General features: G+C 74.9%; 57 protein-coding genes (2 of these 57 cut by a window edge). 13 read left to right on the top strand and 44 right to left on the bottom strand.

The features are described from left to right. From QSK03_RS13550 to QSK03_RS13535, 4 genes are all read right to left on the bottom strand, one after another. On the bottom strand, positions 1–1912 hold the 5' portion of the coding sequence (locus QSK03_RS13550; RefSeq protein WP_285652730.1) for an arabinosyltransferase domain-containing protein. It extends 1202 nt beyond the left edge of the window; 1912 of the gene's 3114 nt are visible here — the first part of the coding sequence; the start codon lies at positions 1910–1912; the stop codon falls past the left edge of the window. Between the two features lie 129 nt (positions 1913–2041). Next, a complete protein-coding gene (locus QSK03_RS13545; protein ID WP_285652728.1) occupies positions 2042–2479 on the bottom strand; it encodes a DUF350 domain-containing protein in 438 nt (145 codons plus the stop codon). A gap of 50 nt (positions 2480–2529) precedes the next feature. Then, the gene (locus QSK03_RS13540; RefSeq protein ID WP_285652725.1) at positions 2530–5634 is read right to left on the bottom strand and encodes an arabinosyltransferase domain-containing protein; all 3105 of its coding nucleotides are present in this window, start codon (positions 5632–5634) and stop codon (positions 2530–2532) included. A gap of 80 nt (positions 5635–5714) precedes the next feature. After that, on the bottom strand, positions 5715–6875 hold the full coding sequence (locus QSK03_RS13535) for a glutathionylspermidine synthase family protein (protein WP_285652722.1): 1161 nt from the start codon (positions 6873–6875) through the stop codon (positions 5715–5717). Between the two features lie 5 nt (positions 6876–6880). Here QSK03_RS13535 and QSK03_RS13530 point away from each other — a divergent pair, with 5 nt between their 5' ends. Then, complete coding sequence (locus QSK03_RS13530; RefSeq protein WP_285652720.1) at positions 6881–7060, top strand: hypothetical protein; 180 nt, start codon at positions 6881–6883, stop codon at positions 7058–7060. Here QSK03_RS13530 and QSK03_RS13525 read toward each other — a convergent pair. Continuing rightward, on the bottom strand, positions 7057–7992 hold the full coding sequence (locus QSK03_RS13525; RefSeq protein WP_285652717.1) for a hypothetical protein: 936 nt from the start codon (positions 7990–7992) through the stop codon (positions 7057–7059). The genes QSK03_RS13530 and QSK03_RS13525 overlap by 4 nt on opposite strands. Positions 7993–8118: 126 nt before the next feature. Between QSK03_RS13525 and QSK03_RS13520 the strand changes: the two genes are divergently transcribed. After that, positions 8119–9405 carry a septum formation family protein gene (locus QSK03_RS13520; RefSeq protein ID WP_285652716.1) on the top strand — a complete coding sequence of 429 codons (1287 nt, stop codon included), beginning with the start codon at positions 8119–8121 and terminating at the stop codon, positions 9403–9405. A gap of 10 nt (positions 9406–9415) precedes the next feature. After that, entirely contained in the window at positions 9416–9760 is a 345-nt protein-coding gene (locus QSK03_RS13515; RefSeq protein WP_285652714.1) for a metallopeptidase family protein, read from the top strand. A gap of 55 nt (positions 9761–9815) precedes the next feature. On the opposite strand, the gene QSK03_RS13510 is transcribed toward QSK03_RS13515, so the two are convergent. The 3 genes from QSK03_RS13510 to QSK03_RS13500 are packed head-to-tail and all read right to left on the bottom strand — an operon-like array spanning position 9816 to position 12448. Then, a complete protein-coding gene (locus QSK03_RS13510; RefSeq protein WP_285652711.1) occupies positions 9816–10475 on the bottom strand; it encodes a histidine phosphatase family protein in 660 nt (219 codons plus the stop codon). Continuing rightward, positions 10472–11488, bottom strand: coding sequence for a prephenate dehydratase (pheA, locus tag QSK03_RS13505; protein ID WP_285652708.1), 1017 nt, complete (start codon positions 11486–11488; stop codon positions 10472–10474). Before pheA ends, QSK03_RS13510 begins: the two co-directional genes overlap by 4 nt. Positions 11489–11545: 57 nt before the next feature. Next, the gene (locus QSK03_RS13500) at positions 11546–12448 is read right to left on the bottom strand and encodes a hypothetical protein (protein WP_285652705.1); all 903 of its coding nucleotides are present in this window, start codon (positions 12446–12448) and stop codon (positions 11546–11548) included. Positions 12449–12583: 135 nt separating this feature from the next. Here QSK03_RS13500 and QSK03_RS13495 point away from each other — a divergent pair, with 135 nt between their 5' ends. Beyond that, positions 12584–13432, top strand: coding sequence for a DUF2470 domain-containing protein (locus QSK03_RS13495; RefSeq protein ID WP_285652702.1), 849 nt, complete (start codon positions 12584–12586; stop codon positions 13430–13432). Here QSK03_RS13495 and QSK03_RS13490 read toward each other — a convergent pair. Genes QSK03_RS13490 through QSK03_RS13475 form a run of 4 tightly spaced genes read right to left on the bottom strand, consistent with a single transcriptional unit; the run spans position 13392 to position 15982 of the window. Continuing rightward, positions 13392–13742, bottom strand: coding sequence for a DUF3817 domain-containing protein (locus QSK03_RS13490; protein WP_285652700.1), 351 nt, complete (start codon positions 13740–13742; stop codon positions 13392–13394). The genes QSK03_RS13495 and QSK03_RS13490 overlap by 41 nt on opposite strands. Then, positions 13739–14167: a hypothetical protein gene (locus QSK03_RS13485; RefSeq protein ID WP_285652697.1), complete on the bottom strand. Its 429-nt coding sequence runs from the start codon at positions 14165–14167 to the stop codon at positions 13739–13741. The genes QSK03_RS13490 and QSK03_RS13485 overlap by 4 nt, the downstream gene beginning before the upstream one ends. A gap of 10 nt (positions 14168–14177) precedes the next feature. Beyond that, the gene (locus QSK03_RS13480) at positions 14178–15383 is read right to left on the bottom strand and encodes an FAD-dependent monooxygenase (protein WP_285652694.1); all 1206 of its coding nucleotides are present in this window, start codon (positions 15381–15383) and stop codon (positions 14178–14180) included. After that, on the bottom strand, positions 15380–15982 hold the full coding sequence (locus tag QSK03_RS13475; protein WP_285652691.1) for a TetR/AcrR family transcriptional regulator: 603 nt from the start codon (positions 15980–15982) through the stop codon (positions 15380–15382). Before QSK03_RS13475 ends, QSK03_RS13480 begins: the two co-directional genes overlap by 4 nt. A 72-nt stretch (positions 15983–16054) precedes the next feature. On the opposite strand from QSK03_RS13475, the gene QSK03_RS13470 reads away from it, so the two are divergent. The 3 genes from QSK03_RS13470 (at position 16055) to QSK03_RS13460 (ending at position 18421) form a co-directional block, all read left to right on the top strand. After that, positions 16055–16429 (top strand): ester cyclase, encoded by a 375-nt coding sequence (locus QSK03_RS13470; protein WP_285652689.1) that lies wholly within the window; start codon positions 16055–16057, stop codon positions 16427–16429. A gap of 108 nt (positions 16430–16537) precedes the next feature. Then, positions 16538–17569 (top strand): hypothetical protein, encoded by a 1032-nt coding sequence (locus QSK03_RS13465; protein WP_285652687.1) that lies wholly within the window; start codon positions 16538–16540, stop codon positions 17567–17569. Between the two features lie 36 nt (positions 17570–17605). Next, complete coding sequence (locus QSK03_RS13460) at positions 17606–18421, top strand: CPBP family intramembrane glutamic endopeptidase (RefSeq protein ID WP_285652684.1); 816 nt, start codon at positions 17606–17608, stop codon at positions 18419–18421. 63 nt (positions 18422–18484) lie between these two features. Here QSK03_RS13460 and QSK03_RS13455 read toward each other — a convergent pair whose 3' ends face one another. After that, on the bottom strand, positions 18485–19396 hold the full coding sequence (locus tag QSK03_RS13455) for an SDR family NAD(P)-dependent oxidoreductase (RefSeq protein WP_285652682.1): 912 nt from the start codon (positions 19394–19396) through the stop codon (positions 18485–18487). Between the two features lie 39 nt (positions 19397–19435). Here QSK03_RS13455 and QSK03_RS13450 point away from each other — a divergent pair, with 39 nt between their 5' ends. Next, positions 19436–20656 (top strand): arginine deiminase, encoded by a 1221-nt coding sequence (locus tag QSK03_RS13450; protein ID WP_285652679.1) that lies wholly within the window; start codon positions 19436–19438, stop codon positions 20654–20656. Positions 20657–20822: 166 nt separating this feature from the next. Next, the gene (locus QSK03_RS13445; RefSeq protein ID WP_285653176.1) at positions 20823–21761 is read left to right on the top strand and encodes a Rieske (2Fe-2S) protein; all 939 of its coding nucleotides are present in this window, start codon (positions 20823–20825) and stop codon (positions 21759–21761) included. A 162-nt stretch (positions 21762–21923) separates the two neighbouring features. Here QSK03_RS13445 and QSK03_RS13440 read toward each other — a convergent pair whose 3' ends face one another. Beyond that, entirely contained in the window at positions 21924–22634 is a 711-nt protein-coding gene (locus QSK03_RS13440; RefSeq protein ID WP_285653174.1) for a class I SAM-dependent methyltransferase, read from the bottom strand. 512 nt (positions 22635–23146) lie between these two features. Here QSK03_RS13440 and QSK03_RS13435 point away from each other — a divergent pair. After that, positions 23147–24529: a ferredoxin reductase family protein gene (locus QSK03_RS13435; protein WP_285652676.1), complete on the top strand. Its 1383-nt coding sequence runs from the start codon at positions 23147–23149 to the stop codon at positions 24527–24529. Between the two features lie 28 nt (positions 24530–24557). After that, the gene (locus QSK03_RS13430) at positions 24558–25115 is read left to right on the top strand and encodes a ferritin (protein ID WP_285652674.1); all 558 of its coding nucleotides are present in this window, start codon (positions 24558–24560) and stop codon (positions 25113–25115) included. Here QSK03_RS13430 and QSK03_RS13425 read toward each other — a convergent pair. From QSK03_RS13425 to QSK03_RS13320, 22 genes are all read right to left on the bottom strand, one after another. Further along, positions 25044–26096, bottom strand: coding sequence for a DUF4328 domain-containing protein (locus tag QSK03_RS13425; protein WP_285652672.1), 1053 nt, complete (start codon positions 26094–26096; stop codon positions 25044–25046). The two genes, QSK03_RS13430 and QSK03_RS13425, sit on opposite strands and share 72 nt — an antisense overlap. 28 nt (positions 26097–26124) lie before the next feature. After that, complete coding sequence (locus QSK03_RS13420) at positions 26125–26463, bottom strand: rhodanese-like domain-containing protein (protein WP_285652669.1); 339 nt, start codon at positions 26461–26463, stop codon at positions 26125–26127. A gap of 90 nt (positions 26464–26553) precedes the next feature. Next, positions 26554–28161, bottom strand: coding sequence for a monocarboxylic acid transporter (locus QSK03_RS13415; RefSeq protein ID WP_285652667.1), 1608 nt, complete (start codon positions 28159–28161; stop codon positions 26554–26556). Next, complete coding sequence (locus QSK03_RS13410) at positions 28158–28520, bottom strand: DUF485 domain-containing protein (protein WP_285652665.1); 363 nt, start codon at positions 28518–28520, stop codon at positions 28158–28160. Before QSK03_RS13410 ends, QSK03_RS13415 begins: the two co-directional genes overlap by 4 nt. Positions 28521–28774: 254 nt before the next feature. Further along, entirely contained in the window at positions 28775–30511 is a 1737-nt protein-coding gene (locus tag QSK03_RS13405; protein ID WP_285652662.1) for a sodium/solute symporter, read from the bottom strand. 7 nt (positions 30512–30518) lie between these two features. After that, positions 30519–31694, bottom strand: a complete 1176-nt coding sequence (locus QSK03_RS13400; protein ID WP_285652659.1) for a hypothetical protein — start codon at positions 31692–31694, stop codon at positions 30519–30521. After that, positions 31691–32548 carry a LytR/AlgR family response regulator transcription factor gene (locus QSK03_RS13395; RefSeq protein ID WP_285652656.1) on the bottom strand — a complete coding sequence of 286 codons (858 nt, stop codon included), beginning with the start codon at positions 32546–32548 and terminating at the stop codon, positions 31691–31693. Before QSK03_RS13395 ends, QSK03_RS13400 begins: the two co-directional genes overlap by 4 nt. A gap of 177 nt (positions 32549–32725) precedes the next feature. After that, on the bottom strand, positions 32726–33133 hold the full coding sequence (locus tag QSK03_RS13390) for a hypothetical protein (protein WP_285652653.1): 408 nt from the start codon (positions 33131–33133) through the stop codon (positions 32726–32728). Further along, entirely contained in the window at positions 33130–33891 is a 762-nt protein-coding gene (locus tag QSK03_RS13385) for an ESX secretion-associated protein EspG (RefSeq protein WP_285652650.1), read from the bottom strand. The genes QSK03_RS13390 and QSK03_RS13385 overlap by 4 nt, the downstream gene beginning before the upstream one ends. Further along, positions 33888–35555, bottom strand: a complete 1668-nt coding sequence (locus QSK03_RS13380; protein ID WP_285652647.1) for a hypothetical protein — start codon at positions 35553–35555, stop codon at positions 33888–33890. Before QSK03_RS13380 ends, QSK03_RS13385 begins: the two co-directional genes overlap by 4 nt. A gap of 135 nt (positions 35556–35690) precedes the next feature. Continuing rightward, on the bottom strand, positions 35691–36572 hold the full coding sequence (locus tag QSK03_RS13375) for a S49 family peptidase (RefSeq protein WP_502872171.1): 882 nt from the start codon (positions 36570–36572) through the stop codon (positions 35691–35693). Between the two features lie 20 nt (positions 36573–36592). Further along, positions 36593–37795 (bottom strand): histidine kinase, encoded by a 1203-nt coding sequence (locus QSK03_RS13370; RefSeq protein WP_285652639.1) that lies wholly within the window; start codon positions 37793–37795, stop codon positions 36593–36595. A gap of 4 nt (positions 37796–37799) precedes the next feature. After that, a complete protein-coding gene (locus QSK03_RS13365) occupies positions 37800–38693 on the bottom strand; it encodes an Fpg/Nei family DNA glycosylase (protein WP_285652636.1) in 894 nt (297 codons plus the stop codon). A gap of 2 nt (positions 38694–38695) precedes the next feature. After that, positions 38696–39151, bottom strand: a complete 456-nt coding sequence (locus tag QSK03_RS13360) for a hypothetical protein (RefSeq protein ID WP_285652634.1) — start codon at positions 39149–39151, stop codon at positions 38696–38698. Positions 39152–39172: 21 nt separating this feature from the next. Beyond that, positions 39173–40834 (bottom strand): class I adenylate-forming enzyme family protein, encoded by a 1662-nt coding sequence (locus QSK03_RS13355; RefSeq protein WP_285652630.1) that lies wholly within the window; start codon positions 40832–40834, stop codon positions 39173–39175. A 112-nt stretch (positions 40835–40946) separates the two neighbouring features. After that, complete coding sequence (locus tag QSK03_RS13350) at positions 40947–41780, bottom strand: alpha/beta fold hydrolase (protein ID WP_285652627.1); 834 nt, start codon at positions 41778–41780, stop codon at positions 40947–40949. Next, the gene (locus tag QSK03_RS13345; protein WP_285652624.1) at positions 41777–42175 is read right to left on the bottom strand and encodes a helix-turn-helix domain-containing protein; all 399 of its coding nucleotides are present in this window, start codon (positions 42173–42175) and stop codon (positions 41777–41779) included. The genes QSK03_RS13350 and QSK03_RS13345 overlap by 4 nt, the downstream gene beginning before the upstream one ends. Positions 42176–42194: 19 nt before the next feature. Further along, complete coding sequence (locus QSK03_RS13340; protein ID WP_285652622.1) at positions 42195–42533, bottom strand: hypothetical protein; 339 nt, start codon at positions 42531–42533, stop codon at positions 42195–42197. A 185-nt stretch (positions 42534–42718) separates the two neighbouring features. Further along, entirely contained in the window at positions 42719–42910 is a 192-nt protein-coding gene (locus QSK03_RS13335) for a hypothetical protein (protein WP_285652620.1), read from the bottom strand. Between the two features lie 174 nt (positions 42911–43084). Beyond that, positions 43085–44872 (bottom strand): PHA/PHB synthase family protein, encoded by a 1788-nt coding sequence (locus QSK03_RS13330; protein ID WP_285652617.1) that lies wholly within the window; start codon positions 44870–44872, stop codon positions 43085–43087. Between the two features lie 156 nt (positions 44873–45028). Further along, positions 45029–45889: a class I SAM-dependent DNA methyltransferase gene (locus QSK03_RS13325; RefSeq protein WP_285652614.1), complete on the bottom strand. Its 861-nt coding sequence runs from the start codon at positions 45887–45889 to the stop codon at positions 45029–45031. A 172-nt stretch (positions 45890–46061) separates the two neighbouring features. Beyond that, positions 46062–46673: a hypothetical protein gene (locus tag QSK03_RS13320; protein WP_285652611.1), complete on the bottom strand. Its 612-nt coding sequence runs from the start codon at positions 46671–46673 to the stop codon at positions 46062–46064. Positions 46674–46856: 183 nt separating this feature from the next. Between QSK03_RS13320 and QSK03_RS13315 the strand changes: the two genes are divergently transcribed. Next, positions 46857–48113, top strand: a complete 1257-nt coding sequence (locus QSK03_RS13315) for an alpha-hydroxy acid oxidase (protein WP_285652609.1) — start codon at positions 46857–46859, stop codon at positions 48111–48113. Here QSK03_RS13315 and QSK03_RS13310 read toward each other — a convergent pair. Both QSK03_RS13310 and QSK03_RS13305 read right to left on the bottom strand, forming a co-directional pair. Then, positions 48110–48589: a nitroreductase/quinone reductase family protein gene (locus tag QSK03_RS13310; protein ID WP_285652607.1), complete on the bottom strand. Its 480-nt coding sequence runs from the start codon at positions 48587–48589 to the stop codon at positions 48110–48112. The two genes, QSK03_RS13315 and QSK03_RS13310, sit on opposite strands and share 4 nt — an antisense overlap. A gap of 26 nt (positions 48590–48615) precedes the next feature. Further along, positions 48616–49506: a sterol desaturase family protein gene (locus tag QSK03_RS13305; RefSeq protein WP_285652605.1), complete on the bottom strand. Its 891-nt coding sequence runs from the start codon at positions 49504–49506 to the stop codon at positions 48616–48618. A 67-nt stretch (positions 49507–49573) separates the two neighbouring features. Between QSK03_RS13305 and QSK03_RS13300 the strand changes: the two genes are divergently transcribed. Further along, entirely contained in the window at positions 49574–50206 is a 633-nt protein-coding gene (locus tag QSK03_RS13300; protein WP_285652602.1) for a TetR/AcrR family transcriptional regulator, read from the top strand. On the opposite strand, the gene QSK03_RS13295 is transcribed toward QSK03_RS13300, so the two are convergent. From QSK03_RS13295 to QSK03_RS13270, 6 genes are all read right to left on the bottom strand, one after another. Beyond that, on the bottom strand, positions 50196–51089 hold the full coding sequence (locus QSK03_RS13295) for a hypothetical protein (protein WP_285652599.1): 894 nt from the start codon (positions 51087–51089) through the stop codon (positions 50196–50198). The genes QSK03_RS13300 and QSK03_RS13295 overlap by 11 nt on opposite strands. After that, positions 51086–52063, bottom strand: coding sequence for a hypothetical protein (locus tag QSK03_RS13290; protein ID WP_285652596.1), 978 nt, complete (start codon positions 52061–52063; stop codon positions 51086–51088). The genes QSK03_RS13295 and QSK03_RS13290 overlap by 4 nt, the downstream gene beginning before the upstream one ends. A gap of 91 nt (positions 52064–52154) precedes the next feature. Next, positions 52155–53189, bottom strand: coding sequence for an aldo/keto reductase (locus tag QSK03_RS13285; protein WP_285652594.1), 1035 nt, complete (start codon positions 53187–53189; stop codon positions 52155–52157). Between the two features lie 119 nt (positions 53190–53308). After that, positions 53309–54820: a GDSL-type esterase/lipase family protein gene (locus tag QSK03_RS13280; RefSeq protein WP_285652592.1), complete on the bottom strand. Its 1512-nt coding sequence runs from the start codon at positions 54818–54820 to the stop codon at positions 53309–53311. Positions 54821–54872: 52 nt separating this feature from the next. Beyond that, the gene (locus QSK03_RS13275; protein WP_285652590.1) at positions 54873–56261 is read right to left on the bottom strand and encodes a purine-cytosine permease family protein; all 1389 of its coding nucleotides are present in this window, start codon (positions 56259–56261) and stop codon (positions 54873–54875) included. Positions 56262–56507: 246 nt separating this feature from the next. Next, positions 56508–57671, bottom strand: partial view of a DUF1996 domain-containing protein gene (locus QSK03_RS13270; RefSeq protein WP_285652587.1) — the 3' portion only. 162 nt of this gene lie beyond the right edge of the window; only the last 1164 of its 1326 coding nucleotides appear in the window; its start codon lies beyond the right edge, outside the window; it ends in the stop codon at positions 56508–56510.

Genomic DNA, 57671 nt, shown 5'->3' with positions numbered 1-57671 from the left:
TCGGGTAGGGGTCGGCGTGGTTGCCGAAGAACTGGCCGCGGTCGGTGTAGGGCCGCCACAGGTTCCAGCCCGCGTAGGTCACCGACGTCGCGATGACCAGCACCGCGACGCCGCCGACGGTCGCGAGGGCACGGTCGTGGCGGGGCATCGGGCCGCGCAGCAGCGCGAGCGCGATGAGCACGGTGCCCGAGGCGGCGATGGCCGGGAAGTGCAGCACCCACTTGGTGGGGCTCACCGCGACGAGGACGAACGCGAGCGCCGTGGTGGCGGCGGCGTAGAGCAGCACGCGGCGCAGGGCGTCGTCCTCCGGCCCGGCGCGCCCGCTGCCGGCCGCGACCAGCAGCATCACCCCGAGGGTGATGAGGATCGGCGCCCGCTGCCCCCACGGCGTCCGACCCGGCCCGAGGAGGGTCTGGTAGTGGACCAGCTCGTCGTACCAGGGGACGGTGTCGTAGTAGTAGGCGTGCACCGCCGAGGCCTCGAGCACGTCGCCGAGGGAGGCGTCGGCGAAGCCCACGGGGATCGCGACGGAGGCGGCCGCCGCGAGCACCAGCAGCAGGGCGATCTGGTCGCGCCGTGGCGTGGCGACCATGTGCGGCCACGCCCGCGGGATCTCCACCAGCAGCGGGGCCACGGCCACGACGCCGGTCGGCGAGCAGGCGATCGCGAGCGCCGCCGCCATCACCGCGCCGACGTAGAGGATCGGCGTGCCCCGGTCGCGGGCCAGCTCGACGAGCAGGAACACCACCATCGAGAGCAGCACGATCAGCGGCTCGGGCCGCAGCGTGAGCCCGAACGGCAGCCACCACAGCAGGTGCGCGGTCAGCAGCGCCCACGGCACCCAGGCCCGGCGCACCGCGGTGCGTCGCGAGATCAGGACGAAGAACGCGCGCAGCAGCGCCCACGTCGCGAGGCCGTAGAGCAGGGGCAGGCAGCGCTGCCAGACCAGCCCGAAGCCACCGATCGCGCCCCAGGCCTGCATCGCGTACTGCGAGAGCACGAAGGGGTTCTCGGTGACGTTGAACATATAGACGGCGTTGCCGATGTAGCCGGCCTCGCCGGCGTCCCGCGCCATCAGCGGGTACCAGCTGTCGTCGAAGTTCATCGGCGCCAGCAGCACCCAGCTCCCGGAGAGCGCGACCACCGCGCCGTCCGCCCACGTCAGGTGACGCCGTACGCGGCCGCGCCAGGCCCGCGGGCCGAGCCAGCCCCGCGCCCGGCGCCACTGCCCCTGCCGGTACACCAGGACGAGGAGCACGGCGAGCGCGGCGAGGTGCAGGACGATCAGCGTCGTCTTCAGCGCGCCCGGGCCCGAGGCGTAGCGGTCGTCGGTGCGCACCGAGACCGCGAGGCCGGCGGCCGCGGGCGTGCGGTCGGTGCTGGTGGAGAGCTGGGCGATCAGCGGGGGCAGCACGTCGGTGCACGCCCCGCAGCTCAGCGCCAGCGGGGCGCCGTCCTGGGTGACCCGCAGGCCGGCCTCGTCGGCGACGATCCGCAGCCGGCAGTCGCCGGCGGGCACCGGGCCGCCCGCGACGGTCGCGCCGGAGACCGTGAGGGTCGCGAAGGTCCCGCTCGAGGCCAGCACGAGCCCGCCGCCGGTGGCCGAGCCTGGCAGGGTGCGCAGCACGTCGCCCCCGCCGCGCAGGGCGGCGCAGGGCACCGTCGCGTCGAACCCGAGCGGCCGGGGCGGGTTGAGCGCGAGCTGCGTCGAGACCGTGCCGCCGGCAGCGGCCGGGTCCGGCCAGGTCACGGTGGTGTCCTGGGCGGTCACCGGCGCCAGCGGGACGGCGATCCCGAGCACCAGCGTGATGAGCGCCCACACGAGCACGGCGCGCCCGGACGGGCCGGGGACGGCGTCGTCCCCGTCCCCCTGGGGGGAGGTCGACCGGTCGGCGCGCACCAGCGTCGTCACCGCGCGCCCCGCAGGCGGCCGGCGGTCACGGACGGTGGTGACGGTCGGGTGTGCACTGCCGAGCAGAGTAGGTCGTGGTGGACCCGTGACGGGGTCGGGGTGGCCGCGTGTCCGCGCGGGACCCCCCGCTCAGATGATGGCGACCGCGACGACGAGGCCGAGCGCCACGTGCATCGCCCCGATCACCGCCGAGTCGGCGGTGAAGCGGTCGTCGTGCAGGCACCCGTCGACGTCGAGCCGGGCGACCGCCTCGAGCCCCCGCACCGCGAGCACCTGGGCGAGGATCCCGACCAGGCCGTAGATCGAGGTGTTGAGGATGCCGGCGAGGAAGCCGCCGCCGGAGATGTAGATGGCGGTGACGACGATCAGCGCCATCGACACCAGCCCCGCCGCCGACACCACCACGGCGTTGGGCCGGCCCTCGCGCACCAGCCCGCGCAGGTCGCCGGGCGTCGTGAGGTCGATGGCGAACCAGCCGATGTACATCAGCACCGCCCCGATCACGGCGTACACCGCGATCAAACCGACGTTGACGCCCACGGTGGGCCAGAAATCGGGAGCGAGCACCTGTCAGGCCCTCCATCCGGACGAACGGGGCGCCAGACTAGCCACCGCGATCAACCGACCGCGCCCTGGTACTCCACCTCCGCGTAGTCCTCCCGGGCCAGCGTCGGGCCGCGCCACCAGCCGGAGCGGGAGTGCTCGGTCGTCGTCACCGCGTACCGGTCGGCGGGCAGGTCGCGGACCATCATCTGCACCCGGCCCCAGGGCTTCGCGGGCACGCCGCCCGGACGCACCGCCGTCGCGAGGCTGACGTAGGTGGCGTTGAGGTCGTCGTGGCGCCAGACGCCGCCGCGGGCGGTCCAGTCCTGGGCCTGGATGGTCGCGCCGGTGAGGTCCTCGTCCGCGGTCAGGCGGAACGCCGGCGCCGGCGCGATGCCGTCGTGCACCGCGACCTGCGTGACGCAGGGCCACAGGCTCGACGAGCTCTGGTCGGCCAGGACCGGCGCCCCGCCGAGGAGGCCGGCCAGGGGCTCGGGGCGGACCAGGCGGGGCTCGGCGACGGCGAGCCGGTCCTCGCCGACGGTCGGGCCGGCCGTCACGACGACGCGGACGGCGTCGGTGCCGGCCGGCGCGTCGAGGAGGGAGACGGGGCGTTCCTGCCAGGTGCGTCCGTCGACGTTGGGCAGGTCGTCGAGATCCTTGCGGCCCAGGACGCCGCTCCCGCGGCCGAACTCCACCGACACCGTCTCGTCGGGATCGCCCGACTCCAGCAGGGGTACGAGCACGTCGGTGGCCCCGGCCCCCGGCGGGATCGGGTACCAGCCGGTGACGAGCCCGCCGCGCCCGGCCGAGCCGGGGCCGTCGTCGTGCCAGATCCGCCCGAGACCCGGCACCGGCCGCGGCGCGACGGCCCGGGTGTCGTCGGTGTAGTCGCCGGTGGTGCGGGCCGGGGCGCCGGGCGGGCCGAACGGGACCGGTGTCGGGCGCAGCGCCGTCACGTTGCTCTCGAGCCCGCACGCGCCCTGGGCGATGTCCTTGGCGTTGCCCAGGGCCACCGTCCACCCGGGGTACTGGCGCACCGGCGCCAGCAGCATCACGCCGATCATGCCGCCGACGACCGCCAGGCAGACCGCCGTGAGCACGGCCCGCTCGGGCTGGGGGCGGGGCAGGCGGCGTCCGGGCCAGCGCCCCCGCGACCAGTGCGCCCACGCCGCCGCCGCGAGCGCGACGGCCACCCAGACCAGCGGGTTGCGCAGGAAGACCGGGCCGAGGTGCGGCGCGAGGAGGGTCTCGCTCAGGGGCGTCGGGTCGTTGTCGGCGTGGTTGCCGAAGGGCTGGCCGCGGTCGCTGAACGGGTGCCAGACGTTCCATCCGGCGAAGCTCACCGCCGCGGCGACGACGATCACCGCGACGCCCCCGGTGGTGGCGAGCGCGCGCTCCTGGCGCGGCATCGGGCCCCGCAGGAGCGCCACCGCCAGCACCACGGTGCCCGCCGCCGCGACCGCCGGGAAGTGCAGCACCCACTTGGTCGGGCTCGCGGCCACGAGCAGGAAGGCGACGGCCGTGGTCGCGGCGGAGTGGAGCAGGACCCGGCGCAGGGTGTCGTCGTCGGGGCCGCGGCGGGCGCTGCCCGCGGCGACCAGCGCGGTGGTGGCCAGTGTGATCAGCACCGGCGCCCGCTGCGCCCAGGGCGTCTTCCCCCGCCCGAGCAGGGTCTCGTAGTGCTCGAGCTCGTCGTACCAGGGGACCGTGTCGTAGTACCAGGCGTGCACCGCCGAGGCCTCGAGGACGTCGCCGAGCGACGCGTCGGCGAACGCCACCGGCACGGCCACACTCGCCGCGGCGAGCACCACGGCGACTCCCGCCACCTGCTCCAGGCGGGTCGCCGCGACGATCCGCGGCCAGGCGCGCGGGATCTCCACCAGCAGCGGCGCCGCGGCCACCAGTCCCGTCGGCGAGCACGCGACGGCCAGCGCGGCGGCCATCACCGCGCCGACGTGGAGGATCGGCGTGTCGCGGTCGCGGGCCAGCTCGACGAGCAGCAGCACCACGACCGAGAGCAGCACGATCAGGGGCTCGGGGCGCAGCGTGAGCCCGAACGGCAGCCACCACACCAGGTGCGCCAGCAGCAGCGCCCACGGCACGCGCGCGGCGCGGACGTCGGTGCGCCGGGTGACGAGCACGAAGAAGGCGCGCAGCAGCACCCACGCCACGAGCCCGTAGAGCAGGGGCAGGCAGCGCTGCCACACGAGGCCCCAGCCGCCGATCGCCCCCCACAGCTGGGTCGCGTACTGCGACGCGACGAAGGGGTTCTCCGTCACGTTGAACATGTAGACGGCGTTGCCGATGTACCCCGCCTCGCCGGCGTCCCGCGCCATCAGCGGGTACCAGCTGTCGTCGAAGTCGACCGGCGCGTTCACCAGCCAGCCCAGCGACACGGCGACGACCAGCGCGTCCGCCCCGGAGAGGTGCCGCCGCAGGCGCTGCCACCCGTGCCCGCGCCGCCGCCGGGTCCGTCGTCGGCTCGTGTGCCGGTGCACCGTCACCAGCAGCCCGCCGAGCGCGAGCAGGTGTCCCACCAGCAGGACCGTCTTCAGCGGGCCGGGGCCGGAGGCGTACCGGTCATCGGTGTGCAGCGTCACCGACGGCGCCGGAGCGCCGGGCGTCGTGTCGGCGCTCGTGCTCAGGCGGCTGACCTGCGGGGGCGGGACGTCGGCGCACGCCCCGCAGCGCAGGGGCAGCGGCCGCCCGTCGAGCGAGGCCCGCAGCCCGCCGGAGTCGACGGCCAGGTCGAGGCGGCAGCCGCCGGGCGGTGTCGGGGCGGTGAGCACGGTCCGCCCGGAGACGTCGACGCGCGTCGCCCCGGCGCCCGCGGACACCGTCAGCCCGCCGTCGCCGCCGCCCTCGGCGGGCAGCGTCCGCAGGACGTCACCCCCGGCGCGCAGCGCGTCGCAGGGCACCGTCGCCGCGAACGAGAGCGGGCGCGGCGGGCTCAGCGCGAGGGTGGTGGAGTGCGCCGTGCCCGGGGCGGCGGCCGGATCGGGCCAGGTCACGGTCGTGTCCTTGGCCGTCACCGGCGCGAGCGGCGCGGCGATCCCGAGCGCGAGCGTGACGAGCGCCCAGACGAGCATCGCCACCCCGCCCGAGCGACGCGGGGCCCGCGCCTCGCCGGGAGACACGTCGGACGCGGTGCCGGGAGCGACGGCGAGAGCGGACAACGGGCGGCCACGGTAGGTCGTCCGGGCTGCGCGTCCGGGACGGGGGGTGGTGCGCTCGGCTGCTCACAGGCCGAGGGCACCTAGTCCGGGATGCGGTGCGGGACGAACGCGGCGCCGTTGTCGGTGATCAGCCCGGTGGTCTCGCGGATGCCCAGGCCCGCCGAGGTGTCGCCGACGATCCACGCGCCGAGCGCGGGACGGTAGCCGTCGAACTCGGGCAGCGGGTCGAAGAGCTGGTAGACGTAGCCCTCGTCGCCGTAGACCCCGCCGGTCTCCGTCTCGTAGCCCGGGGCGACGACCTTCATGTTCGCGCCCTCGCGCCCGAGCAGCGGCTTGCGCACGTACTCGGTGAGCATCCCGGGGTCGCCGAGCGACGCCGGGAGCAGGTTCGGGTGGCCCGGGTACATCTCCCACAGCACGGCGAGCAGCGCCTTGTTCGACAGCAGCGTCTTCCACAGCGGCTCGATCCACGCCGTCTCGGGCATGCTGCGGGCGACGTGCTTGCCGAAGTCGTCGCCCAGCACCCACTCCCAGGGGTAGAGCTTGTCGACGACGGAGACCGGGGCCTCCTCGAGGTCGACGAAGCGGTCGAGCGCGGAGTCCCACCCGAGCTGCTCGATGGCCAGGCCGACGGTGTCGAGACCCGCTTCGGCCGCGCACTCCTGGAGGTAGGCGACGGTCACGTGGTCCTCGCCGGTCGGGTCGGCCTGCGACCAGCAGAAGTGCACCTCGTTGCGGGGCAGCTTGGCCGCGACCTCACCCCAGCGCTCCACCAGCTTCTCGTGCAGGGAGTTCCACTGGTCGTCGTCGGGGTGGACGTCCTTGAGCCAGTACCACTGGCAGATCGACGCCTCGAGCAGCGTGGTCGGGGTGTCGGCGTTGTACTCCATGAGCTTCGCCGGCCCCGACCCGTCATAGCGCAGGTCGAAGCGCCCGTAGACGTGCGGGTCGCCCCGGCGCCACGACGCGGCCACGGCCTCCCAGCACCACTCCGGCAGCGCGAAGTCGCGGAACCGCTCGGTGGTGACCACGTGGTCGACGGCCTCGAGGCACATCGAGTGCAGCAGCTCGACGTCGGCCTCGAGCGAGAGGACCTCGGCCATGTCGAAGACGTAGTGCACCGACTCGTCCCAGTACGGCCGGGCCCCGTTCATCCCCATGGCCGGGGTGCCGAACACCAGCCCCTGCTCCTCGATCTTCTGCTGCCAGTCGGGGCGGGGCCTGCCGGTCGCGCGCTGCACGGGACGTGATCCTGCCGTACCGGGGCTCCGTCTTCGCCGGCGACGAGGAGACGACCCCCCAGCGCTCCTCCGTCGCGCTGTCGTGCCGTTCCCGCGCCTCGGTCTTCGCCGGCGACGAGGAGACGACCCCCCAGCGCTCCTCCGTCGCGCTGTCGTGCCGTTCCCGCGCCTCGGTCTTCGGCTAGCTGCCCGAGGAGCTGCCGCCCGACGAGCCGCTGCTCGAGCCCGACCCGCTGCTCGAGCCGCTGGAACCGCTCGAGCTGCCGCCCACGCCCAGGCCGCCACGGCTGACCGTGCCGCTGCTCGAGGTCGACCCCAGCGAGCTGCCCGAGGTGCCGCTGCGCACGCTGGTCCCGCTGGCGGGCGGCGAGGTCGACCCGCCCGAGGCGACCGTCCCCACGGGAGAGCGGGTCCCGTAGTTGTAGTGGTACTGGTTGCCGAAGCCCCCGATGAAGATCGGGACGAAGACGCCGCTGCTGTTGTAGTAGCCGCCCTGCTGCGTGCCGCCGCAGTTCTCGTCGGGCACGACGACGCCCTGGGGGTCGACGCACTGGGCGTCGACCTCGTCGGGCGAGCTGGCCGCGTAGACGACGGCGACGAGCGCGACCACGCCGACCGCGACACCGCCGCCGACGAGCACCCGCTTGCGGATCTTCTTCTTGCGCTCCTCGGCGGCCGCGGCCGCGTCGCGCTGCGCCCGTTCGCGGCGCTGGGCCTCGCGGCGGGCGCGCTGCTCGGCGACCGTGGGCTCGCGGGGCGTCGTCGTCGACGGGTCCTGGTAGCGCACCCGGCCGCGGGCGCGCTCGCCCTCGCCGCCCGAGCCCGACCCGGCGTCCGCGCCGACGGCGGCGAGCGCGCCGCTGCCGGAACCGGCACCCGCCGCGGGCACGCCGGACGGGGGCGTGGCGGTGTCGTCGCCGCTCGCGCCGGTCACCTCGGTCGTCTCGGTCGCGTCGCTCGCCTCGGCGGAGCGGTGCCGGCCGGACACCGCGGACGTGTCGACCTTCTCCGTCGGCCGCTGGGCGTCGGCGCCGGGGAGATCGACCTTCTCGGTGCGACGCTCCGAGGGGTCCCCGCTCCGCTCGGCGTCGGACCGCTCGTCGTCTCGTCCCGTCATGGTCCCCTCCACCCACCGTCACCGGCTCGTCACGACACCGTCCGGCGCCTGCCGGTCACCGCCGATCCTGCCCGACCCGGGGTCACCCGGCCCGGGGAATCCCGGGGTCGGCATGATGTCAGGGCCATGCTGCTCCGGGAACGTCAGTCCGGGCCGTCCGGCGAGGGCCGCCCCGACGGTGACGACGACACCGCTTTCGCCGCCGCCGGATCCAGCCGTGTGGACCGTTGGCTCGACCGTGTCCTCGGGCACGACGACGCCCGCGACCCGCGCCGCCGCGCCGCCCGCCGCGGCGTGATCGGTGTGCTGGCCGGCGCCCTCGTCATGCTCGTCGCGGCGACGGCGCTCGCCGCCACGGGCTCGGGCCCCGACGTGCTCGGGCTCTCCGGCCAGCAGGCCGGCGCCCCGGCCGGCGGCGGGTCCGCCTCCTCCGGCGACGACGCCCGCCCCGCGCTCACCAGCGAGCCGGGCCGGTGCCTGACCTGGAGCCGCGACGACGCCGGCGACGTCCGCGAGGTCGACTGCGGCCGCCAGCACCTCTTCGAGAGCGTCGGCGCGGTCACCGCGTCGCAGCCGCCGGGCACGCCGTTCCCGGCCGACGCGGCGTGGCAGCAGCTGGTCACCGCCCAGTGCACCCCGCAGGCGACGACCTACCTGCAGGGCAAGCTCGACCCGGCCGGGCGCTACAAGGCGGGCGCGCTCAAGCCGACGCAGGCCGCCTGGGACTCCGGCGACCGCACCGTGCGCTGCGGGCTGCAGGCCCCCGGACGCACCGGCGCGCTCTTCCCGTGGACCGGGCGGATCACCGACGCCGACCAGGCGGTGGTCTACGACCCCGGCACGTGCCTCGCGCTCGTCGGCAAGGAGGTCTCCGACCCCGCGCCGTGCGACCAGATCCACGCCGCCGAGGTGGCCGGCACCGTCGACCTCGGCACCCAGTTCCGCGACGGCTTCCCGTCGGTCGACGACCAGGACAACTACCTGCAGCCGACCTGCCAGCGCATCGCCGAGCAGTACGTCGGCTCGGCGCAGAAACTCACCGACTCGAAGCTCACCGTCTACTGGACGAACGTCGCCGAGGAGTCGTGGAACGCCGGCACCCGCCGGGTGAGCTGCAACCTCGGCTCGCTGCTCAGCGACAACTCCGGCTTCGCGCCGCTGACGGGCAAGGCCGCCGACGGCGTGCGCATCGGCGGGGACGCGCCCACCACGGTGCCGAACCTGCGCCCGGGGGCCCCGGCGTCGTCGACCGGTGGTGCCGCCGACGGGGGCGCCGCGACCGGCGGCACCGCCGGCCAGGCGGGCACCGGCCAGCAGGGGCAGACCGGCCAGACCGGCCAGCAGCCCGGGGTCCTGCCGAACCTGCCCGTCCCCGGGCTGGGCGGCGGCGACCAGGGCGGCGGCGGGTACTGACACCGCCTCGGTGGACGTCTCCCCCGAGCGGTTCGAGGAGCTCGTCGCCGACGCGCTCGACGACCTGCCGGAGCCGCTGACGCGCGCGATGGACAACGTCGTCGTGCTGGTCGAGGAGCGCCACGGCGAGGAGCCGGAGCTCCTCGGGGTCTACGAGGGCGTCGCGCTGACCGAGCGCTACAGCGACTACGGCGGCGTCCTGCCCGACCGCATCACGCTCTACCGGGCCGCGCTCGCCGACGTGTGCGACGACGAGGACGAACTGCGCGAGGAGGTCGCGGTCACCGTCGTGCACGAGATCGCGCACCACTTCGGCATCGACGAGGCGACCCTGCACCGCCTGGGCTGGGGCTGATCTGTACGGGAGCGAACTTCGGGCCTATAGCCCCGAAGTTCGCTCACATACCGACTCAGCCGCCGGTCGGGTCGTGGGACTCCGGGAGGCCGCCGGGGACGGCGCTGCGCCAGGCGACGAGCTCCCAGGCGCCGCCGCGGGGACGCAGCACCACGCGCCCGCAGTTGGCGACGTGGTCCTCGTCGCCGCCCGGGGTGCCGACGTGCTCGACGAGGTCCTGCGCGGCCAGGCGCAGCGCGGCGCCGTGGCTGACCAGCACGATCGTGCCGCCCGCCGGGTGGCGGTCGCGCAGGTCGGCGACGGCGGTCCGGTAGCGCTCGAGCACCGCGCGCCCGCTCTCCCCGCCCGGCTGCGCCACGTCCACGTCGCCGGCCTGCCAGCGCTCGACCACGCGGCGGAACTCCGCGATCGCCGGCTCGTCGTTGCGGCCCTCGAGGTCGCCGACCTGGGCCTCGTGCACCCCGTCGATCTCGACCGGCGTGAGGCCGAGGTGCTCGCCGACGAGCGTCGCCGTCTCCCGCGCCCGCCGTGCCTGCGAGTGGTAGAGCCCGGTGACGGTGCCCTCGATGCCCTCGGCGAGCTCGCGGCCCAGCGCGACGGCCTGCGCGCGGCCCAGGGCGGTCAGCGGCGGGCCGGGCAGTACCGTGTCGAGGATCCGCTCGATGTTGGCCTGGGTCTGGCCGTGCCGGGCGAGGACGAGACGCAGGTCGCTCATGCGCCGGTCCCGTCGCGCAGCGCCTCGAGCCACGCGGCGGCCGCGGCGTGGTCCTTCGCGGTCTGGCCCGCGCCGGGCTCGGGCAGTCCCACGGGGGCGTCGGCGAGCTCGCCCAGCCGCGCCTGCGGGTACGACCCGAGGAATCGCACCTCGGTGCAGCGCCGCCGCAGCGCCGCGAGCGCCTCGCCCATCGCCGGGTCGGCGACGTGGCCGGTGCCGTCCAGGAAGAACCAGTACTCGCCGCGGCGGTCCTTGAGCGGGCGCGACTCGATGCGGGTCAGGTCGACCCCGCGCACCGCGATCTCGGTGAGCACCGCGAGCAGCGCGCCCGGCCGGTTCACCGTGGTCGCCGCCAGCGAGGTGCGGTCCGCCCCGGTGGGCGCGGGCAGCCCGGGCGGCCCCGGCGGGCGCACGAGCACGAACCGGGTCACCGCGTCGCCCGTGTCGTGCACGCCCGACGCCAGCTCCGCGAGCCCGTGGTGGGCGGCCGCGACGGGCGCGCACACGGCGGCGTCGACCGTGCCCGCCGCGACCTGCTCCGCGGCGGCGGCCGTGGAGCCGGTGAGCCGCACCTCGGCGCCGGGCAGGTGCTCGGCGATCCAGCGGCGGGTCTGGGCCTCGCCGTGCGGGTGCGAGGCGACGCTGCGGACGTCGCCGAACCCCGTGCCCGGCCGGACCAGCACCGAGAACCGCACCGGCAGCAGGATCTCGCGCACGATCACCAGCGGCGGCTGCTCGACCAGCCCGTCCATCGTGGCGGGCACCCCGCCCTCGACGGAGTTCTCCACCGGCACGCACGCCGCCTCGGCGTCGCCGCGGCGGACCGCGTCGAGCGCGAGGGTGGTGCTGGGCAGCGGGAACGTCGCGGGCTCGGGGTCGCCGAGGGCGTCGCCCAGCACGGCCGGCGTCAGGGTCCGCAGAGCCTGTTCGCAGAAGGTGCCGTGCGGGCCGAGGAACGCGACCCGCAGGGTCGAGCTCCGCCCCGCCGCGTCTCCCGCCCGCTGACCCGTCACGCCATCCGACACTACGGGCCCGCGCCCGGGGCCCGGCGGCGACGTCCGCCCGCGGGCCTACAGCAGACCGAGGCGGGCCAGCTCGCGGCCCTGCGCGGCGACGGCGGTGGAGCCGAACGACGAGAACAGCGCGCGCACCCGCACCGCCGCGTCGGGCCCGACCCCGCCCAGCTCGGCGGCGAGCGTGTCGCCGTCGGTGACCCGCAGAGCCTCGCCGATGTCGTCCTCCACGTCGGCGTCCGGGCGGGCGCCGAGCGCGCGGACGGTCGCGACCAGCAGGTTCAGCCAGCCGTGGTGGGTGAAACCGGTGTCCGGATCGGTGTGCCGCACCGCGGCCTGCAGCCCGAGACTCGCCGTGAACGACCGCCCGGCGCCGACCGCGAGGGCGAGGAACCCGGCGACGTCGTGCACGCCGGGGAACGCCCCCGCCCGGCCGCCACCGCAGCGCAGCTTGGGCCGGCAGCCGTGGTCGACGACCCGGCGGACCCCGTCGAGCCAGTCCGACGAGCCGTCGGCGTCGGGCCGGCGCGGCTCGACGACGGCGACCACGTCCTCGGGCACGAACTCGGTGACGCGCTCAAGCCAGACGCTGTCGACGTCGTGCGGCGCGGGCATCTCGACCGTGCGCGGGTCGAGCAGGGCCGCACGTGAGGACGTCAGCGACAGCGCCTTCGGCACGCCGCCGAGCCCGGTGTCGACCGACAGCGCGACGGGCACGGGCGCCGACGGCCGGCGCTTCACGAGCACCGCGACCAGCTCGGAGAGCCGCGAGACGGGCACGACCAGCGAGCCGAGCAGACCGCCGGCGTCGGTGGCGCGGGCGGCGAGGTGCTCGTCGACGACCGTGGCCATCTCCGGACGCGGCCTCTCGGCGACGAGCGCGGCGTCGTCGACGATCGCGCGGAGCAGCGGGGGCACACCGTCGACCGGTGCCCCGCCGGCCTGGGGGACGGTGGACACGCCCGCACGGTAGCGCTCTCCCCGCGGGCGCCGGGCCACGGGCCCACAGATCCACTCGCTGTGCAGGAGGGGCTCGCGTCGGCGGACGAAGTTTGATTAGGCTCCCCTTACTTCGCCCGCATCCGAGGGAGCCCGATGGCCAGGAGCCGACCGCCGGAAACGTCGCTGCCGCCCGTCCCCCCGCCCGCCGAGCGGGCGCGGACCCTCACCGGGCGCGCCCGTCACGCGGCCGTGATCGGGTCGTCGGACCCGGACGGCGAGCTGCGCGCCGCACCGACGCTGCACCACGTGCCCGCGACCGGGGCGGCGACGCTGCAGTTCCCGGAGGACCATCCGCTGGTGCTCCAGGTCCGCGAGCGGGGGGAGTCCCTGCTGCCCGTGATGCTCGAGCTCGCCGATGTCGCCCCGGTCACCGTGCGCCGGCCCGTGCGCGGCCTGCTGTGGATCAGCGGGCGGCTGCGCGTGCTGCCGCTGCGGGTCGCGCGGCGCGCCGCCCTGCGGATCGCCGCCGAGCACCCCGACGAGCGCCTGCTCGACGTCGGCCACGGCGAGACGCTGCTGCGGCTGGAGCCCGCGATGGTGGTGCTCTCCGACGCCGAGGGCACCGAGGCGCTGGCACCGACCGCGATGGCCGCCGCGCCGCCGGACCCGGTCGCGACCACCGGGGACGCCTGGCTCGCGCACCTCGCCGCCGCGCACGCCGGCACCCTGTCGGCGCTGGTCCCGCGGCTGCCGCCGCACCTGCGCCGCGCGGGCCACCGCATCGCGCCCCTCGGCGTCGACCGGCTGGGGCTGCGGCTGCGGGTGGAGGGCGACGACCCCGCGCGCGGCGACCACGACGTGCGCCTGCCGTTCGCTGCTTCGCTGTCGTGCCCCGGTCAGCTCGGGGCGGCCGTGCGCGCCCTCATCGGGTGGGAGCGCGAGGACGAGCGGGGGATGCGCCCTACGACGCGACCGATTCCGCCGCACGCAATGGGCGCGTGACCTTCCGCTCGGCGACGAACGAGACGAACGGGATCGTCCCGGCCAGCGCCACGAGGACGGCCCTGCCCACCGGCCAGCGGTCGCGGTAGGCGAGGTCGGCCGTGAGCAGCAGGTAGCCCATGTAGAGGAAGCCGTGGACGGGCCCGACGACCGCCACCACCGTGGGGTCGCCGGCGAGGTACTTCAGCGGCATCCCGACCAGCACGAGCACGAGCAGGCCGACGCCGACCACCCACGCGCCCACCCGGTAGCGCTTGAGGGCCCGCGCGATCTCCGGGGTGGGCGGGGCCACGTCGGTGCCGGTGGTCACGAGGGATCGGTCTCCTTGCTCGGGGTGTCGCGGGCGGCCAGCTCCGCGTACATGAGGTTCCAGCGCGCCCGCTCGGGCGCGGGGGCGGCGTCGTCGTCCGGGACGACGTCCAGGGGTCGCGGCCCGAAGGGCGAACCGGCGGGGACGGCGCGCACGGGCTCGGGGCCGTCGGGCGACGGCGCCGGCTCCTCGGCGCGCAGCTCCTCGAGCGCCCGGGCCTCCGCGCGCAGCATGCGCCACCACAGCGCGGCGAAGAACAGGCCGAACAGGGGCCACTGGAACGCGTAGCCGGCGTTGAGCAGCGACCCGCCGGGCGACTCGGCGCGCAGCAGCTGCCAGTAGGCCATGCCGAGGCACACGACCACCGCGGCGACGGCGACCAGCGTCCACCCGATCCAGCGCGGGGTGACGAGCAGACGCAGCACGCCGTCGAGGTTACGTGGCCGCGAGGGGGGCGGGCGCCGGGTAGTCGGGGAGCTCGATGGCCTCCGACGGCGGGCCGGTGAGCTTCTCGACGAGCCCGCCGAACACCGAGGCGAGCGAGCCGACGGCCCCCAGCACGGTGCGCTGCACCGCGAGCCCGGTCGACGAGCGCGGGTTCATCGCGCGCAGGGCGGCCGGCTTGACGTCCTGGGCCTCGGCGACGAAGGGCCGCATGCGCTCCTCGTAGCGGGCGAGGGCCGCGCCCACGTCCCGCTGTGCGTCCAGCTCGCCGGCCAGCACATAGGCGCCGACCAGCGCCAGGCTGGTACCCAGGCCGAAGGGGCCGGTGGCCCAGGCGGCGTCACCGAGCAGGACCGTGCGCCCGGCGCTCCAGCGCGGCAGGCGGATCTGGGCGACGGCGTCGAAGTACATCGGGGCGTCGTCGAGCGCGGCGAGGACGCGCGGGGCCTGCCAGCCGACGTCGGCGTAGGTGCGTCGCAGCACGGTGACGTGCGCGTCCCGGTCGAGCTCGCCGAGACCCCGCACGTCGGTGAGGAACGCGAGCATCGCCCGGGTCGTGCCGAGGTTGTCGGGGCGCAGGCTCGTGCTGCGCGAGCCCGGGGCGCTGTGCCAGCGCCACCACCGGTCGTCGTCGGGCGTGCGCGGGATCGTCAGATAGGCGACCTGCAGCCCGACGTCGCGGACCTCGGCGTCGGGCAGGACCAGGTCCCGGGTCCGCGACCGGGTGCCCTCCGCGACGACGACGAGGTCGGCGTCGACCACCTCGCCGTCGGACAACGTCGCCGTGACGTGGTCGCCGTGGTCCGCCAGGTCGCGGATCTGCGTCCCGAAGCGGTAGTCGGTGGCCTCGGCGGTGCGCTCGAGCAGGATGCGGGAGAGCTCGCCGCGCAGCACCTCCATCTCGGCCGTCCCGCCCGCCGTGTCGTTCTCCCCGGCCGGGAACTCGGCCACCGCCGCGCCGTCGTCGTCGACGAAGCGCAGGCCCACCTCGCCGGTGCCGGCCGCGAGGACGGCCTCCTCGAGGCCCATCCGCCGCAGGGCCTCGCGCCCGGCGCCCCGGACGTCGATGTTCTGGCCCTCGTCGCGCCGTTGCGGGGCCCGCTCGACGACCGTCGTGCGCCACCCCCGCGCGGCCAGCTGGTGGGCGAGGGCGGGGCCGGCGATGCTGGCCCCGGAGATCAGTGCGTGGCGGGTCACGACCGGGGATAGCCCGTCGGCCCGATCTCACTCGTGAAGCGGCGCACGGCGTCGTCGACCTCGGCCCGGCGCTCCTCCGCGGTGACGGGGCGCGCGTGCTGGGCGACGACGGTGCCGAGCAGCCACGACAGGAGCGGACGCGGCGAGCGGCCGGGGCCCGGCAGATCCCCCAGCAGCTCGCCGAGCAGCGCCTCGACCTCGTCGAGCATCCGCCGTGTCGGGCCGGTGTCGCCGCGGCGGGCGGTCGCGATCCAGTGCTCGAACCACAGGAACGCCGCGTGCGGGCGTTCGGCGAACGTCTGCAGGTAGGCCTCGAGGACCACGCGCAGGCGCTGCTCGGGATCGTCGTGGCGCGCGGCCAGCGTGCGCAGGCCGTCCAGCATCGCCTGCAGGTGGGCGGCCACCGCGAGGTCGACGATCTCGTCGACGTCGCGGAAGTAGTAGTGGATCGCGCTCTTCGTCAGCGGGCTCGCGTCGGCGACCGCCCGCGCGGTGCACGCCGCGATGCCCTCGCGGGCGAGCACGTCGCGCGCGGCGTCGACGATCTGCGCGCGCTTGAGCTCGGCGGAGGACGCGGCGACGACGGGGCGGCCTGTCATGGCCGGGAGCCTAGCGCGGTTCAGGACACGTGTCCTATGTTCAGGACAGGTGTCCTGAACCGAGGAGGAGCCGTGACCGTCACGAGCAACAAGGAGCTGGTCCTGCGGATGATCGAGGAGGTGTTCAACGGCGGGCGCCCCGACCGGCTGGGGGCCTACTGGGACCCGGCGATGGTCGGCGAGGCCGAGGGGCTGCACCGCAAGCTGACCGACGCCTTCGGAGACCTCCACGTGGCGGTCGACGACGTCGTCGCCGAGGGCGACCGCGTCGTCGTGCGGCTGACGTTCAGCGGCACCCACGACGGCCCGTTCCACGGCCTGCCGCCCACGGGGCGGGCGGTGCGCTTCGGCGCGATCCGCATCTACCGCGTCGCCGACGGGACGCTCGTCGAGACCTGGGCCCACCAGGACGCGATGGGACTGATGGCCCAGATCCGCGGGACCTGACCCCGGGGGTTCTCCCTCGCCCTGCCGGGGGCCGGCCCCATCGTCGCGCCGCGGGGTCCCGATGACGATCGAGAGGCGATCATCGGCACCGGAGAGCAGGGCGGCGACATGGGCGGATCGACCCTGGAGGTCGTCGGTGTCACCACCGACGGCACCGTGCACCACACCACGCGGCGGGCGGACGGGAGCTGGGCCCCGTTCACCGACCTGACCGCGAGCCACTTCCTCAAGCCCGCGGTCGACGTCGCCTGCGTGGAGCGGCTGAGCTTCCCGTTCATGACCGGCCCGCTCGGCCTGTTCGTCACGGCCTGCTCCGAGACCGAGAGCCCGCGCACGGTCTTCCGGTCGTGGGAGGACGGCGCCTGGGTCGTCACCGAGCTGCCGGTGCGCACCGACCCGCCGTTCGACCCGCAGGTCTTCCCGCCGGGGACCCGCCACCCGAGCGCGGCGATCTCGCTCTCGGCGGCCGGGCCGTCGTACCGGTATGTCCGCCACGTCGCGGCCACCCGGGCCGACGGGCGGGTGTCCGCCTCCCGCGTGCCGGACGCGGACATGTCGGGGAACGCGACGCCGCAGCTCCTGGACTTCCCGGTGGCGGTCCGCGCGACCGCGCTCTACCCCGCGAGCCCGGACGAGATCACCGGCGAGGACCGGGTCGCGCTGCTCCTCGCCGGGGCGGACGGGGTGCTCCACCAGACCCTCGGCAACGCCGACCACTGGCGCGCACCGCGGGTCTTCGACGTCGCCGGGCCCCTGCCGGGCGACGTCGTGGACGTCGCCGTGGCCACGAACGGGCCCTTGCGGACGGCCGTCGTCGTCGTGACCGGCGACGGGCGCCTGCTCGTGACCGCGCTGACCGACGGGGGCGGCTGGGGCCGCTGGGTGGACGCCGAGACGCTGTGGGGGGACGTCGGCACGTTCGCCGCCGCGTCGGCGGCCCTGACCTACGACGGGCCGTCGGGACACGAGCAGCTGCAGATCGTCGGGGTCACCACCGACGGCCGGCTGCTGCACATGCTGATCCGGTCACCGTTCACGACCCTCGCGTCCCTGCCCTGGGCCGGCACGCCGTTCGGCGACGTCGAGGTCAGCGGTGTCGGGCAGGACATCGGCTACGTCACCGCGGCCCGGTGCTGCTGAGGGCGGGCGGTGGGTCGGGCCCCTAGATTGGGCGCGATGACGGCGCGGGAGGTGTGGCGCGACTGGACGCGCCCGCCCCGCCCCGCGGCCGCTCCCCTCGACGCGCGGGAGCGGCGGCTCCTGCGCACCGAGCTGGTCGTCGTCTTCGCGGTCACCCTCGGGCTCTCCGGGGTGCGCAGCCTGATCTCGCTGATCGACGCGCTCGCGGCCCCGGCCGCGCTCGACCAGCAGCAGACGACGATCGACGAGACCCTCGCGCGCAACCCGTGGGCCGACCTCGCCGCCCAGCTCGCGAGCTCGTTCGGGCTCGTCGCCTGGGGCGCGCTGGGCCTCTACCTCCTCGTGCGGGCGGGGGCCGGGCCGCGGACCATCGGGCTCGACGGGACCCGGCCGCGCCGCGACGCCCTCGGCGCCGTCGGCCTGGCCACGCTCATCGGGATCCCGGGCCTCGGGCTCTACCTCGCCGCCCGGGCGCTGGGCCTGAACACCACGGTGATCCCGTCGCAGCTCTCGGCGCACTGGTGGACCTTGCCGGTGCTGGTGATCTCCGCGATCGCCAACGCCTGGGCCGAGGAGGTCCTCGTCGTCGGCTACCTCCTGTACTCGCTGCGGCGCCTCGGGGTCTCCGAGAACCGCGCGCTGGCCGTCTCGGCCGTCCTGCGCGGGTCGTACCACCTCTACCAGGGCTTCGGCGGCGGGCTCGGCAACCTGCTCATGGGCCTCGTGTTCGGGCGGGTGTGGCAGCGCACCGGCCGGCTCTGGCCGCTCGTCGGCGCCCACGCCATCCTCGACGTCGTCGCCTTCGTCGGCTCGTCGCTGCTCGCCGGCGCGCTGCCGTTCCTGCCCGGCTGAGGTGTGTCAGCGAAGTGCCGTCACGGACACTGAGCGTCCGTATCGGTACTTCGATCACCCGGCTCAGCTGATCAGCTTGTGCCGCGAGCGCGCCATCATGTTCTCCGGCGCCGGGTCGATGCCCGCGGCGTCGAACAGCTCCGCCATGCGGTCGGGGATCGCCTCGGGGTCCCAGCGGTGGCCGTCACCGCGGATCTCCGCCACCGACGTGAACGGCTGGTAGAGCTCGACCGAGTCGCCCTGGACGCCGAAGACCTTCCCGCTGATGTGGGACGCGGAGTCCGAGGCGAGGTAGGTGACGAACGGCGCGACGTTGTCGGGGTCGAAGAAGTCGAACTCGCCGCGCTCGAGCATCTGACGCCGGTCCTCGCGGATGTCCGGGGGCAGCAGCGCCTCGGTCATGCGGGTCAGCGCCGACGGCGCGATGGCGTTCGACGTGACGTTGTAGCGGGCCATCTCCATCGCCACGATCGTCGAGAACGCGGCGATCCCGGCCTTCGCGGCGCCGTAGTTGGACTGGCCGAAGTTCCCGAGGATCCCCGACGTCGACGCGGTGTGCACCAGGTGCCCGGGCCGCGAGCTCTCCCGCCAGTAGCGGCAGGCCGCCCGCGTGGGGGCGAAGTGCCCGCGCAGGTGGACGCGGATCACGTCGTCCCACTCCGCGTCCGACATCTTCACCAGCGTCCGGTCGCGCAGGATGCCCGCGTTGTTGACGACGGCGTCGAGCGCGCCGAAGTTCTCCACCGCGGCGGCGACGAGCCCGTCGGCCACGTCGGCGTCGGCGACGTCGCCCGGCACCGAGACGGCGCGACCGCCGGCACCGACGATCTCCTTCGCGACCTCCTCGCCGGCCTCGCCGTCGAACTCGGCGACGATCACGGCCGCCCCCTGCCGCGCGCACTCCAGCGCTTCACCGCGACCGATGCCGCGCCCGGCACCGGTGACGACGACGACCTTGCCCTCGAGGAGTCCCATGGCGCGAACAGTAGATCGAGCGCCCTAGGGTCGCCGACCGTGGAGGACACCGACGGGCCGAGCTCCCTCCCGCACGTGGACTCCGAGGTCGCCGCCCTGCGCACGGTCGTGCTGCACCGGCCCGGCCCGGAGCTCGAGCGCCTGACCCCCCGCAACGCCGACCGCCTGCTCTTCGACGGCATCCCCTGGGTGGAACGGGCACAGACCGAGCACGACGCGTTCGCCGACCTGCTGCGCGCCGAGGGCGTGCGCGTCCTGCTGCTCGCCGACGTGCTGCGGGAGTCGCTGGCGGACCCGGGGGCGCGCGAGGCCGGGATCGCCGACGCGGTCGACGAGCGGACGCTGGGACGCGAGCTGGCGGGGGCGGTGCGGGGCGAGCTCAGCGATCTCGACGACGCCGCGCTGGCGTCGGCCCTCATCGGCGGGCGCACGTTCGCCGAGCTCGCCGTCACCGGCCACTCGCTGGTGCGCGCGATGGCGGGCCCGCACGACTTCGCGGTCGACCCGCTGCCCAACCTCATGTTCACCCGGGACTCGTCGGTGCGGGTGGGTCCGCGCGTCGTGGCGTCCTCGATGGGGATGCCGGCCCGGCGCCGGGAGGCCTCGCTCGTCGCCCTCGCCCAGCGCCACCACCCCGAGCTCGGTGCCGTGGCCCCGACCGCGCCCCGCGACCCGTCGGCGGTCGAGGGCGGCGACGTGCTGCTGCTCGCGCCGGGCGTGCTCGCGATCGGGGTCGGCGAGCGCACCAGCCCGGCGGGCGCCGAGTCGTTCGCGAGGGCGATGTTCGCCGACGACCTCGCCCACACCGTGCTCGTCGTCCCCATCGCGCAGCGCCGGGCGACGATGCACCTCGACACCGTCGCGACGATGGTCGACGTCGACACGATGGTGATCTACCCGGGCGTGCTCGACCGGCTCGAGGCGTGGACGGTGCGCCCGGACGGGCCGTCGGGCCTGCACATCACGGGCCCGGAGCCGTTCCGGCCGGCCGCGGCGCGGGCGATGGGCATCGACGAGCTGCGCGCGGTCGACACCGGGCTGGAGTCGGTGGCCGCCGAGCGCGAGCAGTGGGACGACGGGAACAACACCCTGGCCGTGGCGCCGGGCCGGGTCGTCGCCTACGAGCGCAACGTGACGACCAACGCGCGGCTGGCCGACGCGGGCATCGAGGTGCTGACGATCGCCGGGTTCGAGCTCGGCTCGGGTCGTGGTGGCCCGCGGTGCCTGTCGTGCCCGTGGGAGCGTGCCCCGCTCGGGTGAGGGCGCGCACGTTCGGCGCACGAAGCCGTGCATCCGGCCACAGCCCGCTGCCCTGTCACTGCGTGGCTACGGCACCCGGCCTAGCGTCCGGATCGTGCTCAGGAAGGCGGAACGGCGCGCGCCGGTATCCCCGCTGCGTCGGCTCTCGGGCCGGGAGTGGGCGGCGATGGAGCCCACGTGGCGCGAGGCGAAGGTCGGGGTCATCGACGCCGCCCTGGCGCGCGCGACCGCGCGGCCGTCCGGCAACTGGTACGTCGTCGGCGCGAGCCGCGACGTCCGCGCCGGGACCCCGTTCGGCACGACGGTGGCGGGCGTGGAGCTCGTGCTCTGGCGCTCCCCCGACGGGTCGCTGCACGCCGGTCCCGGGGCGTGCCCCCACCTCGGCGCGGACATGGCGACGGCCGTGCAGTCGGGCTGCGAGCTGATCTGCCGGTGGCACGGGCTCGCGCTCGGTCCGTCGGGCCGTGCCGGCTGGCGCACCCTGCCGACGCACGACGACGGCGCGCTCGTCTGGGTGCGTCTCGACGCCGTCGGCGGCGAGGAGCCCACCGAGACGCCGGTCCTGCCGGTGCGGCCTCCGCTCGACCGCAGCCTCGTGGCCGTCGCCTCGATGGTGGGCACCTGCGAGCCCGCCGACGTCATCGCCAACCGTCTCGACCCCTGGCACGGCGCCTGGTTCCACCCGCACTCGTTCGCCGACCTGCGCGTCGAGCGCGCGCCGTCCCGCGACTCCTCCGACGCCGACGACCACTTCGACCTGCGCGTCGCCTTCCGCGTGTCGAAGAACTGGGGCGTGCCCGTCCGCGCCCGATTCACCTGCCCGGAGCCGCGCACGATCGTCATGCACATCACCGAGGGCGAGGGCGAGGGCAGCGTCGTCGAGACCCACGCGACCCCCCTGGCGCCGCACCCCGACGGGCGGCCGCGGACCGCGGTCGTCGAGGCGACGATCGCCCACTCCCCCCGTCCCGGGTTCGCGCAGGCCCGCCGTGCCGAGGCGCTCGTGCGCCCGGCGATGGAGTGGGCGGCGAAACGCCTCTGGACCGACGACATCGAGTACGCCGAACGCACCTACGCCGTCCGCGCAGCCCGCCGTCGCGGCTGAGGCGTTCGCGCACGGGGTGTGCGAGCGATGCGGCTTTCCTGGCGTGTGACGCCAGGATCGCCACATCCTCGCCGCGGCGACACGCCGCCGGGGTTCGCCGGGCCGAGACGGGGCACGGGGTGTCTCAGCCTGGCGTCCACGCTGAGGTCCGACGTCAGGAAATCACCCAGATCGACGGCCGAGCACCGTGTGGACGATGCCGCGCTGCCAGCCGTCGACCGGACGGGTGTGCACGTCCCGGAGCCCCGAGTCCCGCAGGCGCTGCTCGAGGCGTCCGAGCCCGTCGAAGGCCAGCACGCTGCGCCACAGGTACCGGTACAGCGAGGCATCACCCGTGACCCGCCACCCCAGCGGGATGATCACGGCCCAGCAGACGGCGCTCCACACGGCGCGGGCGTAGGGCGAGTCGGCGACCGAGTACTCGTGCACGGCGATCGGCGCGCCCGGGGCGAGATGCTCCACGAGCACGCCGAGGCCGGCGTCGCGGTCGGGCAGGTTGCGGACGAGGTACGCGGCGAGCAGGCCGTCGAACGGTCCCTCGCCGCCGAGCGCCGCGGTGAGGTCCTCCGCCCGCGCGTGCACGAACCGCACCGTGCCGGGCCAGGACTTCTCGCGGGCGCGGGCCAGCATCTCGACCGAGGCGTCGACGGCGACGATCCGGGCCTCGGGGTAGGTCTCGAGCAGCGCCGCCGTCGAGAGCCCCGTCCCGCACCCGACGTCGAGCAACGTCGCACCCGCGCCGCGGTCGGGGAGCCCGAGACGGCGGGCCGACAGGCGCAGGTGCTCGTGGTAGCCGGGGTTGGCGCCGACGAGGCGGTCGTAGGACGCGGCGTCCTGGTCGAACTGTGCCGACACCCCGGCCGCCGCCGACACCCGGTCGAACCCCGGACCGCGTCCTCGCGCCGAGCGCCAGACCGGCCGGACGAGCGCCGCGGTCCCCGCGGCGAGCGCGAGCACGGCCGGGGTGCGCAGACGGGGGGAGATCACGCGCGGCATCCTGCCCGGTAGAGGGTGGCGCGGCGCGAGATGGGGGATTTCCTGACGCTGGACGTCAGCGTGGACGCCACGCTGACACACCCCGTGCGTCCCCCCGACAGTGCCGGCGTGTCGGGCGAGCGAGCATGTGGCGATCCTGGCGTCAGACGCCAGGAAAGCCGCATCGCTCGAACACCCCGTGTCCGGAGCGCCCTCGCGTCTCGGGCCCACCGCTCGCCGCGGCGCCGCACAGGAACCTGAGAGGTGCCGGGGGCAGACGGAGCACGAATTCGCCCGATCGGGGGTATCCACCGTGCCTGGGCGCGCGGTGAGCGCCCGTCGTCGCGCCACGGACGGGTGGGCTCTCAGACGCGCCGGGGTGCCGATCTCCGCTGCCTACCGTCGCCGCCGTGCCCGACAAGCTGACTCGCGCGCTGTGGACGGCCGTGCTCGCGGCCCTCGTGGTGGTCCCGGTCGTCCTCATGGCCGCCCGGTCCGGCGGCACGTCGGTGGCCGGGATGCTCTCCGTGGGCCTGGGGCTGCTGGCCCTGAGCCTGCTCGTGGTGGTCGTGGTCGTGCCCTCGCGGGTGCGCTCGATGACGCGGGCGTTCGGGGTGGAGAAGGTCATCGGCCTGCACCGCTGGCTGGGCATCCTGGCGATCGTGCTGGTCGGCCTGCACCTCACGGTCGCGATCGCGAAGCACCCGACCCTGCTCAACCCCCTCACCGCCACGACGCCCGCCAAGGCCGGCTGGACGTCCGTCGCCGCCCTGCTGCTCGTCGGGCTGGTCGCGGCACGCGGGCGCCGTCCGGGGGCGCGCTACGAGATCTGGGCGCGGCTGCACGTGCTGCTCGCCGGCGCCGCCCTGCTGCTCGCCGCCCTGCACGTCTGGTGGCTGCAGAACCTCGTCACCGACCCGGTCATGCGCCTCGTGCTGTCCGCGCTGGTGCTCGTGCTGATCGGGGTGCTCGCCCACCGCTGGGTGTGGCGCCCGCTGTTCTCCCGCCAGGGCGCCTACGTCGTCTACGGGGTGCGCCGCGAGAGCCCGACGGTGAGCACGCTGGTGCTCGCGCCGGTGCACCTGCGCCGGGGCGGCCTGCGGTTCGCGCCCGGGCAGTTCGTCTGGCTGCGGCTCAAGCGCGGGGTCGTCGGCACCGAGGAGCACCCGTTCACGATCGCCTCCAGCGCGCGGGTCACGGGTCGGCTCGAGCTGACCGTGCGCGACCAGGGCGACTTCTCCGGGCTCCTCTCGACGCTGCGCACCGGCAGCAAGGTCTGGCTCGACGGCCCGCACGGCTCGTTCACCGCGGAGAGCGCCGAGGGCTCCCCCGGCCTCGTGCTGCTCGCCGGCGGGGTCGGCATCACCCCGATGATGAGCATGCTGCGCACGCTCGCCGACCGCGGCGACCCCCGCACGCACCGCCTCCTGGTCGCCGAGCGCGGCACCGAGCCGCTGTTCGCCGACGAGCTCACCGCCCTCGCCCGCCGGCTCGACCTCCGGGTCACGCGCACCGAGGGCCGTCGCATCGACGCGGCGCTGCTCGCCGAGGTCGTGCCCGTCAGCGAGATCCGCGTGCTCGACTACTTCGTCTGCGGCTCGCCCTCGGTGATCACCGGCTCGCTCGCCGCGCTGGAGCAGCTCGGCGTGCCGCCGGCCCGCGTCCACACCGAGCAGTTCGGCTGGTCGGGTGCCATCCCGGTGTCGGGTCCGTCGGACGGGGGCGGCACGGCGACGGCGCTGCCCGAACCGCGCCGGGGGTCCCGTCACGGGCGACGTTCCGTGCGCACGTGACCCCAGGCCCCTCGCCTACCATCGAGGGATGAGCGCTCCTGGGTCGTCGAAGTTCCACGAACTGCTGCGCGCGCAGATCCGCAACGAGTTCACCGCATCGCAGCAGTACACGGCCGTCGCGGTCTACTGCGACGACGAGGACCTCCCCCAGCTCGCGGCGCACTTCTACGCGCAGGCGCTCGAGGAGCGCAACCACGCCATGGGCATGGTGCAGTACATGCTCGACAACGACCTGCCGGTCACCATCCCGGGCATCGACGACGTGCGCACCGAGTTCGCGGGGCTCGAGGAGGTCGTCGAGCTCGTGCTGCGCCAGGAGCAGACGGTGACCGAGCAGATCGCGACGCTCGCCCGCACCGCCCGGGACGAGGGCGACTACCTCGGCGAGCAGTTCATGCAGTGGTACCTCAAGGAGCAGGTCGAGGAGGTCGCCTCGATGACGACCCTCCTGCGCATCGTGCGCCGCGCCGGCGACAACCTCTTCCACGTCGAGGACTTCGTCGCCCGCGAGATGTCACCCGACGTCGGCGCCGACCCCACGGCTCCGCCCGCCGCAGGCGGCAACGCCGTCCTCGGCGGCGCCTGACCCCGCACCCGGCTCCTCGTCAACGTCCGACGCGGGCTCCCGCCCTACCGCCACCACCGACTCGCGCCCGGCCGGACGCAGCTCCGGGGCGAGCAGTTCGGTGAGGTGGATGACGACGCGGACGGTCGCCCACGCGGCGACCGCGGCGGCCACGTCCACGAGCACGTGCAGCAGCACGGCGTCGGCCATGGCCTGCGTGCTCTGCCCGAGGCCCCGCAGCACGGCGGCGACGCCGAGCACGACACTCGCGTCCCACGCCAGCCACCACCGCATCACCGGGCGGCTCGGGCGCGGCCGGGTGTCGGCGGGCAGGCCCGAGGCCGCGTGCTCGACCTCGGTGAGCGCGGCGCCCGGCATCGTGAGGTTCGGCCCCGGCAGCACCGAGCCGAGCACGACCGCCCAGGTCCGCCGGGCCGGGAGGGTGCCCGAGATCGTGGCCGCGATCTCGCGGGACAGGGCGAGCCACCGCAGGAACAGGGCGCCGGTGGCCAGCGCCGCCACGGGCGCCAGCAGCCCGACGAGGGTGACGAAGGCGTCGGAGAACGCGAGCGGCGCGGGGGACAGCGCGGCGCTGCGGCTCGCGACGAGGAGGCCGTAGCGCCAGGCCTCGGCCACGGCGGCCAGCACCGCGAGCACCGTGGTGACCCGGGCGAGACGCCCGAGCAGCCCGGCGGTGCGGCGCAGCGCCTCGTCGGGTGAGCGCGGGGCGGGGCCGGGCAGCGCGCCCTCGGCACCCGGCGGGGGCGCCGGCATCCAGGTCCGCAGGCTCCAGCGGGGCGTCGTCGCGTAGCGCGGGGGGCCGGCGTAGGGCCGGCGCCGCCGCCGGGGATCGCGTGGACGCAGGGCGTCGGGGGGCAGCGCCACCCACCGGACGCCGGTGAGGACGCGGCCGCAGTGCACGCAGTACCGGGTCGCGCCCGGGCGGGGCGCGCCCGGGGCGTCCGACGGCGGCTGCGGCCGCCCGCACCGCGGACAGGTCACGGGATCGGGGTCACCACCTCAGACCACCTCAGACCACGGCCGCGGGGCCGGGGCCCTCGCTCGTCATCGGGCGCCCCTCGGCCTCCCAGGCCAGCATCCCGCCGCTGACGTTGACCACCTCGTGGCCGCGCTGGGCGAGGAACGCCGTGACCTGGGCCGAGCGTCCGCCGACCTTGCACACCACGGCCAGCGGCCCCGCCGGGACCTCGTCGAGACGCGCGGTGAGCTGGGACATCGGCAGGTGGACGGCCTCGGGCGCGTGTCCTGCGACCCACTCGTCGTCCTCGCGCACGTCCAGCAGCGTCGACCCGGCCGGGATCTCGCCGGGGACGACCGAGGGCAGTCCTGGGTGGCTCACGACCTCCATCCCACCACGCCGGCCTGCCCCGGACAGCACGGAGCCCGCCTCCCCGGAGGAGAGACGGGCTCCAGCGGTGCAGGGTTCGGCGCAGCGACGTCAGTGGCTCGTCGCACCCTCCGAGCCGGCGCCGGTCATCGAGCGCACCTCCATCTCGGCGTAGCTGACCTCGCTCGCCGGATCACGCGATCCCACGTAGGTACCGATCACGCCGAGGATGAACGACGCCGGGATCGACACGATGCCGGGATTCGACAGCGGGAAGAACGCGAAGTCGACGTCCGCGCCCAGCATCGACGTCTCGCTGCCGGAGACGGCCGGCGAGAAGATGATCAACAAGAGGCAGATCACGAGCCCGCCGTAGATGCTGAACAACGAGCCGGTCGTGTTGAACCGCTTCCAGAACAGCGAGTAGAGCAGGGTGGGGAGGTTCGCCGACGCCGCGATGGCGAACGCCAGCGCCACGAGGAAGGCGACGTTCTGTCCGAGGGCGAGGATGCCTCCCACGATCGCCAGCGCACCGATCACCAGGGCGGTGCGGCGCGCGACCTTGACCTCCATGCCGGGCTCGGGCTTGCCTTCCTTCATGACGTTCGCGTACAGGTCGTGCGCGAACGAGGCCGAGGCGGTGATCGTCAGCCCGGCCACGACCGCGAGGATGGTCGCGAAGGCCACCGCGGCGATGATGCCGAGCAGGAACGTGCCGCCGACCGCGTAGGCCAGCAGCGGGGCCGCGGCGTTCTCCTTGCCGGGCGCCCGGGAGATCGCCTCGGCGCCTCCCTGCACCAGCGCCGGGGCCCCGTACCCGACGACCAGCGTGAACAGGTAGAAGATCCCGATGATCCAGATGGCCCACTGCACCGAGCGGCGGGCCTCCTTGGCGTTCGGGACCGTGTAGAAGCGCATGAGGATGTGCGGCAGGCCGGCCGTACCGAGGACCAGCGCGAGCGCCAGCGAGACGAAGTCGAGGGGCTTCTTCCCGTACTGGTTGCCGGCGTTGATGAGCTCCTTGGAACTGTTGGCGTCGGCCGCGCCGAACAGTGCCGACAGGTTGAAGCCGAAGACGCCGAGCACCCACACGGTGATGACCGCGGTCCCGATGACCAGCAGGGTCGCCTTGATGATCTGGACCCACGTGGTGCCGCGCATGCCGCCGTAGAGCACATAGACGATCATGACGGCGCCGACGATCGCGATGACCAGCGACTTGCCGACGTTGCTGTTGACGCCGAGCAGCAGGGCGACCAGTCCGCCCGCTCCCGCCATCTGCGCGAGCAGGTAGAACAGCGAGACCACCAGCGTGGAGACGGCCGCCGCCGCACGGACCGGGCGCTGACGCATGCGGAAGGCCAGGACGTCGCCCATGGTGTAGCGACCGGTGTTGCGCAGCAGCTCGGCCACCAGCAGGAGCGCCGTGAGCCAGGCGACGAGGAAGCCGATCGAATAGAGGAAGCCGTCGTAGCCGTTCACGGCGATGGCGCCGGCGATGCCCAGGAACGACGCGGCCGAGAGGTAGTCGCCCGAGATCGCGATGCCGTTCTGGGGACCGGTGAACGCGTGACCGGCGGTGTAGTAGTCCGACGCGCTGCTCGGCCCGCGGCTGACCCGGTAGACGATCACCAGGGTGACGACGACGAACAGGACGAAGATGGCGATGTTGACGGCCGGCGTCCCGATCTCGGGAGCCGGCGCGGCAGCGGTCGTCACAGCTTCTCCTCCACCTGGCGACGGAGGCGCTCGGCCTCGGGATCGAGATGCTTGTCTGCGAAGCGGACGTAGATGGTCGCGATGGCGAAGGTGGAGACGAACTGGAGCAGGCCCATGATCAGCCCCACCGTGATGTTCGAGTCGCCGATCCGCGTGTTCATGAAGTCCCTGGCGTAGGCGGCCAGCAGGACGTACACCAGGAACCACGCGAGGAACACCGCGCTCATGGTGAAGATGAACCGGCGCCACCGGCCGCGGAGGGCCGCGAACTCCGGCGAGCTCTGGACCTCCTGGTACGGGGTCGGTGTCGCAGTGGCCGGCGAGCCGGGCCCGCTCGGCGTGTCGTCGGTGGCGCTCACGAGGTCTCCGCGGGTTTGTCCGTCGCTGTCACGATCGGGGCGAACCTTAATCTGCCGGGCATCACACTCATTGCTCCTTTCGTGTGACTACTCACAGCAATCTCACGTCGAACGACACAGCGGGTCCGCGCCCATCATGTGACCGACATCCGGTTTGCCCGGATCATCACGACGCGTGAGCGCTGGACACGCAGCGTCGCCGGGACATTACGGGACGGCACACCCTCGACGAGGGCGGGCCGGGGGTGAGTCGCTCAGGACGATGAGCGCGTGCCGCGCCGGGCGTCGCCCAGGCCGAGACGCTCGGGCGCGTGCAGGCGCAGCAGCGTGCGCCCGGTGTTGGTGGGGACGCGCTGCGGCGTCGACCGGCTCACCAGCACCATGACCAGGAACGTCAGGGGGACGGTGACGAGCGCGGGCCGCGCGAGCAGGACCCCGACCCAGCCGCCCGGGGCCACCCCGGCGAGGGTCGATCCGACCGCGAGCGTCGCCAGGCCGCCCCCGACGAGCATGCCCACGACGGCGCCCCGGTCGGTGAGGCCCTTCCACCAGATGCCGAGCACGAGCAGGGGACAGAACGTCGACGCGGCGAGAGCGAAGGCCAGGGAGACGGTCAGCGAGAAGTCGAGACGCGTGGCGCCGAGGGCCGCCACGATCGGCACCGCGCCGCCCACGTGGGCGGCGATCCGGAAGTCACCCAATCGGCGGGGCAGCAGGTCGGTGGAGAGCACGCCGGCCACGGAGAGCAACAGACCGGACGAGGTCGAGAGGAACGCGGCGAACGCCCCGGCCGCGACGAGGGCCGCGAGGGCGATCCCGGTCCACCCCGGCAGGGCCGCCGTCGGGATCAGGAGGACCGCCGCGTCGGTCTGTCCGGTGACCAGCAACTGGGGTACGTAGAACCGCGACAGGGCCCCGAGCAGCACCGGCAGCAGGTAGAACCCGCCGAGCATCGCGAGCACCACGACGGTGGTGCGGCGCGCGGCCCGCCCGTCGGGGTTCGTGTAGAAGCGCACGAGCACGTGCGGCAGACCCATCGTGCCCAGCAGCAGCGCCAGGACGAGCGAGTAGGTCGCGAGCAGTGAGTGCCCCTCGCCCCTGCCGGTCAGCGGCGCCGACCACGAGGCCTGGTCGGGGTCGGCGTCGGAGACCACGGGCACGGACGCCCCCGCGGGGAAGCGCAGGGTCGTGCCGGTGTCGACGCGGTGCGGGCCGGGCGCCCACGAGACCTGCCCGTTGATCCTCGTCCCGTCCACCTCGCCCCGCACGCCGACCTCGACCGGCGCGCCGACCTGCAGCGTCACCGGCGTGCTGACGTCGACGGTGGTGGCGTCGGTGAACACCGGCGGGGCGGGCGCGGCGTCGCGCGTGGGGCCCAGGACGAACACCCCGAGCACCACCAGGGCGGGGACCGCGAGCGCGGTGAGCTTGAGCCAGTACTGGAAGGCCTGGACGAACGTCATCGAGCGCATCCCGCCGAAGGTGACGCTCGCGGTGACGACGAGACCGACCGCGACGACGCCGACCCAGGTCGGCGCCGTGGTCAGCACGGTCAGCGCGAGCCCGGCGGCCTGCAGCTGCGGGAGGAGGTAGAGCCAGCCGATGAGCACGACGAACCAGGTGGTGACGGTGCGCAGGAGCGTCGAGTCGAGCCGGACCTCGGCGAAGTCGGGCACCGTGTACGCGCCCGAGCGCCGCAGCGGGGCGGCGACGAAGAACAGCAGCGCGAGGTAGCCCGCGGTGAAGCCCACCGGGTACCAGAGCCCGTCGACCCCGTCCTTGAGGACGATCCCCGCGATCCCCAGGAACGACGCCGCGGAGAGGTACTGCCCGGAGATGGCCGCCGCGTTCGCCCGGGTGCCCACGGTGCGCGACGCGGCCAGGAAGTCGTCCGTGGTGCGGGCGACCCGCACGCCCAGCGAGCCGATGACGATCGTGACGACACCGACAAGCACGATCGCGACCAGCGCGACGATCCCCGCGATGCCCACTGCCTGCTCAGTCCTCGACGTTGTCGGCGAAGTCGAGCTCGTTGCTCTCCGCGGTGCGGGTGTACAGCCAGGCCAGGGCCAGCATGAACGGGTAGGGCAGCACACCCAGCACGAGCCAGGGCAATGTCACCCCGGCGATCTCGACCGTGCCCGCCCGCGGCAGGACGAGGAACAGGACCGGCAGCGCGCCCAGCACGAACACGGCGACCAGGCCCAGGCGCAGGCCGAGCGCGAGCTGCGCGCGCAAGAGGTTGCGCAGCAGCAGCTCGCCGGTCTCGGTCTGCTGCTCGATCTCGGCGACGGTGCGCACCGCCCGCGTCGGCACGCGGCGCTCGGCGAGCACCACCCGCACGCGGTCGGACTGGCCCTGGGCGGTGTCCGCGAGCGGCGGGACGACCACGCCGGGCCCGGTGTGCAGCGCGGTGCTCGTGGTCCCGTGGAGGTCCGGCACGGACGCACCGCCCGCGCCGGCCCGACCGTCCTCGGCGCCGGCCGTCAGCGGCATCGGCCCGATCCCGCCGGGGCCGGTGACCGGTGTCGCCGCGAACTGCTCGGTCTCGGCGTCGGGCGCGGCGTGGCGGGGGCGGTAGCCCGAGGGCGGGGTGTGGACCGCGGCGCCGACGCGCTCGGGCCGCGCGTGCCGTCCGTGTCGCCGCGCCACTCCCGGCGGCGGCTGCCCGGCGGAGGGGAAGGTCGGCGGCACCGGCCGGCGGGGCGGCTCGGGCGCACCGGAGGGCGCTCCGCCGGCGGCCGGGTCGGCCGCGCCGTCGGGCGGGGCGCTCGTCAGGAGGCCCGCGGTCGGGCCGGTGGCCGCGTTCATGGGGCTCGGCGGCGTGGGGACCCCGACGCCCGCCCGCGGGGACCGCGACGGCCGCGAGCGCCGGACCGTCCCGGTGTCGGGACCGGCGCCCGGCCAGGAGCCGTCGCCGTCCCCGCCGGGGGGGACGAGGTCGGGCGCGCTCCCCGAAGCGCGGGTCGGCTCGGGGGCGGCGCCGTCCGCGCCGTCGGCGGGCTCCGAACCCTCGGTGCCGTCGGTGTCGTCGGTGCCGACCGGTCCGTCGGGGACCGGGCGCAGCGTGTCGGCGACGGCCGGCGCGGCGGTGTCCCCGTCGGAGGAGCTGTCCGTCCCGGCGGCCCCCGGGACGGGGCCCGAGGCCCGCGCCGGACCGCCGGGGGAGGTCATCGTCGGCCCCAGGCCTGTTTCGTCGACCGGACGAGACGGTCCTTCAGCTCCCGGGTGTGCCGGCGGCTGACGGGCAGCTCCGCGACGTCGCCGCCGGTGCCCAGGCGCACGACGTAGCCGGACCCGGCGAGGCGCAGTTCGGTGATCAGCGGCAGCGCGACGAGGTACGAGCGGTGGATGCGCACGAACCCGGCGTCCGACCACCGCTCCTCGAGCACCGAGAGCGGGATGCGCACGAGGTGGCTGCCCTCGGTGGTGTGCAGGCGCGCGTAGTCGCCCTGCGCCTCCACCCAGCGCACCGTCGAGCGCTGCACCAGCTTGGTGGTGCCCGCGAGCTCGACGGGAATCACCTCGTCGTCGCTCTCCTCGTCGGTGGCGGGCTCCACCGGGACGGTGGTGCCGCGCGAGGACAGGATGCGCGACAGCGACGCGTACAGGCGCTCGGGACGCAGCGGCTTGAGCAGGTAGTCGACCGCGCCGACGTCGAAGGCCTCCACCGCGCGGTCGTCGTGCGCGGTGACGAACACGACCGACGGCGGGATGACGTAGCGGGAGAGCACGTTCGCGAGCTCCAGGCCGTCGAGACCCGGCATGCGGATGTCGAGGAAGAGCACGTCGACGTCCGACTGCTTGGCGGGCGCCGGCAGCCCGGTGGGCGGCGTGCCCCCCGAGAAGCCGCCGAGGTCCACCCGGTCGCCGCCGGTCAGGATCCGCAGCGCGGAGATCGAGTCGGAGGCCCGCAGCACGGTACCCACCCGCTGGTCCTGCTCCAGCAGATAGGCGAGCTCCATGAGCGCCGGTTCTTCGTCGTCGACGGCGAGTACTACGAGGCCGTCGTTCTCACTCGTGTTCACTGCCACGCCATCCTGCCCAGCCGGGGTTCGCACGTCCACGATAGGACCCGATCGGCTCGCCACCCTGCCGTGCCCCTCGGTGTGTGCACGGCGTGGCGCGGATCGCTCGGGGTGTCGCCGGGGCGGATCACTCGATCGGGGGGTCGGCGCTGCTCCGGGCGAGGTCGGAGCGGGGGCTCACGGGGTCGTCGGACCCGGGTCGGCGCCCGGTTCCGCCCGGTAGGTCGCGGCGGCTCCGGCATCCGTGTGCTCCCACGCGGCGGCACTCTCGCGCACGACGCGGCGCAGCTCGCCGAGCTCGTCGGCGAGCGCCCGGGCCGCCGGCACCGTGTCGGACGTCACGAGCTCGCGGTACCAGGCGGCGATGGCCGCGTTGTCCTCCCCCGAGCCGACGGCCAGCGACTCGGCGCCCAGGCCGTCGAGCGCCGCCTGCGCCTCCGCGACGCCGTCGGAGAGCGCGTCGACCTTGCCGGCGAAGGCCCGCGCCTCGTCGGGCCGCATCGCGGCCTCGCCACCACCACCGCCACTGGCGCCGCCACCGGCACCGTCACCGGCCGGAGGCCCGGACCCCGGCGATGCGCTCATGCGGTGCTCCTTCCCGGCGGACGCGGCACGACCGCGTCGGCCAGCACGGTACGGACGTCGGCCAGCAGCTGTCCGCCGGTTGCCGGAACCAGCAGCGCCGGTCGCGGCACCTGCGTCGGGGGCGCGGGCGGGCGCAGGACGTGTCGCCCGCGCGGCCCGTCGAGCCAGCACACCGGGGCGGCGACCCGGCGCGGCGTGCCGTCGCGGCGGTCGGCGACCCCCACCTGGGTGACCGTGGTGACGGTCGCGAGCAGGTCCTCGGCGACGTCGCGGGCGCGTGCCGCGCGCCGGGTGGCGGGGAGGTCGGCCGGGACCGTGCCGTCCGGGACGGGCACGGCGGGCCCCGCACCGGGCGGGACGGCGGGGACGAGGGCGAAGACGGCCTCGGCCAGCCCGTCCGGCGCGCACGGCGTCACCCGCACCGGCGCGGCCGCGTGCTCGAGCGAGTCGAGCACGGCCGCGGTCCTCCCGTCGGTCAGCGCCACGGCCGCGCGCGGGTCGGCCGGGTCGCGCCGGACGAGGTCGACGGCGAGCACCCAGCCGGCCGCGGCCTGCCCGGCGTCGAGCAGCATCCGCGCCGGTGCGGGGGCGAGCAGGCCGCGGGCGCGCAGGGCCTGCTCGGTGGCGTGGCGGTGGCGCCGGACCTCCTCGTCGGTCTCGGCTGACCAGTGCACGGGGCGCAGCGGGTAGGGCCACCCCGCGCCGCACTGCTCGAGGACCCAGAGCAGCTCGTGGCGCTCGAGCACGACACCGGTCATCCGCCACCCGGATCGTGGCTGTCCTGCTCCCCGATCACCGGGGGCGTGACGAGACGGCGGTCGTCCGGGTCGTCGGCGGGGTCGCGCCAGGGGTCGGCGTCGACGAGGTACTCGGGGTGGCGCACGCCCGACGGACCCGGCCCCGCGGCGGGGGTGCCGGCCGGGGTGCCGCCGACCGGCGGCACGAGCGGCACGTCGCCGCCCGGGTGCGCGGGACCGGCCGGGGTGCCGACGCCGGGGCCCAGGGTGTGTCCGGACGACGCGGGCGACGGCCCGGCGGGGCCCGCTGCGTCGACCGGCGCGCCGCCCCCGAGCGCGGGTGCGGTGCCGGGCCGCGAGGAGTCGCCCGTGTCCGGGGACGCCGACCCCGTGGCATCGGTCCCGCCGGGCCCGCCCGTCCCCCTGGCCTCGGCGGTCTCCCCGGTCTCACCGGTCTCACCGCGGCCACCGGTCCCGCCCGTGGCCGGCCCGCCGGACCGTCCGCGACGGTCGTCCCGCGGGTCGTGGGGCGCGGCGCTGCCGCGGACCGGGCCGCCGACGAGGCGGCCGGCGGCCGTCGGAGCGGGGGGCGTGACCGGGGCCCCGGGTCCGCGGGACGCCGCGCCGGCGGCACCGCGCGGGCCGACCGGGCCCGGCCTCGACGGACCCGTCGGACCCGTCGGACCCGTCGGACCCGTCGGACCCGTCGGACCCGTCGGACCCGCGGAGCCGCCCGGGCCCCGGGCTGCCGCACCGGACCCCGGGGGCACGCCACCGGGACCGGCGGGACCACTCCCTGGACCGACCCCGCCACCCGGTCCCCCGCCGAGCAGCCGCGAGACGAAGCGGCCCATCGCGCCGGGCCGCGCCCCCGGATCGCCCGCACCCGCCGGACGGGCACCACCGGGACCGCCGGGTCCGGCACCGCCGCGCCCCGCCGGGCCCGACCCGGCGCCCGGCGGCAGCGTGCCGGCGCGCCCGGCGGGCACCCCTGGCGTGGCCGCCGGTCCGGCCGCGCGGGCGAGCACCCCACCGCGCGGCCCGGCCCCGACCTCCGGACCGGCCGCGGTCGCGGGAAGGCCGGTGCGGGCGACGGGTGACTCCGGGGCGGCGCCGACCGTCGCCCGTCCCGCGAGCCCGTCGACCGCCGACGGGGCCCGGCGCGCGGCCTGCCCGGTCTCGGCGAGGTAGGCCCGGTACGCCTCCTGGGCGGACCGCTCCTCGGCCTGCGCGGCCTGGAAGGTCCCGAAGCCGTCGGGGGGTCCCCCACCGGCGAGGGCGCCCGCGAGGCCGGGCGTCGCGGGCGAGGCACCCAGCACCGGTAACGCCGGCGGGCGCGGCGGCCCGACGAGCGACTGGACGCGCGCGAGGGCGTCACGCACCCCTTGCAGGCTTCCGGCCTGGCCGGTGACGGCGTCCCCGAGCCGGCTCATCCGGGCGATGAGCGTGCGCACGTGCGAGGCGGCGGCGTCGGCGTCCCGGCCCCGCCAGGACGCGCCGAGCTGCCCGTGGGCGCGCTCCAGGCGCTGCGCGGCGGCCCGGAGCTCCTCGCCGCGCGCGGCGTGCCGCTGCCGCGCCGAGTCGAGCGCGGCGGGGTCGGCGCCGTCGTGGATCCAGCGGTGGATCAGCTCGTGGCTGAGCGCCGACGTGTCACGCCCGCCCCACGGGACGCCGGGGACCGGCACGGTCCACCACCTCCCGACACGACCGGGGGACGCCCTGACCCCGGGAGCCTAGGTCCGACCGGGCGAGGTGGCGAGGACGATCGGGCGTTCTCGCTGCGGCACGGAGCACTGCGGAGCTGACGCGCCGAAGGCGCTCTACAGCCCGAAACGGCTCCACAGCGACCGGTGCTCGACCCACTCCAGCGCCGCGCCGATCGGGTCGGTCAGGGTGGCGGCGGGGACGCTCGCCGGGCCCAGGACGCCCCCGATCCCGAGGCGGGCCAGCAGCGGGCGGCGGGGCTCGACGGTCACCGGCTCGGCGTCGGGGAAGCGACGGGCCAGGACGTCGCGGGCCGTGCCGAGGTCGTCGACCAGCCCGAGCTCCTTGGCCCGCCGTCCGGTCCAGACCTCGCCGGTGAACAGGTCCGCGTCCTCCGCGAGCGTCGTCCCGCGCCGCGAGCGCACCCACTCGATGAACAGCTCGTGCAGCTCGCCCTGCATGCCGAGCAGCCACTCGACGTCCTCGGTCTTCTCGGGCTGGAACGGGTCGAGCCGCGCCTTGTTCGCCCCCGCGGTGTGCAGGCGGCGCTCGATGCCGTAGCGCTCGATGAGCCCGGTGAGGCCGAACCCGCCCGACACGACGCCGATCGAGCCGACGAGCGAGGTCGGGTGCGCGTAGATCTCGTCGGCGGCGCAGGCGAGCCAGTACCCGCCCGAGGCCGCCACGTCCTCGCAGAACGCCAGCACCGGTACCTCGTGCTCCTGGGCGAGGCCCCGGATGCGGTCGGCGACGAGCGCGGACTGCGTGGCCGACCCGCCCGGCGAGTTGATCGCCAGGGCCACCGCCTGGACCCGGTCGGCCGTGAAGGCGCGGCGCAGGGCGTCCTCGACCGCGGTGATGTTGATGACGGCGCGCGGCACCGGGCCGGTCGTCGCGGCGATCACGCCCTGGAGCCGCACCACGCTGATCGTGGGGGAGCCGGTCGCCGCCGCGAGGGGACCGGGCAGGACCGAGGACAGGGCCGAGCCGAACCGCAGGTTCATGAGCTCGAGGCTAGTCAGACCCGGACACCGGCGCGGAACTTGGGCACGCGCAGGATGATCTTCGTGCCGGCGCCGCGCTCGGTCTCCACGATGAGCCCGTAGTCCGGCCCGAACGCCGAGCGCATGCGGTCGTCGACGTTGCCGAGGCCCACGTGCGCGCCCGAGAGGTGCGCGTCGCGGTTCTCCTCCTTGAGCGCCTTCGGGTCCATGCCGACGCCGTCGTCCTCGACGATGATCGTGCACTCGGCGCCGGAGTCCTCGGCGGTCAGCGTGACGGTGCCGCCGCCGGGCTTGCCCGACAGGCCGTGGCGCACCGCGTTCTCGACCAGCGGCTGCAGCGCGAGGAACGGCAGCACCACCGACAGCACCTCGGGCGCGACCTGGACCTTCACCGTGAGCCGGTTGCCGAACCGGGCGTGCTCGAGGGCCAGGTAGCGGTCGATGTTCTTGAGCTCGTCGGCGAGCGTCGTGTACTCGCCGGCCTGCCGGAAGGAGTAGCGGGTGAAGTCCGCGAACTCCATGAGCAGCTCGCGGGCGCGCTCGGGGTCGGTGCGGATGAACGAGGCGACGGTGTTGAGCGCGTTGTAGATGAAGTGCGGCGAGATCTGCGCGCGCAGCGCCCGGACCTCGGCGCGGTTGAGGCGGGCGCGGGACTCGTCGAGGTCGGCGAGCTCGAGCTGGCTCGAGACGTAGCGGGCGACCTCGGCCGAGGCCCGCAGGAGCACGGGTCCCGGGGTCTCCGCGCTGACCGCGGCCAGCGTGCCGGCCACGTTGCCGTCGACCTCGAGGGGGACGACGACGATGCCGCGCACCGGGCAGTCCTGCGAGCCGCACTCGATGTCCTTGCGGCTGGCCACCTGCTGGCGGCCGGTGCGCATGACCTTCTCGGCGTACTGGCGCACGTCGAGGCTGTGGTGCTCGGCCTCGCCGTCCCAGGCCAGCGGCACGCAGTCGGAGCCGGTCATCGACAGCGCCTCGGTGTCCAGCAGCGTCCGCAGGTAGGGCACGGCGAACTGCGCCGACCCCTCCGAGAGCCCCTCGCGCAGCGCGGGCGCCGCCAGCGACACCGTGTGCAGCGTCGAGAACGTCGCCCGCTCCAGGGGCGAGGCGAACTGGTTGCGCCGCTTCACCCGCCGGTAGACCAGCACGGCGACGACCAGCGCGACGACCACCGCCACGGCGGCGATCAGGCGCACGTCGGTCAACCAGCTGGGCACGGCCCTATTTGACCAGACGGGAGAGGCGGCGGTCCGCCAGCGCGCGGCCCTGTGTCTGGCAGGTGGGGCAGTACTGGAAGGACCGTTCGGCGTACGAGACCTCGCGGACCGTGTCGCCGCAGACCGGACACGGCAGCCCGGTGCGCGCGTGGACACGCATCCCGGAGCGCTTCTCGCCCTTGAGACGCGCGGCGTCCTGCCCCACCGCGCGCTCGACGGCCTCCGAGAGCACGCCGACCATCGCGGCGTGGAGGCGGTCGACGGCCTCGGCGTCGAGCTTGCCCGCGGCGGCGAACGGCGAGAGCTTCGCGACGTGGAGGATCTCGTCGGAGTAGGCGTTGCCGATGCCGGCGAGCACCTGCTGGTCGACGATCAGCGTCTTGAGCCGCTCGGTGCGCCCCGCGAGCAGCTCGCCGAACTCCGTGCGGGAGATCGTCAGCGCGTCCGGGCCGAGCTTCGCCACCCCCGGGACCTGCTGCGGGTCGTCCACGAGGTAGACCGCGAGCCGCTTCTGCGTGCCGGCCTCGGTGAGGTCGAAGCCCGGGCCGCCCACGGTCTCGAGGTGCACGCGGAACTCGAGCGGGCCCTTGCCGGGCTTCGGCGGGGTGGCCGACGCCTGGTCGTGCCAGCGCAGCCAGCCCGCCCGCGACAGGTGGATGACGAGATGGAGCGGGGTCGATGGTCCAGCTCCGCTTCGCTGCGTGTCCTCGAGCTCCACGTCCAGGAACTTCCCGTGCCGCGACGCCCCGGTGACGAGCCGCCCGACCAGCGCGGACACGGGCGGGTCGAACGTCTTGAGCACGGTCATGCTCGCGAGGTCGACGCGCGCCACGGGCCGGGCGAGCGCGTGGGTGCGCAGGTGCTCGGCGAGGGCCTCGACCTCGGGCAGCTCGGGCACGGCTAGCTCACCGGCTGCAGGGGACTGTCGGGCGACGCGGGCGTCGCGCGGGTCTCGAGGCTGCGGATGGTCTGGGTCATCTCCTCGCGCGCGGCGGCCGTGCCGCGCACCCAGCCGACCCAGCGCTCGGGCGCGGAGCCGTCGGAGCCGCCGGGGGTCTCGGCGACCAGCGTGCGCGGCCGGCGCAGCACCCACCGGCCCGGGAAGAACGCGGCCAGCGCGAGCAGGATCAGCCAGACCCACCACGGCACCACGACGCCCTGGCTGCCCGTGAACCACCACGCCAGCAGGGCGACCCAGAGCAGACCCATGATCGAGACGATGCCGATGGCCGCGAGCCGGCCGCCCTGCATGTCGTGCTCGAAGTCCTCGCCCGTGGCGGGGTCGACCCACTCGAGCTTCTGGCGCACCATCCACTGCCGTCCGTCGGCGGCGCGCACGATGCGGATCCGGGCCATGGGAGCCAGCCTAGCGCCGCTCTAGCCTCGGTCCGAGCCCTGCTCACGGCGCCAGACGGGCGCGCCCAGGCTTCCGTCCCCACCCAGCTGGTCGCGCAGCTCGCGCTTGAGCACCTTGCCCGCCGCGGACACCGGCAGGGCGTCGGTGACGTGCACGGCGCGCAGCCGCTTGTAGGGGGCGACGTGCTCGTCCAGCGCGGCGGCCAGGGCCGCCCCGAGATCGGGGCCCGCCTCCTGGCCGGCCGCGAGCACGACGACGGCGACCGGCTCCTCCCCCACGACGGGGTCGGGGCGCCCGACCACCGCGGCCGACGCGACCTCGGGCCGCGCGACCAGCAGCTCCTCGAGCTCGCGCGGGTACACGTTGTAGCCCTTGTAGAGCAGCATGTCCTTGGCCCGGTCGACGATCTCGAGCTGGCCGTCCTCGCCGACCACGCCGACGTCACCGGTGCGCAGCCACCCGTCGACGAGCGTCTCGGCCGTGGCGTCCGGGCGGTCCAGGTAGCCCGCCATCACCTGCGGGCCGCGCGCCCAGACCTCCCCGGCCTCGCCGGGCGCCACGGGCTCCTCGGGCGCGCCGAGCCGGATCTCGGTGTCGGGCACCGGGACGCCGACCGTCCCGACCCGGCGGTGCGCCGAGCGCGCGGTCGCGCCCATCGTGAGCCCCATCGTCGCCTCGGTCATGCCGTAGCCCTCGACGATCACGGCCTCGGGCATGCGCTCGGCGATCCGGTGCGCCAGCGCCAGCGGCATCGGCGCGGCCCCGGACGTCACCGTGCGCACCGAGGTGAGGTCGCGGTCCGCGGCGTCGGGGTGGGTGAGCACGGCGTGGAACAGCGGCGGCGCGCCGGAGATCGTCGTCGCCCGGTGGGTCGCCACGTCGGCGAGGAGCCGGGCGGGGTCGAAGCGCTCGTGGACGACGCTCGTCGCACCCGAGACCACCGCGACGCCGATCCCGCCGATGGTGCCCATCGCGTGGAACCACGGCGCCACCGCGATCCCGAGGCCCTCGCCGAGCCGGATCGGCCACTCCTCGGGCGGGCCGATCTGCTCGAGGCCCACGTCCCCGGCGACGCCGGGCACGGGCCGCGAGCCGCTGCCGTGGCAGGCGTACTGCAGGACGTTGGTGACGACGTTGGCGTGGGTGAGGACGACGCCCTTGGGGCTGCCGGTCGTCCCGCCGGTGTAGGCGAGGTGGGCGCGGGCGACGGTCGGGTCGAGGTCGACGACGGGCGGGGTGTCGGCGTCCTCGACCTCCGCGAACCCGACCCCGTCCGTGGCGAGCAGCGGGACGCCGGAGCCGGTGTCCTGCAGCCCGATCACGAGGACCGCTCCCGCGTCGGCCAGCTGTCCCGCGACGCCCTCGGCCGGCAGCTGCGGGCTCACGGGCGTGAACGTGGCCCCCGCGAGCAGGATCCCGTAGTAGGCGACCGGGTACGACAGCACGTTCGGGAGGTGCACGCCGACGACGTCGCCGGGCGCGACGCCGCGGGAGTGCAGGTGGTGCGCGAGGCCGCACGCTGCCCGCCAGAGCCCGGTGAAGGTGATCTCCCGGTCGTGGTGGCGGAACGCCACCCGCTCCCCGTAGCGCCGGGCGGCGCCGTCGAGCAGGGCCCCGACGGGGACCTCCGGGTAGGTCAGGTGTTCGGGGACCCAGGTGCGCCAGCCGGCCGTCGTGGTCACCGGCCGAACCTAGGCTGCCGCTTGATCCGCCGGAAGGATCGCGCGTCAGCGCTCCTCCGTCGCGCTGCCCCGCGCTCCCCGGCGGTGGACAGTCGTTCAGCTGTCCAGGAGGTCAGCTGTCCAGGAAGTCCTCGACCACCGGGCCCAGCTCCCGGGGGCGGGTCAGGATGCCGACGTGGCCCCCGGCGTGCAGGTGCACGGTGGCGCGGGGCAGCAGCGCGCCCATGATCCGGGCGTTGACCACGGGGATCACCGGGTCGCGCCGCCCGGCGAGCACGAGGGTCGGCGCCGAGATGAACGGCAGCACCGGCAGGCTCGTCCACGTCAGGAGCGCCGTCAGCTGGTAGACGTAGCCGCGCGCGGACACCCGCCGGGCCCGGTCGAAGACGGCGTCCACCGCCTCCTGGTCCTCCCCCACGTAGATCTCCGCGCCGGCGTCGTGCCGGTATCCGCGGTCGTTGTAGCGCCGCGGGGTCAGCATCTTGGCCAGCACCGACAGCCGCGCCGGCACCATCATCGCGCCGGTGCCGGTGCTCACCAGCGCCAGCCGGCCCGTCCGGTCGGGGTGCTGGAGCGCGAACTGCTGGGCGATCCCGCCGCCCCAGGACAGGCCCAGGACGTCCGCCCGCGCGTACCCGAGCTGGTCGAGCAGGCCCGCGAGCAGAGCGGCGAGGCCCGCCATCGGCAGCGGAGCCCACGGCACCGGCGAGCCGCCGATGCCGGGCACGTCGAACCGCACGACGGGACGGTCCTGGTCGAGGACGTCGACGAGCGGGTCCAGGAACTCGAGGCTCGCGCCGATGCCGTTGACCAGCACCAGCGGACGCCGCCCGGGCGCGCCCGGGCGGTGCGCGACGTGCACGCGGTACCCGTGGACCACGAGGTCGGTGACGACCTCCGGCGCGGGACCCGGGGCAGGGTCGGGGACGGCGGCGAGGGCGCTCACGACATCGCTCCGGTGTCGGGCGTCCCTGCGGTGTAGCTGCGGTACACGGAGATCAGTGCCTCCTTCTGGGCGTCCGAGAGCCGGGGGTCGGCACGGATCGCCCGTTCGGTGGACGTGTCCGGCGCGACCCCGGCGGCTCCGGCCGCCTGTTCACGGACCAGGCCCGCCTGCAGGAGCAGGGTCTCGGCCGAGATGTCGAGGGCCTCCGCGATCGCGTGCAGCACACGGACCGACGGCTCGTGCAGCCCCCGCTCGACCTGGCTCAGGTACGGGTTGGAGATGTTGGTCAGCGCGGAGAGCTGGCGCAGGGAGAGGCGCGCGAGCTTGCGCTGGCTGCGGATGAACCCGCCCAGCGCGCGTCGGTGCTCCTCCCACGCCCCGCCCGGCTCGGCCACTCATCCGCTCCGGGGTGGCTCAGCCGCGCGCGCTCGGCGGCGTGACGACCGTGATCGCGCGCAGCTGGGGCGCGACCGCGTCGAGCACCTGGTGCGCGGCGGCGCGCTGCGCCTCGAGGACCTGGACGCCGGTGTCGTAGAAGCGGTCGACGGCCTCCCCGGCGGTCTGCGGGAGGCGCGCGGCGAGGTCGCCCTGGTGGGCGTCGGCGCCGAGGACGCCCGACATCCCGGGGACGCCGCGCAGCACGGTGGCCCAGCTCTCGGCGACGGAGCCGGCGAGCTTGAGACCCGCCTCCTGGACCTGGGCGATCACGTCGAGCGCCTGGTCGCGGGCCTGGTCGGCGGTCGGGGTGGCCATGGGTGGTTCCTCCGCGTCGTCGGTGACGGCGCTCAGTTTACCAAGCACGACCGCCCCGACGCCCGACCTCGGTGATCGCGGCCACCCGAGCGAGGCGGCACGAAGCGGAGCGGGAGCTGCCGCGCCGGAAGCGGATGAGGCGGCACGCAGCGCAGCGGAGCTGCCGCGCCGGAGGCGGATGACAGTCACTCCATCGGCGGAAGCGATCCCAGCAGGCGTCGTCGCTCCTCGGTGACGCGCGACGAGCACGACGCGCACGGGCACCGGCCGTGCCGGCTCGCGAGGAGGAGGTCCAGGCGCAGGAACGTCTGGTCGTAGGCGGGGCCGACGGCGTCGTCGACCTTGCGGCGCAGGGCGACGGAGGCGTGGCGGTTCATGGGGCAACACCCTCGGGGTGAAGGCGACACGGGCGATCGGTTGCGAGAGACGCTCCTGCATTGCGCTCCTCGCAACACGGTGACGACCACATCCGGGCTCGTCAACCGTGGATCGCCGCGTGGACCTCACCCGTTACCCAGCGTCACCCGGGCGAAACCTCGGTGCGGCGTGGATCACCCCGTGCCCAGCACGTACGACCCCGGTGCGTCACCGAGCGGGGGGTACTCCGCCGACCCCACCGGCGGCGGCGTGCGCATCCCGCCACCGCGCTCGTCGATCCAGTCGCGCCACGGCTCCCACCACGAGGCGGCCACCTCGCTCGCCCGAGCGAGCCAGCTGTCGGGGTCGGGCTCGGCGGAGCCCCCGACGGTGCCGATCCAGTGCTTGGCCTTCTTGCCCGGCGGGTTGACGACGCCGGCGATGTGCCCGCCGTTGGACAGCGTGAACGTGACGTCGCCGCCCAGCAGACCGGTCGAGGTGAAGGACGTGCGCCACGGGGCGATGTGGTCGTTCACGGCGGCCACGATGAACGTGTCGTTCGCGATCGACTTCAGCGAGAGGTGCTCGCCGAGCAGCTCGAGCTCGCCGCGCGCCAGCTCGTTCTCGAGGTAGAAGTGGCGCAGGTAGAAGGCGTGCATCTTCGCCGGCATCCGCGTGGAGTCGGAGTTCCACGCGAGGATGTCGAACGCGGGCGGCGCCTTGCCCTCCAGCCAGTTCGGCCCGACGTAGTTGAAGATCAGGTCGTTGGCGCGCAGGAGGTCGAACGTGGAGGCCATCGAGTCGGCCGGCAGGTAGCCCGTCTTCGCCATCTTGCGCTCGAGCCGCTCGACGATCTCGGGGTCGACGAAGCTCGCCACGGGACCGGGGTCGGAGTAGTCGAGCAGGGTGTTCTGCAGGGTCAGCGAGTTGACGCGCTCGCCCTGGCCCCGGGCGTTGAGCATGGCCGTGGCGATGGTGGCCATCAGCCCGCCCAGGCACAGCCCGACGAGGTTGACCTTGTCCGCGCCGGTGATCTCCTGGGCTACGTCGATCGCCGCGAGCGGGCCGAGCTCGAGGTAGTCGTCCAGGCCGGTGTCGGCCATGGACTCGTCCGGGTCGCGGTAGCTGATGACGAAGACGGTGTGGCCGTGCTGCACGGCCCACTCGAGGAAGCTGCGCCCGGGCGCGAGGTCCATGACGTAGTACTTGTTGATCCACGGCGGGCTCACGACGATCGGGATCTCGTGGACCTCGTCGGTCTGCGCCTCGAACTGGATCAGCTCCATGAGCCGGTTGCGGTAGACGACCTTGCCCGGCGTCGCCGCGAGCTCCTGGCCGACGCGCAGGTTCGTGCGGTCGACCTGCTGGGGGCGGCCCTCGTTGGTCGCGAGGTCGTCGAGCATCTGGCGGAAGCCGGCGACGACGCTCGATCCGCCGGTCTCGAAGGCGCGCTTGAGCGCCGCCGGGTTGCCGGGCAGCAGGTTGGTCGGCGAGAGCACGCTGCCCAGGACGTCGGCGAGCATCTCGGCCCGCTCCCGCGAGGACTCGTCGAGACCCGCGGCGTCGACGAGGTCGTGCAGCGTGGCGACGAGCGCGAGGTACTGCTGGCGCAGCCCCCAGTAGACGGGGTTCTCCTCCCACGTCGTGTCGCGGAACCGGCCGTCCTTCTCCACCGGCACGGGACCGTCGGCCGTCGACCCGAACGCCCGCGCCACGGCCGCCGTCCCGATCCGCGCCGCGAGCGCCGCGTGGCCGGCGACGACGCGCCCCACGTCCGCCGGGTGCGTCGCGAGGCCCTGGGCGACCTGGACGACCGTGCGGCCCCACAGGGCCGGGTCGACCTCGGCCAGGACGTCCGCCGGCACCACCGACTCGAGCGTCGTGGCGACGTCGATGACCTTCGGGGGCTGGAACAGGGCGGTGCTGCTGACCTCCCTGGTCGAGCTCCGCTGCGCTCCGTCTCCCGAGTGCTCCACAGTCATGTCGGCGAACCTCCACGTCGACGCCTCACCGACGCGCCAGACCTGGCACGCCCCGAGCGTCAGTGTGCCCCGCTGGGACCTGGGTCACACGGGTTACCGGCGAGACGGCGAGCGCGGACCTCGGGGTCGAGCTCCCGCTCCGCTCCGTCTCCCGCCTCAGCCCGCCAGCGGCGAGCGCTTGCGCGCGATGATCCCCTCGTAGAGCAGCGGGCTGCGGTCGGTGGCGAGCCGGTGCTGGAAACGCTCGCGGCGCACCACCTCGAGGGCGCCGGAGCGGATCGACTCGCCGATCATGCCGCCGAAGCCCGACGTGTCCGTCTCCGCGAGGAAGGCGTCCTTGATCGTCAGGACGATCCAGCCCCCGTCGTCCACGAGGTCGTAGGCCGTGCGGAACGCGGCCGGCGGGATGTCGCCGAAGCCCAGGGCGGCGACGACGGTGAGGGCGTTGAGGCGGTGCCCGGCGAGCGTCTCGCGCGTCGCGGCGGGCAGGGCCGTCAGGTCGGCGACGTGGTAGTCGGCGTAGAGGCCGGGCCGGTCGCGCTCCGCGGCCTCATGGGCCTCGGGGAGGATGTCGACCCCGACGGCGTGCGGGACGCCGATGGCGGCGAGCTCCTCGGCCATGATCCCGTTGCCGGCGCCGAGGTCGAGGACGCGCAGCGACCCGGCCTCGACGCCCGAACCGCCCAGCGCGTCCTGCAGCAGCCCGACCATGAAGCGCGGGGAGTCGCAGCCGAGGACGTCGTAGAAGATCTTCTCGTAGAGGCCGGGCACCCGGAAGATCCGGTCGTAGTCGTGGAACCGGTACTCGCCCCACGTCCCGTCGGGCTCGGCCACGACGCACCACTCGTCGTCCTGGCTGAACTTGCTGCCCGGCTCGGGCAGCGCGAGGCGGATGGCCGCCCGGGCCGTCTCGAGGTCGACGGGGTGCCCGGGCGCCGATCCCGCGGGGCGTCCGGCCTGCTCGAGGACCTCGTGCCTGGTGCCGTTGCCGTTGCCGCTGACCGCTGTGGGTGCCATGGACGACTTCTCCTCCCGGTGTCGCCCACCGGGGGCGACGGAGCTGGACGCGGGCAGGGGACATCACCCGCGTGGAGCATCACGCGCACCGATCGTCGTCAGGCGTCACGGGGAGGGTCAAGGCAATGGCGTCAACGTCACGGCGCGACGCGATCACGTACCGCGACCGCCGTCACCCCCAGCGACCGCCGCCCTGCGGGCCGCGCGGGTCGTACCGCGCCGTGCGCTCGTCCTGCTGGGGGTAGGGGTCGGCGTAGGGGGCGGGCCGCTCGTAGGTGCCGTAGCGCTGGTCGTAGCGACCGTCGTACTGACGACCGCCCCACCCGCTCTGGGAGACCGGCCGGACGGCGGTGCGGGAGACGCCCGAGAGCATCGAGATGATCGCCAGCCCGATGGCCGCGTAGAGGATCGCGGTGGCGATGTGGTCGACCACGCCACCGTCGGCGAGGAAGACCTGCAGGAGCAGCACGACGAGCACGAGCAGCACGATCGCGGAGAAGAAGGTGGCCGGTCGCGGCGTCGTGAGCAGCAGCAGGTGCAGCAGCGCCGTGCCGGCGAGGGCCGCGATGACCGCGCAGACCGGGATGATCGTCATGGCGTTGTCGACCAGCGCGCCGCTGCGCTGCGTGGTCTGGATGCCGAGCTCGAAGACGTTCGAGATGATGAGGACGCCGACGATCGCGATGCCCGCGGCGACCACCGCCGTCGCGACCCCGCCGGCCCAGAGGCGCTTGCCGAGGACCTCCACGTCGCCGTCGTCCCACGAGCGCTGCGGGTAGCTCACGACCGTCGTCCTCTCGCCCGACCACCGGACCGCCGCGGCGGCGACGGATCCGCGACGGTTGTACCGCACCGGGCCGCGCCACGGGCGGACCATCCCCGCCGACGGCCGCGCCGCCCGGCTTGACGTCGGGCGCGCGGCGCCGTTCGGTTGGGTGACGACGCCCGCCCGAGAGGATCGAGGCCGATGACGCCCCCGCCGACCAGCCCGTCCGGGTCCGGTCCCCGCAGTCCCCGCACCCCGCGCCGCCTGCCGCGCCCCTCCGAGTTGCGGCCGCTCCTGCGGGTCGCGCGCCCCGAGCTGGACTCGACGCGTCGGCGGCTCGCCCGCGCGCACACGGTCGCCGACCTGCGCGAGATCGCGCGGCGTCGCACGCCCCGCGCCGTGTTCGATTACACGGACGGCGCCGCCGAGGGCGAGCTCTCCCTGCGCCGCGCCCGCGACACCTTCGCGTCGCTGGAGTTCCGGCCGTCGGTGCTCCGGGACGTCTCGCAGATCGACACCTCGACGACCCTGCTGGGCGGGCCCTCGACCTACCCCTTCGCCTTCGCGCCGACGGGCTTCACCCGGATGATGCACCACGAGGGCGAGGTGGCCGTGGCGCGCGTGGCCGGGCGCCTCGGGGTGCCGCACACGCTCTCGACGATGGGCACCACCTCGCCCGCCGACCTCGCGGCGGCCGCCCCGGACACCCGGCGTTGGTTCCAGCTCTACCTCTGGCGCGACCGGGCCGCGAGCGAGGAGGTCGTGCGCCGGGCGGCGGACGCCGGCAACGAGGCGATCATGCTGACCGTCGACACCCCGGTCGGCGGAGCCCGCCTGCGCGACGCCTACAACGGCCTGACCATCCCGCCGGCGCTCACCGCGCGGACCCTGGTCGACATGGCACGCCACCCGCACTGGTGGCTGAACGTGCTGACCACCGACCCGTTGGAGTTCGCGGCCCTGACGTCGTGGGAGGGCACGGTCGCCGAGCTCATCGACACGATGTTCGACCCGGCGCTGAACCTCGACGACCTCGCCTGGCTCCGATCCACGTGGAACGGACCGCTCGTGGTGAAGGGCGTCCAGACGGTGGAGGACGCGCGGCGGGTGGTCGACGCCGGCGCCGACGCGGTGGTCGTCTCCAACCACGGCGGGCGCCAGCTCGACCGCGCGCCCGTCCCCCTGGAGACGCTGCCGTCGGTGGTGGCCGAGGTCGGCGGCGAGGCCGAGGTCCTGCTCGACACGGGGATCATGTCGGGCGCCGACATCGTCGCCGCCGTCGCCCTCGGCGCCTCGGGCTGCCTGGTCGGCCGGGCGTACCTCTACGCCCTCATGGCCGGCGGTGAGCGCGGCGTCGAGCACCTCGCGACGATCCTCACCGCCGAGATCCGCCGGACGATGGCGCTGCTCGGGGTGTCGTCGGTCAAGGACCTGACCCCGGACCACGTCCGCCTCTAGCGCGTCGGAGTGAGCACCACGAACGGGATCGTGCGGCCGACCTCGTCGGCGCGACGCCGGTAGCCCTCGAAGGGGCCGTAGGTGGCGAGCGCGGCGGGCCAGAGGCGCTCGCGCTCGGCGTCGTCGGCCACCCGGGCGTGCACCGGGCGGACCTCGTCGCGCACCTGGGCGGTCGTGTCCGGGTGCGCCCGCAGGTTGTGGAACCACGCCGGGTGCCGCGGGTGGCCGCCGTAGGACGCCACGATCACGACGTCGTCCGGGTCGTCGGGGTGGGTGAAGTAGAGCAGCGGCGTGGTGCGCGGCGCCCCGCTGCGCGCGCCGACGTGGTCGAGCAGCAGCATCGTCGGCATCCCGGGGATCGTGTGCCCCAGGCGCCCGCCGGTGCGGCGGTAGAGCGCGATGTGGGCGCGCGTCACCGCGTTCACGACCGGCGCCAGGCGGTCCAGGATGCGGCCGAAGTCGCGGGTGGAGACCATCGGCGCACCGTAGGGCGCGCGTGCGCTCAGCGCCGGGGCAGCACGGGCTCGCGCGGCGGCGGGCCGCCGGAGGGCTGCCAGCCGGGCGGACCGACGACGTAGCCGAGCCGGTCGCGCCACCGTCGCGCCGATCGCACGTCGCGCGCGATGTCGGCGTAGTGCCCGTACTGCAACGTGAGCAGGTTGTACGTCTCGACGGGCGTGGTGAGCCCGTAGGACGGGCGCTCCCGCTCGGCGGCGAAGGTCCCGAACAGCCGGTCCCACACGATGAGGATGCCGCCGTAGTTGCGGTCGAGGTACTCGGGCTCGGTGCCGTGGTGGACGCGGTGGTGCGACGGCGTGTTGAGCACGAACTCGACCGGACGCGAGAGCCTGTCGACGAGCTCGGTGTGCACGAAGAACTGGAACACCAGGTTGACGCCGAACGCCACGTACAGCGTCCACGGCGCGAACCCGAGCAGCGGCAGCGGCAGCCAGAAGAAGAACTCGAACCAGGGGTTCCACTTCTGGCGCAGCGCGGTGCCGAAGTTCATGAACTCGCTGGAGTGGTGGGCCTGGTGGCCGGCCCAGGCGATCCGGACGCGGTGGCTGAAGCGGTGGTGCCAGTAGTAGCCGAGGTCGACCCCGAGCACGACGAGCACCCAGTACCACCACGTGTCGGTCGGGAGTCCGAACGGCGCGAGGTAGGCGTAGACGACGCTGAAGCCGAGGAACGTGACGACCTTGAACAGTGTCAGGAACACCAGCGACACGACGCCCATCGAGATCGACGCCCGGGCGTCGCGCAGCGCGTACCCGGTGACCGAGTCGTCGTGGTCGAGCCACCGCAGCGCCGCGAGCTCGACGAGGATCGCCAGCACGAAGAACGGGGCCGCGTAGGTGACCGGGTTCTGCAGCGGGTCGAGCAGCGCGTCCATGGGCTCCCCTCCGATATGACCGACGGGTAAGTTACCGCATGGTCATATCGCGCGGTAGGGTCGTCCGGTGACGCCCCGACCGAACGCCGGCACGAAGGGCGTCCCCCGCGCCGACCGCGAGCAGGAGATCGTCCGCGTCGCCTCGGTCGCCTTCGGCACCCAGGGCTTCGCCGCGACCGGGATCGCGGACGTCGCCCGCGCGGCGGGGATCTCGAAGCCGCTCGTCTACAGCTACTTCGGGTCCAAGGAGGGCCTGCACGCGGCGTGCCTGGCCGAGGCGGGCGATCTCCTCGTCGCCGAGATCGAGCGGGTGGCCCGCGACGACAGCGCCGGCGTCGAGCGCGGCCTGCGGACGCTGGCGGGCATGTTCGTCGTGCTCGAGGACCGCCGTCACCTCTGGCGCCTCCTGCGCGACCGCACGGCGCCGTCGACGGGCCCGGCGGCCGAGGTGGTCGCCCGCTACACCGAGCGGATCGGCGCCCTCGCCCACGAGGGGGTGCTCGAGCTGCTCGACGGCGCCGGGATCACCGACGAGCTCGACGTGTCGGCGATGGTCCGCACGTGGCTCGGCATCGTCGACTCGCTCGTCGACTGGTGGGTGGCCCGCCCCGACCAGAGCGCCGAGGAGATGACCCGGCGGGTGACGCGGCTGATCGGCGCGCTCGTGGCCGACCGTGCGGACGCCGCTCCTACAGCGTGAGCAGCCGGTCGAAGAACTCGCGGTAGCGCTGCACCGCCCGGCGCAGCTCCTCGGTCGACGGCTCGCCGCCGAGGACCTGCGGGTCGAGGGCGCTGCGCTGGTCGGTGAACGTGCGCGAGAGCTCGCCCAGTACCTCGCCGACCAGCCCGTCGGCACGCGCCGCCGCGTCCTGCGGGCGGTCGACGAACATCATCCGCACGTCCTCCCACTGCGCCCGCCACTGCGAGGCCCGGTCGGGGTCGAAGATCGTGCCGTGCTCGGCGGGCTGCCGGCCGTCCCCGGCCTCGGGGGTCGTGCCGTCGTGGGCGCCGGGCGGTGCACCGCTGTACCCGGCCTGGTCGCCGTACCCGGCCTGCCCGTCGCCCGCCGGCTGGCCCGGCGCACCGTGACCGTGGTCCGGCGGCCCCGGGTACGCCCCGGGCTGCCCACCGACGCCTGGTCCGCCCGGTCCGCCCGGCGCCTGCCCGGCCTGCCCCGGCGCCGTGTCGTACTGCTGCGGCGCCACGGCACCCGCCTGGTGCCCGCCGGGCTCGCCGTGGCCGCCGCCGTACGCGGCCGCGGGGTCGCCGTAGTGAGCGCCGTACTGCCCGGCCGCCGGCTGCTGCCCGGCCGCCGGCTGCTGCCCGGCCGCCGGCTGCTGCCCGGCCGCCGGCTGCTGCCCGGCCGCCGGCTGCTGGGCGCCGGGCTGCTGGGCGCCGGGCTGCCGGGCGGCCGCGTCCGGATACCCGGCTCCCTCGTGCTGCCCGCCGTACGCCTGCTGGTCGTCGGTGTGCCGGACCTGCTCCGGCACGCCGGCGTTCTGCCGCGGGTCCTCGTCGTACCCGCCGGGGCGCTCGTGGCCCGCCGTCGGGTCGGTGGGGCGGCCCTGTTCGGGGTGACTCATGGCCGGGGCTCCTGGTGTCGGTTGGGGCCGCCGGACGCGGGCGGCGCCGACGACGGACGAGGCGGGACGGGCCCGCCGGCGGGCGGCCCTGACGGCGGCGGGCCCTCGTGGGGTGGCCTCTGGTGAGGTGGCCCCTGCTGAGACGGAGCTTGTGGCGGCACGCCCTGCTGCGGCACGCCCTGCTGCGGCACGCCCTGCTGCGGCACGCCCTGCGGGGGAGTGCTCTGCGGAGGCGGGCCCTGCGGCGGGCCACCCTGAGGAGGCCCGCCCTGCGGCGGCGCTCCCCCGGCCGGCGCGCCCTGGCCCGGGGCGCCCGCGGCCGCCGGGGCGATCCGTTCGGTTCCGGCGTCGGGGTGCCCGATGCGGCCGTCGTCCCCGCCACCCCCGCCACCCGGGATGCGCTCGGTGGTGCCCGTGGGTCCGTGACCGCCGTGCCCGTCGTCCTCGTCGAGCATCGCCTCGACGAGGGTGCGGAACGCGGTGAAGGCGGACCGCAGGTCCTCGGTGCTCGCCGTCCCCTGCCGGTGGGCCGTCACGACCCGCTGGGCCTCGCGGTAGTCCTGCACCAGGTGGGGCTGGGCCACCGAGAGGTCGTCGGTGCGCCGCTGTCCCCCTTCGACGGGGTAGCCACGCGTGCGCATGATCGTCACCAGCAGGGCGTCGGCGTGCTCGACCGCTCCGCCGGGATCGTCGACGAACCCCCGCTGGACCTGCTGCCAGTCCGCGTGGAAACGCTCGCGCTCCTCGGGCCGGAGCGACCGCAGCTCGTGCTGGTCGTGGCGGTCCTTGCGCTCGCGGAGCTCCTTTTCGGCCCCCTTGCGGTCGCCGGTCTCGGCGACGCGGCGCTCGTACTCGGGACCGAACTCCTGCTGGAGCTCCTGCTGGCGCCGGCGCCGGGAGAGGACGAGTGCGGCGACACCGGCCACCGCCAGCAGCACCACCACGATGACGATCACGACGGCGACGGTGCCCATCGCGGGACCCCTTCCGGAGGCGGGACTCGGTGGTCAGGCGTTGTGGTGGGGATGCCCGATCCCGAGCCCGCTCTGCCGGCTTTCGAGGGAATTAATTCCCTGCTGCGGCCCGCTCCCCACGCGGTCGACGGCGTAGGGCCACGTCCCCGATGGCGGGCGGCTCGTAGGAGACGTCGCCGGGATTGGCGTCGACCCCGGGCGGCACGATCTCGTCGATGCGGTCGAGCACCTCGTCGTCGAGCGTGACCTCCGCGCCCGCGAGGACGTCGTCGAGCTGCTCCATGGTCCGCGGGCCGATGATCGCCGAGGTCACGGCCGGGTGGGAGACGGCGAAGGCCATGGCCATGTGCACCATCGACAGGCCGGCCTTCTCAGCGAGCGGGACCAGCTCCTCGACCGCGTCGAGCTTGCGCTCGTCGGTGAAGCGGCCCGGCGTGCGCTGCGCCCGCTGGGTCCCGGCCTCCTGCCCCTTGCGGATCTTCCCGGTGAGCATGCCCATCGCGAGCGGGCTCCAGACCAGGGTGCCCATGCCGTAGCGCCGGCAGACCGGCAGCACCTCGCGCTCGATGCCGCGGTTGAGGATCGAGTACGGGGGCTGCTCGGTGCGGAAGCGCTGCAGGCCCCGGCGCTCGGCGACCCACTGGGCCTCGACGATCTCCGAGGCCGGGAACGTCGACGAGCCGATCGCGCGCACCTTGCCGCTGCGCACGAGGTCGGTGAGCGCGGAGAGCGTCTCCTCGACGTCGGTCTCGGGATCGGGGCGGTGGATCTGGTAGAGGTCGAGGTGGTCGGTCTGCAGGCGCCGCAGCGAGTTCTCGACCTCCAGGACCAGCCAGCGCCGCGAGTTGCCACGGTGGTTCGGGTCGTCGCCCATCGGGGCGTGCGCCTTGGTCGCGAGCACGACGTCGTCCCGCCGGTTCTTCAGCGCCTTGCCGACGATCTCCTCGGACTCGCCCTGCGCGTAGACGTCGGCGGTGTCGACGAAGTTGATGCCGGAGTCCAGCGCCTTGTGGATGATCCGGATCGCATCGTCGTGGTCGGTGTTGCCCCAGGCGCCGAACATCATCGCGCCCAGGCAGTAGGGGCTGACCTTGATGCCGGTCCGTCCCAGCGTCCGCATCCTCACGAGTTGCTCCTTCCGACCTACGTGAGCGGAATTCCCGGCTCTGGCCGGGAATTCCGCTCACATGGACGTGGCGGCTTCAGGACGGCGGTGGAGTAGCCCTCGACGGAGCGGCCGAAGCGTCAGCCCGGCGGCGGCTCGGTGGGCGGGGCCGCGGCCGGCACCCCGATGCGGTCGACGATCGGGATCGTCATGCGCAGCTCACCGACACCGGTGGGGTGGAACGGGTAGGGGTCGTCGATCGACTGGAGGTCCGGTCCGAGCCCGTCCGGCGACGGCGTGCAGAGCGGGCGCACCGGCGGGGCGACGACGTCGAACCCGTAGCGGCGGGCGCCCGCGGTCAGCACCTGGTTGAGCTCGGCGTTGCGCTCGGCGAGCAGCGCGATCTCCGGCGGGGTGAGGCCGGGGTACTGCAGGGGCCCACGCACGGTGGAGCACTGCGCGTCGGGGCGCAGGACGTCGTAGGAGGTCATGACGACGACGTGCGGGTGCGACGGGAGCGTAGCGAGGTCGGCGAGGAGGTCGGCGTAGTCGCGGTCGAAGGCCGCGAGGCGGTAGCGGAACTCGCCGGCGGTGAAGTTGTCGGCGCAGTCGGTGGCCGCGTAGCAGTAGCCGATGATGTCGGTCCAGTTCAGGTCGTTGGGCCCGACGGCGACGGCCACGAACGCCGGGTCCTCGACCTGCTTGAGCCGCCCGATCTGGGGCGGCACCGTGACGCCGCCGACCTGTTGCGGGGCCCGGAGACCTGCGGAGATGCGCGCGCCCGAGCAGGCGAGGTTGAGCACCTCGTCGCCGATCGCCGCGCCGAGCTGGTTCGCCAGCGAGTCGGTGCTGCGTGAGCACCCGGCGTCCTCGGCCGACGCGCCCGCGGGCAGCGGGCCGCCGAGCCGGGCCACCCGCGAGTCGCCGATGACCACGCCCCGGACGCCCGACACGGTCGGCCCCACCGGCGAGGGGCTGATGTGGTGGGCGCCGGTGAGGTCGGTCAGCGATCGGGCGTCGCGCAGCCCGCTCGCCCCCGCGACGGCGAGCACCCCACTGACGCCCCACACCGCCAGCGACACGACGAGGGCGACGACCGTCGAGCGGGTCACGGTGCGGGAGAGATGCCGCGCCACGACCCCGGGGCGGGCTCCGGCACCCGCGCGGCGGGCCGTCCGGCGCAGCACGCCGAGGACCCGCAGCACGCCCGCGATGCCGCACAGGCCGAGCACGACGGCGACGAGCACGAGCGTCGCCGAGCCGTACCAGTGCTCGAAGCCGGTGACGATCGCGGCGAGCGCGTCGCCCGGGCTGTCGCCCTCGGCCAGCGACTCCATGGCGCGGCCCGCGGTCTGGTTGCGCGCCACCGGGCCGATGGTCAGCTCGGGGCGCAGCGGCCCGTAGACCGTCACGTCGGGGACGTCGAGGCGGGTGTTGCCGATCTGCACGATCTGCGGCGGACCCGAGACCGTCGCCGACGGCGCCTGGACCCCGACGCTCAGGTGCTGCCCGAAGGCCTCCACATCCTGGGCGGGGGTGAGGGTGACGGCCGCCCAGATGCCCCCGGCCACGCAGGCCAGCACGAGCAGCAGGGTCAGCGGCGAGCGCAGCTCGCGCCCGAACCCGCGCAGGAGACGCAGTCCTCTGGGCACGATCCTCCTCGGCCGACGGCGTCCCCACGCTTACCGGAGGACCCCGCCGGCGTCACCCCGCCGTGACGGACGCCCGCGTGCGCCGCTCGAGGAGCGCGAGACCCGCGGCCACGGCGCCCGCGACCACGAAGGAGAGCAGCGAGGCCGAGAGCCACGACGGCGGCGCGAAGCCGATCGCGTCCCGCAGCGCGCTCCAGGCGTCCGACCAGCCGGGCGCCCCGCCCGGGTTGACCAGCTGGTACGCGGCGAGCCCGACCACCCAGGCCACCACCATGAGCGGCCGTGACGGCGCCCAGCGGGAGAGGTCCGGACGGCGTCCGCGGCGCACGAGCGCGTCCCCGACCCCGACCCCGAGCAGGGGGACGAACACCGACCCGATCACGGCGAGGAAGACGGCGTAGTCGTCGATGGTCACGCCGAGCGCGAGCGCCGTGACGAGGGCGCCGATCACCAGGCACAGCACCCGGCGGTCGGCGCGGGGCACGAGGTTCTGCACCGACACCGCCGTCGAGTAGACGTTGGCGAACGACTGGTCGGTCTCCCGGGCGGTGAGCACGAGGAGCGCCACGAGCCCCAGCGGCGCGGCGAGCATCGGCGCGAACACGTCGTCACCGTTGCCGCCCACGAGCGCCAGGGCGGCGAGGCCGACGACGAAGCAGACGATCTGCGTGATGCCGTAGCCGACGGTCGCGGCGGTGAACGCCGTCGACACCCGCCGGGAGTGGCGGGAGAAGTCCGAGGCGACCGGGATCCACGACACCGCGACGGCGATCGCGGCGTCGGCACCGGCCCAGAACCCGACCCAGGAGCCGCCGCCCGCGCCGAGGTCCAGCCGGGGACCACCCGCGGAGCCTGCGGAGCCGGGCTCGGCGATCGCCGAGAAGAGCCACCAGGCGAGGTAGGCGACGGAGATCGCGACGAGGATCGTCACGACCCGCCGCAGAAGCCGCAGCATGCCGAGCGGCCGCAGGGTCAGCACCGTGGTCACCACACCGGCCCCGAGGACCCAGGCCCAGGTCGGGCCGCCGAGCGCGAGGGTGCCGGCCTGGGCGATGACGACGAGCTCGAAGGTGCCCCAGCCGATGAGCTGCACGACGTTGAGCACCGAGGGGATCCAGGACAGGACCCCGCCGAAGAGACCCCGCAGCAGCACCATCGCGGGCGCGCCCGTCACGGCGCCCGGCATGGCGGACAGGCCCACCATCGCGCTGCCGATCACCGTGCCGACGACGGTGGCGAGCACCGCGGCGGTCACGGTCAGCGGCGGTGCGCCGGCGGGCTGCAGGACGGCGAGCACCCCGGCGAAGCCGAGCAGGCTCACCCCGAGGTTGGCCCAGAAGGCGCCCTGGTCGAGGAAGCCGAGGGTCCGGGGCACCGGCCCGTCGAGGGTGGGCGCCACCTCGGCGTTCGAGGACGCGGAGGTGGGCGTGGACGTGCTCATCAGCAGCCTCCCTGCGCCGGCATGATCCGGATCAGGTTCCGACGGTCGGGACCGCTGCCGCGGCGTGGTGCGCGGCCAGGTCCCCTCTCAGCCCGGTGGCTCCGGACTCCCGTGAGCGCCGGTCGGCGCCTGCCCCCGACGGTAGGTCGCGAGGCGCACGAACGCGAGGGGCCGCCCGCCGTGATCGCGAGGATCACGGTGGACGGCCCCTCGGGGTCGTGCGTGCGTCAGTGCGGTGTCAGCCGGTCACTGCTGTGCCACGTTGGTGCACTGCTGGTTGTTGTTGATGCAGTCGGCGCCGTTGCGGTTGCCGGTCTCGGAGGCGAGGTTCTCGAAGTCCGAGTGGTCGGTCTTCGGGTTGTGCTGCTCCTGCGGGAAGCTGTCGATCGCGAACGCACGCCCGTCGGGCTGGTTGTACGTCAGCGAGATGCGCAGCGCCGGGATCGGGGTGAACCCGTTCTCGCAGTTGCCCTCCTCGTTCGGGAAGGCCATGTGGTCCCGGAAGTTCTTGGACTCGAGGTTCTGGCCGTCCCAGCAGCTCGGGTAGTCGAGGATGCGGACGAGGTTCGAGCCCGCGCCGCAGATCGGGTACTTGTCGGTGACCTGGTCCTCGTGGCCGGTGCAGGTGTACTTCGCGTTGACGTTGTCGCCGTTCTGCTGGCCCTGCTTGGCGTTCCCCATGATCATCATGAGGTGGGTCGGCATCGGCTGGACGGCCTCGTCGCCGTGGCCGTGGAAGGTCAGCTGCGCGGCCAGCGGCTTGAGGATGGAGCCCTCGTTGCCGTCGAGGCTGCCGCCGTCCTCGCCCTCGTCGGGGCTCTGGCCGTTCAGGTCGCGCAGGACCGGCCAGAAGAACGTCGACTTGTCGTCGTTGCCGCAGGAGGTGCCGGCGGCGTCGAGCGAGTCGTCGTCGGAGTTCGCGTTGGTGCTGTCGTTGCCGACGTAGTCGTGGACGTGCTGGGCACCGTTCCGCTTGCCCGGCGCGGCCATGTAGTTGTCGGAGTTGTTGTGGTCGCTCACGCCGCAGTCGACGGTGTACTGGCCACCACTGAAGCGGCCGCCGTCGCCGATGTTGCCGCCGTTGTTGTCGACGTCGTTGATGTCGACGTACTGGTCGGCGCCGGCCGGTGCGGCCTGGTCACGGCCGGGGAAGGGGTCCTCGGCGGCCGCGGCCTGGGCCTGGCCCTGGTCGTCGCCCTGGTCGCCCTGGTCGTCACCGTTCTGACCCTGGTCGCCGCCGTCGCCCTGGTCGTCGCCCTGAGCCTGGTCGTCGCCGTTGCCCTGGTCGCCCTGGCCGTCACCGTTCTCGTCCTGGCCGCCCTGGTCGGAGCCGTCCCGGTTGCCGGAGCCGCCCGAGGAGTCCTCGTCCGAACCCTGGCCGGAGTCACCCGAGCCGTCGTCCCCGGAGCC

Origin of the sequence: Actinomycetospora sp. NBRC 106375 (genome assembly GCF_030269665.1) — a bacterium.
Lineage (GTDB): Bacteria > Actinomycetota > Actinomycetes > Mycobacteriales > Pseudonocardiaceae > Actinomycetospora.
The sequence above is the reverse complement of the archived record's forward strand: the minus strand, read 5'-3'. Positions and strand labels throughout refer to the sequence as shown.

Coding starts and splice junctions, on each gene's coding strand:
- QSK03_RS13310 (WP_285652607.1), bottom strand. CDS start 48,589: ATGGTCTCCACCCGCGACTTCGGCCGCATCCTGGACCGCCTGGCGCCG.
- QSK03_RS13525 (WP_285652717.1), bottom strand. CDS start 7,992: ATGACGGGACGAGACGACGAGCGGTCCGACGCCGAGCGGAGCGGGGAC.
- QSK03_RS13430 (WP_285652674.1), top strand. CDS start 24,558: ATGAGCGCTCCTGGGTCGTCGAAGTTCCACGAACTGCTGCGCGCGCAG.
- QSK03_RS13290 (WP_285652596.1), bottom strand. CDS start 52,063: ATGGGCACCGTCGCCGTCGTGATCGTCATCGTGGTGGTGCTGCTGGCG.
- QSK03_RS13335 (WP_285652620.1), bottom strand. CDS start 42,910: ATGAACCGCCACGCCTCCGTCGCCCTGCGCCGCAAGGTCGACGACGCC.
- QSK03_RS13510 (WP_285652711.1), bottom strand. CDS start 10,475: ATGAGCGACCTGCGTCTCGTCCTCGCCCGGCACGGCCAGACCCAGGCC.
- QSK03_RS13520 (WP_285652716.1), top strand. CDS start 8,119: ATGCTGCTCCGGGAACGTCAGTCCGGGCCGTCCGGCGAGGGCCGCCCC.
- QSK03_RS13475 (WP_285652691.1), bottom strand. CDS start 15,982: ATGACAGGCCGCCCCGTCGTCGCCGCGTCCTCCGCCGAGCTCAAGCGC.
- QSK03_RS13330 (WP_285652617.1), bottom strand. CDS start 44,872: ATGACTGTGGAGCACTCGGGAGACGGAGCGCAGCGGAGCTCGACCAGG.
- QSK03_RS13390 (WP_285652653.1), bottom strand. CDS start 33,133: ATGAGCGCATCGCCGGGGTCCGGGCCTCCGGCCGGTGACGGTGCCGGT.
- QSK03_RS13325 (WP_285652614.1), bottom strand. CDS start 45,889: ATGGCACCCACAGCGGTCAGCGGCAACGGCAACGGCACCAGGCACGAG.
- QSK03_RS13455 (WP_285652682.1), bottom strand. CDS start 19,396: ATGGGACTCCTCGAGGGCAAGGTCGTCGTCGTCACCGGTGCCGGGCGC.
- QSK03_RS13465 (WP_285652687.1), top strand. CDS start 16,538: ATGGGCGGATCGACCCTGGAGGTCGTCGGTGTCACCACCGACGGCACC.
- QSK03_RS13340 (WP_285652622.1), bottom strand. CDS start 42,533: ATGGCCACCCCGACCGCCGACCAGGCCCGCGACCAGGCGCTCGACGTG.
- QSK03_RS13385 (WP_285652650.1), bottom strand. CDS start 33,891: ATGACCGGTGTCGTGCTCGAGCGCCACGAGCTGCTCTGGGTCCTCGAG.
- QSK03_RS13445 (WP_285653176.1), top strand. CDS start 20,823: ATGGAGCCCACGTGGCGCGAGGCGAAGGTCGGGGTCATCGACGCCGCC.
- QSK03_RS13295 (WP_285652599.1), bottom strand. CDS start 51,089: ATGAGTCACCCCGAACAGGGCCGCCCCACCGACCCGACGGCGGGCCAC.
- QSK03_RS13420 (WP_285652669.1), bottom strand. CDS start 26,463: ATGGAGGTCGTGAGCCACCCAGGACTGCCCTCGGTCGTCCCCGGCGAG.
- QSK03_RS13400 (WP_285652659.1), bottom strand. CDS start 31,694: ATGACCTCCCCCGGCGGTCCGGCGCGGGCCTCGGGCCCCGTCCCGGGG.
- QSK03_RS13495 (WP_285652702.1), top strand. CDS start 12,584: ATGGCCAGGAGCCGACCGCCGGAAACGTCGCTGCCGCCCGTCCCCCCG.
- QSK03_RS13360 (WP_285652634.1), bottom strand. CDS start 39,151: ATGGCCCGGATCCGCATCGTGCGCGCCGCCGACGGACGGCAGTGGATG.
- QSK03_RS13305 (WP_285652605.1), bottom strand. CDS start 49,506: ATGGACGCGCTGCTCGACCCGCTGCAGAACCCGGTCACCTACGCGGCC.
- QSK03_RS13275 (WP_285652590.1), bottom strand. CDS start 56,261: ATGAGCACGTCCACGCCCACCTCCGCGTCCTCGAACGCCGAGGTGGCG.
- QSK03_RS13460 (WP_285652684.1), top strand. CDS start 17,606: ATGACGGCGCGGGAGGTGTGGCGCGACTGGACGCGCCCGCCCCGCCCC.
- QSK03_RS13315 (WP_285652609.1), top strand. CDS start 46,857: ATGACGCCCCCGCCGACCAGCCCGTCCGGGTCCGGTCCCCGCAGTCCC.